Below are 56,075 nucleotides of genomic sequence, written 5' to 3'. Positions count from 1 at the left end.
ATAGGTGCTAATTCCATAATGTCACACCCGATTACTTCGTAGGACTCGAAGATGCGGCGCAAAAATCCGGTGAGGGAATACCAATTTAACCCGCCCGGTTCGGGTGTTCCCACCCCTGGAATTAAAGTCGGATCGATGCCGTCTAAGTCGATCGTCAAAAATACCCGCTTGGTTGTAATGCTGGCAATTGCCCGATCTGCCCAATCCGGTTGAGTAGCGATTTCCCTAGCTCGAATCACGTTTAGCTGTTTTGCTTTAATCAAGTCTGCTTCTTCTTTGCAAATGGCGCGAATCCCGATTTGCAGTGTCGGTAAGCCCATATCGACAATACGTCGCATCACGCAGGCGTGGTTGTGAATCGAGCCTTCGTACTCGTGCCGCAAGTCGCCGTGGGCGTCGATTTGCACGACTGTGAAAGGTTCATCCGGGTATGCTTGGCGATAACCTTCGACAACGCCTGCAGTGATGCTGTGTTCGCCTCCGAGGGAGATGACAAATTTATTTTCGGTAACTAGCTGGTGCACTGCGGCTTGGGTGACTCGCAGCATTTCTGAGGATGAAACCGGTTGGCGGTTGCGGGTATCGGCGATCGGCTCTTGTGTATAAATTCCGACATCGTAGCAAACTTCGGAATCCAATTCTTCGTCGTAGCACTCGAGTTGATGAGAAGCTTCTAGAAGTTTCGCCGGCCCGTTTTCGCACCCCCGGCGGTAAGTGGTTGTAGCTTCGTAGGGAATTGGTAAGATAACTACTTTGGCGGTGTCGTAGTCGGGTACAATTTCCGACCCCAGAAACGGTACGACAGCAGTGGAAATGATCGTTGGCATAAGGGAAATTTCAATAAGGCAAAGAAGTCAGCATCTTTAATCGTGACATACTATCGGCTCTAACTGCAAAGTCAGAAGGAAGAAGGAAGAAGGAAGAAGGAAGAGGGAAGAGGGGAGAGGGAAGGAAGGCTGAGGATTTATGCAGTGGGGGCCATCTCCCCGTGGTTGCCTCGAATTGCGATACGGTTTGTAGTAATGACTTGAGTCCTTTGCAGCCTTGCATTCATCTAAAATCTAAAATCTAAAATCTAAAATCGTATGACATCTTCTACTCCCACTTCGTCAACAGTTGCTGCACCTCAAACTTGGCTGTGGAAAGGCTTTCCCATTTGCTACCAGGCTGCCGGTTCCCAGGGGCCTGCGGTGGTGTTTGTCCACGGTTTTGGTGCGTCTTGGGGCCACTGGCGCAAGAATTTGCCGGCGCTGGCTGCTGATTGTCGCTGTTATGCGATCGACCTCATCGGTTTTGGCGGTTCTGCTAAACCAGCGCCCAAACTTGAGATTGACTATACTTTTGAAACTTGGGGACAGCTAATTGCTGATTTTTGTCGGGAAGTTGCGGGCGGGCCGGCTTTTTTGGTGGGAAATTCGATCGGCTGTGTGGCAATTATGCAAGCCGCTGTGGATTTTCCCGATATTGCTTCTGGCGTAATTTTACTTAATTGTTCCCTGCGGTTGCTGCACGATCGCAAACGCGCCGAATTGCCTTGGTATCGCAGTTTTGGAGCGCCAATTGCACAAAAAATTTTAAATGTCAAGTGGATAAGTCAACTATTTTTTAAACAATTAGCAACGCCAAAAACAGTAAAAAAAGTGCTTTTGCAAGCATATCGCCGTCCTGAAGCTGTCAGCGACGAACTGGTAAATATGCTGCTGGAACCTGCCAAAGACAGCGGCGCAGTGGAAGTATTTGTAGCATTTATCAGTTATTCTCAAGGCCCGCTACCGGAGGATTTGTTGCCGCGTTTGAGCTGTCCGGCTTTGATTTTGTGGGGGACAGATGACCCTTGGGAGCCGATCGCATTGGGGCGAGAATTGGCAAAGTTTCCGGCTGTTGAAAAGTTTATTCCTTTGGAGGGAGTGGGCCATTGTCCCCAGGATGAAGCGCCGGAATTGGTCAATCCTATTTTACTGGATTGGATTAAAGAGCGATCGGCATTTGCAGAAAATTAATTGATTTTATTGGTTATTTGTAAAAAAACATAATACCAGAACCCCGACCAATTCTGCGAAGTCGGGGTTCTAAAAGTCGATATTTTACACGAATATGAAACTATCAGGGGTAAACGGGCCTTGAATTACAGCAATTTGGTCTGACGTACCAGCCAAATTGATGGAGTTACCAACAATATTGTAGTCAGAGAGACTCCCACGTAACTGAATGCGATCGATTCCTTGTTGAAAATCTTGAATCGATGCAAATCCTGCTAGATCCTGCAATACTTGGTCAAACAGCATTCACACTCAGCTTACCTGTGGGCGATCGCGATTAACCTTATAGCAGTGAAGCAGGACGAGTTCTGTTGGCTAAGACTTTGGCTAATTCTAACTTTAAAGTTAACGGTGCGACTGGGGAAGTTAAGTTTTTGCTCAGTGGCGATCGCCACAGCAATGTAATTCTTTTGCAAGTGGTACCAGACACTCAATCCGATACAGGTTAAGATTTTATGCCAGCCTTATCAAGTCCGGTTAAATAGATATAGTTACCCAAGCAATCTTTGATGTTGAACCAAAAATCATATATTAGAGTAGTAAAAATGTTTTATCTAACTGCGATCGCCTCATGTCCCTAAAGGCTCATACCAATTTCCTCGCAGCCTTCGAGCCCAATCAAGTCTACGAATCGCTCACAGAGGGTGGCATAACCAGTGATGTTTTTAAGGCGGGTGACTTAGTTTTACCTTCAGGGCGTATTATTGCTTGCGACCCCGGTTGGCTGTGGTGCAAAGACGTTGACCCGTTTACCAGAACCGTTCCACCAGGGCGCTATCCTGTGTTGCTAAGTGTGGTTGACAGTGGGCGCACTGCCTGTGCGATGGTTAAGTTTTGCTCTGAATCCCCTGTCCGTTGGGAGATGGCTCTGCGTCCAGGTGAGGATTTAACCGAGTTAAGACGGAATCAGTTTTTTGGCTATGGTGTTGATGCGGGAATGGGGTGTTTTGTCGATGCTAAGGTAGTTGAGCGGCGTTCTGATGAAGAATTGCAGGGTCTAGTCGATCGTGCCATTGAACAAAGCTGGCAATTGCATAACTGGCTAGCAGCTCAGGATCTGGTAACTCAATTGACCTACCCATCTCAGCAAATTGTGGATCGGAGTGGCTTCAATCTCACCCTAGACCCCGATAATCTGCCCACTTTCAATCTTACCCTAGACCCTGATACTGGGGGCAATGCGCTCGCCTTTGAAAGTGGAGACGGGGATGGTAGCTATGCCAGTTATTGGGGGTTCACAGCCGATGATGAACTGGCTTGTTTGGTCACTGATTTCCGGGTACTGCTTGAGTACATCACGCAAAATATCGAGATTGAAGAAGTTACAAGGTTCCTAGAAAAATCCATAGAGCATCCTGACTTGGAGCAGCTTGAGATGGCTATAAGACTCAGCGTTCATCGCCCAAGTTGGGTTCAGCTTAGTGAGGATTCCCTCAACGATCAACCCAGCAACCCAGATTGCATCGTGGTTTTGGAAGGACAGGGGCGCCAGCCCTGGAGCGTCGATTTAGAGCCGGGCGGTCGATATTCCGGCTGTCGTATCATGTCTTCAGAATGGATAGAAGAGGATAGGTGGTACAGAGAATATTGGTTCAATGAGCCGTTGCAAGCCAATGCAGTATTGAAGATGACAGTTAATTCTGAGGTTTATCCACTTCAACCTGTGACAACAAATGCGTGATTGTCCCCGGAATCAATGACTTCCCCAATTTCTCCCGATCGCCGTTTTTTAAAATATCGAATTGCCCTGCTCATCAGTATAATCGTGATTATCCCTTTAGGTTACGTAGTGAGATTTTCTCGCGGCCCTGCACCGGAATGGTTCAACGACTTTTTTGGGAGCATAGCCTATGAGGTATTTTGGATTTTGCTGGTAGTTCTGATCTTGCCGCGATTTTCGCAAATTAGGGCGGCTGTAGCTGTGTGTCTAGCTACCTGCGGAGTAGAGTTTCTCCAACTGTGGACACCTCCGTTTTTACAAGCAATGCGAGCTACTTTACCCGGAAGGCTGATTTTGGGAAATCACTTTACTTGGTCAGATTTTATCTCTTATTTTGTGGGGAGTTTTTTAGGTTGGTTGTGGGTGCGATGGCTTCATTTCACTTGCTTCCGCTTGTAAGTTGTACTGCATTTAAATTGTATATTTCCCTGACCCGAGCCAAAATCGTCACATCCTCTCCCCATCGGACTCTATCCCCATCTCTCGAACGCCATAGACAATCTTGATGCACAAAAGCGTAATGATATGGTTGCGATTATTTTCACTCAATTCTAAGCGATCTGGTTAACTTAGAATTGAGAGTTTTTAGGAGTTGAAGTGGGAGCTATATTTCCGCGATCTCGCCATAGCAACAACGGAATGCTTAACGTTCCTAAAATCATCACAGTTCCAGTCAATATCCAAACTAGCACACGATTTGGGCGATAATCACCTCGCTCAATTTGCCAGAATACTCGATTATAACGCCATGCTGCTAAGGCAATCACCGCAATCCCCAAAACGACCAGACTCAGCCCTAAAGTTTCGGAGTTGAAGAAGGGAGGGGAGGAAACTTCTTGCTGAGTCACTGTAGCTTGAAATTGGCGGAGAAATAAACTGAACCGACTGATCGCAAACCCAAAACCAATTAAAGCGAGTGAAGTTCGTAGCCATGCAAGAAACGTGCGTTCATTTGCCTGATGTTCCCGCTGTCGGTCTATTTTAGCACCCTTGTTCATCAACGCTACCTTTATAAAATATCTTAAGCTTTCCCTCGTTGATTATTGTTTCAGTTGAGATTGCGGAGGGAAGTATCGCTATTGCGATCGTGATTCATCATCACCAAAAAATATAGTATCAGTAAATCGACAAAAAAGCGATCGCCTCCATCTCTACCAACAGAAAATAAGAGGACACAGCATTGCTGTGTCCCTACAAATACCCCAGTTATAATCCAGTTTAAAAAGACTTAGCCGCACCGCCGGACTGATCCTTTTTCTCCAACCAATCCTGACCCAATCTGATTGTCACATCCGACTGCAAAGAACCGGTACTCTCAACCAACACATCTCCAAAACCCAAAAACTGGCGAATTGCTTGAGCACCTTTAATATCGCCCTGTTGAGCTACTAGAGTAGTTACCTCCAGCGGTTCGGGCCAAGCTTTATAAACCTGAACATTCCGATAACCGGCTTGAGTCAAATTATTGACAAAAGCTTCAACAGCCGATGGATCTCCGGTAGCATCTTGAATCGCCACCTTCAGAAAAGTCGAATCAGCATTCTCAATTTGCCAAGTATTTTGGCCGAAGTCAAAATGTTCTGCCACCAGAGTTTCGATGCCATATTGGTCTGGCAACCAAAAACTTGACTTGTAGTCCTTAGAATCGCTAAATTTACCGGGAACCATCAACATCTGCACGCCCGCGCGATCGGTTTGAGTAGCAAAACCAGCCAAAGCCACCAATTCTTCTATACTCAAATTCGTGTCAAGGTGAGATTGAATCACCGACAAAATCTTCGGTAGTCGAGACAGCAAACCTACATTAACTTCCTGTTCCACAAAAGCCCGCATCAACAATTGTTGGCGCTGCACCCGCCCGATATCGCCCAAATCGTCGTGCCGGTAAAGCAAATATTGCACGATTTGTTCGCCGTTTAGTTTCTGCTTGCCCGCCTTTAAATCTATATATAAATGCTGGCTTTCATCGGTATACTTCATGTCTTTAGGGACATTAATAGTAATGCCACCAAGGGCATCTACCAAACTCTTTATGCCATGAATATTAACTGTGACATAGCGGTCAATTCCCACACCGCCCAGGAGTCCGCTGACTGACTTCGCTGACGAAGCCGGGCCACCGTAGTAATTAGCTTCGTTGATTTTCACCTCGCCCCTGCCTTCAACATAGGTGCGGGTGTCTCGCGGAATGGAAAGCACGCTTAACTTTTTATTTTGAGGGTCAAACCTAACCAACAGCATGGTATCGGTTAAGCCCTTAAATGAGTTTTCCCAAACCTCGTATCCGACTTGTTTGTTGGCACTTCCTTCGATGTCAGAGGTCAGAACTTTAAGTCCTAAAACTAAAATATTAACTGGGCGAGTCAGCTCGGGCATCTTCATGCTGAGCTTTGCCATGTCGCCTTGAGAAAACACCGCCGCTTCTTCAGGGCTCAACTTTTGTTGCTGAAGCGGCGTTGTAGAAAGGGAGACGGCTAGCAATGCTCCGGCTGTGGCTGAGAGCATGGCTACTCCAGCCAAACCAAAACCAAAACCCAGCCAGCGGCCTCGATGGGGCTGGGGAGATTTTTTGGTTGCAGGTTGAGCAGTTGATTGTTGGATAGGGTCTTGATTAGGAATTTTTTGAGCTGGCACTGGCTTCCTCACACACAACAAAAATAAAAAAGATAATGGCAATATGTAGTATCAAGCTGAAGACGCAATCAATCAATAGGGTAGGAGCTTAAAATAACCCTAAATTATGATAAATGTTTGCCTACTACTTGCTCGGCTACGCGACTAATTCCGGGCAACCATAGCGGTTGACGCTTCCAGAGGCGAATCATCAGTCCCAGAGCAACGATGAAATAGCTGGTTGTTAGCAGGCTACTCATTAATAACATGGGAAGTGTCGGAGATTCCGCAGAAATCGCTCCAGCTTCTAAAAGAATATGTCCTAAGAGCCAACTAAAAGCAAGGGCAATTGCCAAGCGGCTGACGGCTTTGCGTTCGGGACTACCCTGACGGCGGTAAAGAGTCCACAGGGCGGGGAAAAAGCCGATGACTGGGATCATTAATACAAACAGACTGGCACGATCGAGTTCAGGATTTTCTAAGGGATCTGTATTTTTCATAATTCGCTACTCAAAATTTGCAGAAGGTCGCATTTTGCACAAAAGTTATTTGTTAGAGGGAAAATTAATATCCTAAACCAAAATTCGGAGAGCTGGGGTGGTGCGATCGCCAAACTTGTCTGTCAGAGGCAAAATTTTTCTGCCCTCCCAATCTCGCGACCGATCGTTGGCAACTTTTCGACCCGGAGACCCGTATTTTGATAAACTGGATACAGCACAGCAGTCAGGAGAACAGACTTAGCCATGACCCAATCCCAAAAACCCATCGTTATTGCTCCATCCATATTATCAGCCGATTTTAGCCGTCTTGGAGAAGAGATTCAGGCTGTCGATCGAGCTGGGGCTGACTGGATTCACGTAGATGTGATGGACGGTCGCTTTGTTCCTAATATTACTATCGGGCCGCTGATTGTTGAGGCAATTCGCCCTGTTACTACCAAGGTGATCGATGTCCACTTGATGATTGTGGAGCCCGAGAAGTACGTCGAGGACTTCGCTAAGGCTGGTGCTGACATTATTTCGGTTCACGCGGAACACAATGCTTCGCCTCACTTGCACCGCACCCTCGGCCAAATTCGGGAATTGGGCAAAATGGCTGGTGTGGTTCTGAATCCTTCGACGCCGCTGGAGTTGATCGAGTACGTGCTGGAACTTTGCGATTTGGTGCTGATTATGAGCGTCAATCCGGGCTTTGGCGGTCAAAGTTTTATCCCGGCTGTTTTGCCGAAAATTCGCCAGTTGCGTAAAATGTGCGACGACAAGGGCCTCGATCCTTGGATTGAGGTAGATGGCGGTTTGAAGGGGAACAATACTTGGCAGGTTCTGGAAGCAGGCGCAAATGCGATCGTCGCTGGTTCTGCTGTGTTTAAGGCGAATGATTACGCAGCCGCGATCGAGGGTATCCGCCACAGCAAGCGTCCGACTCCTGAGTTGGCTGCGGTTTAATCAAAGATTTTTCGAGTTTTTCTGGTTTTTCTCGTTCCCAGCCTGCTTTGGCTGGGAACGATTTTTTAGACTCAGTTTCCAAGAGTCATGAATTTCTTATTTCGAGACAGATGCGAGAATGCTTTCCATCTCAGAAAGCTCGATCGCGCCGGAGAAAGTTTGGCCGTTCATAATAAAAAACGGAGTCCCTTCAATGCCGAGTTGTTGAGCGAGTTGCACGTCTTTCCCAATGGCGGCTTCGGCAGCGGGGCTATTGCGATCGGTGTTGAATTTATCTAATTTTAGATTGAGCTTTTGGGCGATCGATCCGTACAATGGTTCGCCTAACTCTTTCTGCCCTTCAAACAAAGCGCTGTAATATTCCCAGAATTTGCCCTGCTGTTGGGCCGCCCAAGCTGCTTTAGCTGCTGGCAGCGCTTGAGGGTGAATTGAAGTCAAGGGAAAATGCTTGTAAGCTAAAGTAACTTTGTCCTGGTGTTTTGCCATAAACTCCTTGACAGTATCGTGAGCGCGCGCGCAAAACGGACATTGAAAGTCAGAGAATTCTAAAAGTACAATTTGCTGGGAAGCTGAGCCGGTGCTTGGAGAATCCCCGATCGCAGATTTTGGATTAGTTTTCATCTCCTGCAAAAATGACTGCTGCGCTGCTTTAAGAGACTGCTGCTGCTGTTGCTGGTACGCTTGTACCGACTCTATAATTGCTTGCGGGTTTTCGCGGATAATCTGCAATACTTGCTCTTTCAACTTGGGATCGGCTGAATTGCCAGCCGCTGACTGCGCGGGGGAACAACCGATAAATACCAGGCAACTTGCCAGGAGTACAGCCAAGCAGAAAGCTTGCTGGCTGCGGAGTTTTCGCCAAATAGTGGATACGTTCATCTTTTTTTCTGATTCACGGCAACACTTAATCCTACATTTAATTTTGCGGAGTGTCAGGTATACCGCAGTTTACTGTTGTGCAGCTATTTTTAGCTTTGAGCAATAATTAATAATTCGTAATCGGTAATTGGCAAGGTTTTTTACTTACCCGAACAGCTACGACCCCAATAATTAAGATTTAAACAATCGGGATTTAGTATTATAATATTATGTTACGTTGAACGACCGCCATCAAAGATGCTGGTAGTGAGGACTAAAGTTTGAGTGAGTTTTATGATGACTAAAATCCTCCCTAAAAACGCGATCGCAGTTATTTTACTACAAGACTAAATATAAAAGATAAAAGGGCGATCGCCAGAGCGATCGTCCTTTCATATACTGCACGTATTATCAGCTTTTAAACGGGTCTGAATCCGAGACTATTTGCGGTTGTTGAGCCATTTAGCAGCAACTATTCCCAAAATACCCGCAACAACTGGATTGCCCAAAAACTTCATCAAACTCGGCTGTTCTGCCAGCACTTCTTGGAAAATATCCGGGTGAGTGTGATAGGTAAACGAAGCCAGCTTGGTAACATCGTCAGCATTCATGCGGCTGGCGTGGTGGGTAGAAAGTCCTAGCTGCTTTTCCAATGTGCGATCGTCCAATCCTCTCTTCCCCAAATGCTTGAAGAATTCCCGCGCCACCTCGTCGCGTTCGTTGGGCTTAATTTGGGCGATCGCCTTTTGCAATTCCGGTTCCAACTGAGCCGGCGGGAGGGAGTCGTGATTCAGAGAACGCCCGAATAATTGTTTGCGCTGAGCGGGCGAAGTTCTCTGAGCAAAATCGTCAAAGTTTTCGTAATCTTCACCAGTTGTCTCCGGCATCATTTCTCGATCGCCCTGGGCTAAATCGTTCATGATTTGACGCTTGTAATTATCGCTGCTACTCATGGTAACTTTTTTCCAATCTACACAACATTTCAGTCTTAAATTGAGATTGTTTCGCCTTCAAAAAACTGCGGAAAATATTAAACCGCCACGCGGCTATCATTTAAGCTTGCTAACCAGGTCAAGACTTGTATTCAATCTGATTTGATTGCTGATCGTACTTAGCAGTCAAAATCAACTTTTTGTCAGGAGCGTAAACCAAAACACTTACATCCTGATTTGGGAAATTGCGGTGAAAACCTTGTGCTAACGATTTCGCCAAATCTTTCACTTCAGTGGGGCGAACTTGCGGGGTAATTACAACTCCCAACTTGTTATTGTCGCGCACGTAAGCATCCTGAACCAGGCCCTGAGCCGTCAATGTTACCCATTTACCAAAATCTTGACCGGCGGCGGTATTGCCACGTTCTAGCTGCGCGTAATAACCCTGACTGCCACCACTTGCTACAGGTACATCAGTCGGTTTTTGGGTTGAAACGCTGGGCGCGCAGGCAGTCGTAACAGCCAGCATTAAAACCAAGAGTAAGCCCGCAATTATTTTGCGACTCTGCTGCAATAAACTCACCTTTTTTCCTCCGTTCAGAAAACATTTGGCATACTTGAAAGGGTCAGGTTGCTCGACCCTCTCAATTAGTATTAGGCTTAGTCTAGTTTCTTTTTGAGCTCATCTTTTACATCTTCGATCGCATGACCAGCTTCAGCTTTTGCCTGCTTGGCTTTGCCTTCTGCTTTATCCTTCGGGTCACCAGTAACATTGCCCAAGGCTTCTTGAGCAGCGCCTGCGATGTTGTTGCCAGTTGCCTTTGCTCTATCTTCAGTGCTCATGGGTTTCTCCCTATGTGTATCTAATCAGACATTTTTTACTTACTAAACTCATCATAGGTAACTAGGAGCTGCGTTGCACTCTACCTCTAGGAAGAAACAATGAAGAGGGAACATGAAAGATGGAAAAATTATTTTTCACTTTTAGACGCACTGCCACTTTCATACTTAACCTTACCGGCTTTTTTTTACCGTTTCTGCTGGCTGCAATCAAGTATTTTGTAAAAAACGGTAGTGGTGCAAGAGTTAGGATTTTGGCTTCCTCAATCCCTACACAGATAGGGTTAGATTGAGTTTCCTCATTACTTATGCAGGACTACCTAAAAAACTGCTGGAGGGTCGCCTGTGCGTCCAAGACTATTTTTTTTAACCCAAAAGAATTTATAATTTTTAAATTATATTTAATTCTGCCTTAAAAAGGCGGGTGTGGGCAAGACCGCATCTTACCCACACCAGAAAAAAAACCTATTAGTTTTAATCTACCTTGTGATGACATTCTTCATCTATTCTGTGCTGAAGTTCTTCTTTCAACTGTTCGACAGCGCGCATAGTTTGAGCATCTTCTTGTTTTTGCTGACCGAGGGCTTTTTCTGTTGCCTCCCCGAGCAATACTTCCCTGGATTTGGGTAGCGTGACTTGATTTTCGCTGCCAGGGTGGGTCGCGTTTTCTTGACTATTCATTAGTTTTTCCCTTATTGTTTGCAAAATTTATTTTTAACAAGGGTACTTAGAAGTTAACCTTATATTGATCATAAGGGAAATCACGAAGACTTCCCTCTGTCTGAAGGGAGATAGGGGCTGGTGAAGAGTTTTGAGTTTTGAGTTTTATAGTTAAGATAAATTACGGAAACTTCCATTAGCCCCAAAGGAAATAGGGGAAGGGGAATGGTGCGTGAGATTGCTTGGTGAGTCGCAAGGCACGGGCAGTGAATGAGTTGGGGAAATGGGAGGAGGGGATAATTTTTCTGCGGCGCGATCGCCATAAGTACCTTTTGTGGTTTGTTTGATGAGGCTGTTTCGAGATCCGTAAAAGATGAAGAGAGAAATAGGCGACAGATTTAGTGCAGACTTAAGTCAGATGTAGAGCAGTTTGACCGTTAAAATCAACACGGTGCCGCAATTGGCAAGTTGTGTGACGCTCGGGTTAAATAATCTGCTAAACAAGACTTAGCCTCAAGGCTAACTTCCTGCCGGAGCCAACTAAAATTTCTGTTATTAGTAAAAAGTATCTAAAACCCTATGGGAGCAAGGAGCAGTAACCCCCTCGAAGCAGCCGGCCCGACTCGTAAGCCGATCAAAATAGGCGTGTTGCATTCGCTGACGGGCACGATGTCCATCAGCGAAATTTCTGTTAAAGATGCGACGCTGTTGGCTGTTGAGGAAATTAATGCGGCGGGAGGGGTGCTCGGACGCCCCTTGGAAGCGGTTATAGAAGATGGAGCCAGCGATTTGCAGACTTTTGCTCAAAAAGCTAAGCAATTGCTCTTAGAAGCGCAGGTGGCGGCGGTATTTGGCTGTTGGACTTCGGCGAGCCGCAAAGCTGTACTGCCTGCTTTCGAGCAGGGCCAAGGGTTGCTGTTCTATCCGGTGCAGTATGAAGGGCTAGAACAGTGTCCGAATATTTTCTACACTGGTGCTGCCCCGAACCAACAGATTGTGCCTGGGGTGAATTACTTGCTGGCACAGGGGAAGCGGAAAATTTTCCTGTTGGGTTCGGACTATCTCTTTCCCCGGACGGCAAATCGGATTGTGAAAGCTCAACTGGCGGCACAGGGGGGAGAGTTGGCGGGGGAAGTGTATCTGCCGCTGGGATCGACAGAAGTGGGCGAGGCGATCGCACATATCTTAGCAGTGAAACCGGATGCTATTCTCAACACTCTCAACGGGGACAGCAATGTGGCTTTTTTCCTTCATCTGCGGGAAGCTGGCATAAAACCCGAGGATTTGCCCGTGCTGTCGGTCAGCGTAGCAGAAGAAGAAGTGCGGGCGATCGGGCCGTCCAATATTGCTGGACATTTGGTGGTTTGGAACTATTTTCAAACGGTGGATACACCGGAAAATCGTAAATTTGTCAAGGCTTATAAAGCCCGATACGGGGAAAATCGAGTCACCGATGACCCGATCGAAGCGGCTTATTTGGGCGTTTACCTGTGGAAGCAAGCAGTAGAAAAAGCTGGTTCGACAGATGCGGTTAAAGTTAGGGCGGCTGCTAAAAATATTGAGTTTGCAGCGCCCTCGGGCAAGGTAAAAATAGATGGCCAAACTCAGCATATCTGGAAAACAGTGAGGATTGGCAAGGTGAGGGCAGACGGTCAAATTGAGGAGATTTGGAATTCCGGCGCACCGGTGCAGCCAGATCCTTTTCTCAGGGGCTATCCTTGGGCGGCGGCACTTGCTACGAGGGGGATTTCTCTGGGAACTCGGGCGTCTTTGAGCGGGCTGTTTGTCATCTTGGTACTGATAACTTGGATGGCGGTGGGAGTCGGGTGGATGGGTTCTGTGGATATGAAGAACTATTTGCTGGCAATAGAGGCTGCCTCAGATCCGGCGGCGGGGGTTTCTGAGGCAGCAAAGGCGGTGCTGGTGCAGCAAACTCTCTTTGTGGCGAGTCGAACTCAGCACTGGCTGATGGGGGCTTTGGTTTTGAGTTTGATCGCGGGGACAGTGGGTTTTGTGTCGGTGTCGGCAATTATTCGGAATCTCGGCTTGCTGCGGGAAACTGCCGAACAGATGGCGAGCGGTGATTTGACGGCTCGCTCGCCTGTTGTTTCTAATGACGCGATCGGGGTGCTATCTTCTACTCTCAATACCATGGCTCAGCAAATTAACAGTTTACTCAACGGTTTGGAAGTGCGGCAGCGACAGCTAGAGGAACGATCGGAGGAATTGGAAGTTGCTAAGAATGCTGCCGAAGCTGCCAACCGGGCGAAAAGCACTTTTTTGGCAAATATGACTCACGAGTTGCGGACGCCCTTGAATGCGATTATTGGGTACAGCGAGCTGCTGCAAGAAGAGGCTCTGGAACTCGGCGAAGAAGAGTTTGTGATGGATTTGGCAAGCATTAATATGGCAGGCAAGCAGTTGCTCAACATTATTAGTGACATCCTGGATATTTCTAAAATTGAAGCAGGAAAGATGACTCTTTTCTTGGAGACTTTTGATGTGTTGAATTTGCTGGAGCAGGTTGTCACTACTGTTCAACCCCAGCTAGCGAAAAATGGCAATACTTTGATTGTCAATTGCGAGCGCAATATTGGCACGATATACTCCGATTTGTCAAAGCTGCGGCAAGCGCTGTTGAATTTGGTGACCAATGCTACTAAGTTTACCGATCGAGGCAAAATTACGATTAATGTTTGGAAAGAAGAAGGGGAGGTTTTGCCGATCGGCAATTCCGAAGAAGTCTCGGCAGATCCTTCTCGGTGTCCACAGCCTTCGATCGTCTTTCAAGTAACCGATACTGGCATCGGCATGACTGAGGATCAGGTGTCGAGGCTGTTCGGAGCTTTCGCTCAAGCGGACAATTCTACTACCCGCAAATACGGCGGCACCGGTTTGGGGCTGACAATTAGCCGGAAATTTTGCCAGATGATGGGCGGAGACATTACCGTTGAGAGCGAATTTAATTGCGGTTCTAGTTTTACGATCCGGTTGCCGATTGCGGTTACAAGCCCGAAAGAACCGCAGGACGATCGAGAAATCCCAGAAATTGAGGCCGAGCCTTCCCAGGATTTAGACACGAGTGCAGAAACGACTGAAGCGAAGCAAAAAGCAATGCGATCACAACCGCTGGATCTGCCGGATGCTGCTACTGTGCTGGTGATTGACGACGATCCGGACGCGCGGGATTTGATGACTCGCTGCTTGTCGAAACAGGGATTTCGGGTGCGATCGTCGGCTAGCGGTCAAGGGGGGCTTCTGTTGGCTAAGGAGTTGCTGCCGGACGCGATTATTCTGGACGTAATGATGCCAAGTATGGACGGCTGGGCGGTGCTGTCGGCGTTGAAAGCCGATCGAGATTTGGTTGATATTCCAGTGATTATGATAACTTTTTTGGACGACCAAAATCAGGGTTGGGAATTGGGAGTGGCGGAGTATGTGAGGAAGCCTGTGGATTACAAGCGCTTTGCTGCTTTATTGAGTAAATATCAGGGTATCGAGAAGTAGTTAGTTGACTGTTGGTACTGGTTATTAGTTATTAGTTATTAGTTATTGGTAGCAGATGACCACTAACAACTAACAACTAACAACTGACTAATTAATCTAAAAAGCCCATTAATGTCGAGCTATCGTCAATTTCGTTTGAGGCAATTGGTCGATTTCCTCCCATTGTGGAGTAAACTTCATCAATGTGCAGAGTGCTCATGCCAATAGGGCGGGCACCGGACATACTGAACATTTCGCTGACTTGCATGGCGCTAGAGCCGATCGGGCGATTGCCGAGAGTAGCAACCACTTCAAAGTCGCTGGATTCGACCGGGCGATTGCCTACAGTGCCGTAGGTTTCGCTTAGGTGCAGGGTGCTAGTGCCGATCGGGCGGTTCCCCGAAATCGAGACGGTCTCGCTGATTGTAAAATCGTCTGGGCCGACGGGGCGGTTGTCATGCAGGAGTTGCGGGCGATAAAGTTGAATTCCTGTTGCTTTGGCATCCGTGGGTTCTGTCGGTTGGCTTTTGGAACCTGCTTTGCCACGGCGGGCGAGTGCTTTGCCTTTGCCTGTACCTGTGCTCCTCGTATCCATAATTCTTTTCCTCGCTTATTGCTGTTGATTGCTGGGTTCGGACAACTGCTTTTGTGAGCTTTCTGCTTTCTATTTGGGCCGATGATTAAAATAATATTACAAAGTCTAACTATTTTCTTAGAGAAATTGCAGAATCTCTGCATTTTTGTTAAGATTTATGGGTAATAGCTACATTTTCCTATGGTAACTGCGGCAGCATCTTTTCAATTGCAAGCGCCCTTCCAGCCCACAGGCGACCAACCGCTAGCGATCAAGCAACTTGTCAAAGGCATCGAAGCGGGCGATCGATTTCAAACCTTACTCGGTGCCACAGGTACGGGCAAAACCTTCTCCATTGCCTCGGTGATTGAAAAAGTCGGCAGACCCACCTTAGTCCTAGCACACAACAAAACCCTGGCAGCTCAACTCTGCAACGAACTGCGAAATTTTTTCCCGAACAATGCAGTCGAATACTTTGTCAGTTATTACGACTACTACCAACCTGAAGCATACATCGCTGTCACCGATACTTTCATTGAGAAAACGGCAGCAATTAACGACGAGATCGATATGTTGCGGCACTCAGCCACGCGATCGCTCTTTGAACGTCGCGACGTGATTGTAGTTGCTTCAATTAGCTGCATCTACGGTTTGGGAATGCCCGCAGAATACCTGAAAGCGGCTATTCCTTTGCGAGTAGGAATGGAAGTCAACCAGCGGCAAGTTTTGCGAGATTTAGTTAACGTCCAATACAGCCGCAACGATATAGATTTAGGCAGAGGCAAATTTCGCGTCAAAGGCGATGTTTTGGAAATTGGCCCCGCTTACGAAGATAGAATTATTCGCGTTGAATTCTTCGGGGATGAAATCGATGCCATTCGCTACGTTGACCCCGTAACAGGTAAAATCCTGCAAAGTTCAACGGCTTTAAATATCTATCCAGCGCGTCACTTTGTCACGGCAGAAGATAAATTAGAGGCAGCTTGCCAAGGGATAGAACTCGAATTAGAAGACCGACTGGTAGAATTTGAAAAACAGGGTAAACTATTAGAAGCTCAGCGGTTGGAACAGCGCACTCGCTACGATTTGGAAATGCTGCGCGAGGTAGGTTACTGCAACGGAGTCGAAAATTATTCGCGGCATTTAGCAGGGAGAAATGCGGGGGAACCGCCAGAATGTTTGATTGATTATTTCCCGAAAGATTGGATGTTGGTGATAGATGAATCTCACGTGACAGTGCCGCAAATTCGGGGAATGTATAACGGCGACCAAGCGCGAAAAAAAGTATTGATCGAACACGGTTTTCGCTTGCCCAGCGCGGCAGATAACCGCCCTTTAAAAGCAGAGGAATTCTGGGCAAAAGAAAATCAGTGCATCTTTGTTTCTGCTACGCCTGGGGATTGGGAAATGGAAATATCCGAAGGCAGAGTTGCAGAGCAAGTAATTCGCCCTACCGGAGTAATAGATCCGACAATTTTCGTGCGTCCGACGGAAGGACAAATTGATGATTTGTTGGGGGAAATTAAGGAGAGAGTAAGTCGGGACGAGCGAGTTTTGGTGACGACTTTAACGAAGCGGATGGCAGAAGATTTAACCGAATATTTGCAGGAAAGGGCTATTAAAGTCCGGTATTTGCACTCGGAAATTCAGTCGATTCAACGCATCGAAATTATCCAAGATTTGCAGGATGGTAAGTTTGATGTATTGATTGGTGTTAACTTGCTGCGGGAAGGTTTGGATTTGCCGGAAGTTTCGCTGGTGGTAATTTTGGATGCGGATAAAGAGGGGTTTTTGCGCTCGGGACGTTCGTTGATTCAAACGATTGGAAGGGCGGCGCGGCACGTTCAGGGACAGGCTATTCTGTACGCGGATAATTTGACGGATAGTATGGTTAAGGCGATCGACGAAACGGATCGACGCCGGGGGATTCAGCTAGCGTACAATAAGATGCACGGGATTACGCCGCAGCCGATCGCCAAAAAGCGATCGAGTAATGCGATTTTGGCATTTTTGGATGTGTCGCGCAAGCTGAATTCTCAGCAGTTGGAGGAGGTTTACGAACAGGTAAACGAGTTATCTTTGGATGAGATTCCTCAGTTAATCGGGCGGTTGGAAGCGCAGATGAAGGCGGCGGCTAAGAAGTTGGAGTTTGAGGAGGCGGGTAAATTGCGCGATCGGATTAAGCATTTGCGGGATAAGCTATTGGGACACTAAGGAAGAGTGGGAGGATATGATGTTCGATCGCATTACCTTCGATCCAAAAATTATGGGAGGAAGAGCTTGCATTCGAGGAATGCGAATTACTGTTTCTTTGGTAGTGAGTTTAGTAGCAAATGGGATGAGTGTAGAGGAAATTTTGGCAGCTTATCCTTATTTGGAAGCTGAGGATATTAAAGCTAGTCTCCAGTATGCGGCATTTTTGACGAACGAGCAAATTCGTCCCTTTACTGGGAGTCCAGCATGAAATTCTTGGCAGACATGGGTGTGTCTCCTGTAACGGTGCTTGCACTGCGCCAGCAGGGATATAATGCTGTACACTTAAATGAGCAAGGATTGGAGCGTTTGCCCGATTCTGAGATCCTGGAAAAAGCACGCCAAGAGCAACGAATTGTTTTAACTTTTGACCTGGATTTTGGCGAGCTTTTGGCTATCAGTTCTGAATCCCTTCCAAGTGTGATTATTTTTAGACTGCAAACCACTATTCCAGTGTTTGTTAGTGCTAGATTGCTTGCAGTTTTGTCAGAGTGCGGTGAAGATTTGGAAACAGGTGCGATTGTGACAGTGGAAGATAATCGTTATCGAGTACGACGACTTCCTATTTAGGATAGGAAAGTGCGATCGCATTAAGCATTTGCGGGATAAGCTATTGGGACATTAAGCTTGTTGTCAGGGAATTGAGGGGGATTTTTAACCGCAGATGCACGCAGATAAACGCTGATGGAGGAATAATTTAAAAGCTGAACATTAGCTTGAGTCCATCTGCGATCGGCTGATACTCTTCTGCGGTTAAACTGCCAAGATAGCGCAATACTCGCCGGATATCTACAGCGCGTACTTGATCCAGCAATACTATCGAGTCGGCCGTTAGATTTCCTACTCCTGCCTGAAGACTTGGGTATAAAATTGGATTTTGTGCAGTCCAATCTCCTGATTGTCTGGTAATCGGCACAACAATCACAAGCTCAAAACGTATCATACCTGTGTTGCTTGGCCTCCCCACTACTACAGCAGGGCGTATTCCTTGCTGTTCGTGCAGTGCAGGCGTTTGAGGAGGGAAATCAACCAGTAAAATATCGCGAATGGTGAATCTATTAGCCACGCTTATTGCTATACCCTTTCGTCTTCAAGAATAACAGCACCTACTCCCGGTATATAGCGCACGGGTTGACCAAGTTTCATCGGGTCTACATCTCCCCAATCATAGGGAGGAATTTCATTATCGACGAGGTAAAGTTGACGCCAAGGCGATTTTGCCAATGCTTCCTCGGAAATGTCAGGAAAAAATATTAGCACTTCTGCGATGCCAACTGGAAAACCATTGAGTTTGCTCAAGCCATCTATAATGGCGGCTAGGACGGATAAGTCTAGATGGTTGAGGTTTTCTGCTTTTTCGATCAGTTGGTATACGGTTTCAGGATTGAGTGTTTCGCCCACAGCTTCGACCAAGTTTTCGGGGGTGAAACCTCGACGTTTCAAGTATTCGGCTAGTTGTAAGCGAATTGTACTCATGGGTTTAATTGAGAAATATTTTAGGGTGAAGTGCGATCGCCCTTTACCATTGTCGTATTTTTTGGATGGGAAGGGCGATCGTACTTTTTACCAGCTTCCTAGTTCTTCGGATGAATATTCGCGTTCCAAGGAGTCCGCTTTTGATAAACCATTGTTATCCCAGGAATCTGACTCGTATTCCCATCCACGGTTTTTATCTTTCCGATCCTCATCCTCAGAGTGTAAGCGTTCTAAGGTAGTCACTCTGTCTTTGAGTTTTTGCATACCGCGCTGAATGTCCGAGAGTATAAGCTCTTGACTGTTTGGGTGCGACCCATAAACCATACGGGCTATCTCCAAACCATGAGGATGAGCGAGCAGCTTTTCGAGTAGCGTTCGCGCGTGATTTTGTGGTATCATTGTTTTGCATAAATTAAATAACATCCAGAATCCTGAGAACAGGTTAATGCAGTTCAATACTACCGTTCTCGAATTCATGGTTGGAATAGAGCGTCCTTAACACCTCCAAGTAGTAGGGACGTTCTTTATTTATTATTAGCACATTAGCTGGCTAGTAGTCAACAAAATTTTGATGATAAATAATCAGTTTTTTTTGTTTATCCTGTGTTACCAGTACAGCAAAACGGGGTAGAGAAAAACGAAACAGGATAGGAAATGAGATAGTAATTGAATGTGAGGTATTAATTAACTTAATTAAGAATTGAAACCGCAAAGCGGGTATTTAGCGTTAAATCCTGCATAGCCATAATGAACCTAAATTCCCATTAGGGATTGAAACAGCTTTATTCTCTGTCAAAAGCGCACCGAGTTGCGTTTTTGAGTGGCAATTAACCTAAATCTCTATTAGGGATTGAAACCGATACATTTCGCAAGATGTGGGACGGAACTTTTAAAAATGCAGTTAACCTAAATATTTATTAGGGATTGAAACTTGTCCGTCATTATATTAAAAAAGTTGCTCGCCCAAACCACCATCCAAACCAACTACTTACTCAATACCACAGCATCCGTACTGCTAGCAAAAGCCGGACTAATAAACTCATCCTTCTCCTCGGCTGTGATGAAACCCTTATCTACAGCTAGCTGCATCACTTCCTGAAGAAAACCTCTGAACACATCTAATACTTGAGTGCGATCGCATTCAAAAACCTTTTCCCAACCAGAAGTTGCAAACTTCCTCAACTAAAACTTACGCAGGGGAACTCAGAAACCGGGTTTTTTGCGATAAAACTTCGTTACAGCCCGCAGATTCACTAAAAAACCCGGTTTCTTGGGCGGAGTGCGTAAGTTCTGTTTATGTAATTTTCGCATATTAAAGTGAGAAGTTGGGTTTCGTTACCTCAACCCAACCTACTAATAAACTTACGGTGTGGGATTAGGATACTTAGCGTGCACCGCATTGATTTCCGCTATGATATCCTTATCCAAATTCACCTCCAAACTACCGATATTTTCCTCCAACTGTTCGAGACTGGTTGCACCGATAATAGTGCTAGTTACAAACCAGCGCGATCGCACATACGCCAAAGCCATCTGCGCCGGACTTATCCCATGTTTACCCGCAATCTCAACATACGCTTTCACCGCATCGTTCAGATTAGTTTTATCGTAACGCTGACCAAATCCCGCGAATAAAGCCAACCTAGAATTTTCGGGAATTCCCTTTAAGTATTTACCCGTTAACAGACCAAATCCCAAAGGACTGTAAGCCATCAATCCCACATTCTTAAAACGGCAAGTTTCTGCTAAATTTAGGTGAAATGTGCGATTGCTCAAACTGAAAGCATTCTGAATCGAAACAACTTTCGGCAAACCGTGTTTTTCCGCCAACGTGCAAAACTCGCAAACTCCCCAAGGCGTCTCGTTACTCAAACCCAAATAGCGGATTTTTCCGGCTTTAATTAAATCAGCAAATACCTCTAACTGTTCCAAAATCGGTACAGTTTCGTGCTCTTGGGCGATGTCGTAATCCGGCGCGCCAAATAAGGGCACGTAGCGATCGGGCCAGTGGATCTGATAGAGGTCAATGTAGTCAGTTTGCAAGCGCTTCAGGCTGTCGTTCAGGGCTTTTTCGACATTTGGGCGATCGATCTGATTTTTTCCTTCCCGAATCCACTTTAATCGAGTGCTTCTGCCCGCCACTTTAGTCGCTATAATGACTTTATCCCGCTGCTGTTTCGCCAACCATTCGCCGATATATTCCTCTGTTTTTCCCTGAGTTTCCGCCTTTCCAGGGACGGGATACATTTCTGCCGTATCGATAAAGTTGACACCTCTATCCATCGCAAAATCGAGCTGTTGGGCCGCTTCCTCAACGGTGTTCTGCTGGCCGTAAGTCATCGTACCCAAACAGATTTCAGATACTGATAAGTCGCTGTCGCCGAGTTTTTTGTATTCCATGATTGCGATTGCTGCAAAATTCTCTGCTTCTATATTACAGAAAAACTTTCCTTTAGTTGAACGCTCAAAAAAAAGTACGTGAAGCGCAGCTATTCCGTAAAAAATCTCCCTTTCCCCTCTTTTACTCTGCGTCCTCTGCGGTTAAAAAAAAAATCAAATGCTATCCGCACTAAAATGTTAATATAAAGAATTATGCCTCGATAGTTTATGAGTAACCGCCCGCCAAAAGTTCCGTTTGTAAACTTTTCATTGCAACACCAACCAATTCAATCGCAAATAGCAGAAGCTCTTAGAAAAATCATCCAGGAAGGAGACTTTATTTTAGGCCAAGCACTCGCAGAATTTGAAACAGCATTTGCAGCAGCTTCAGGAGTAAAATACGGCGTAGGAGTGGCTTGTGGAACAGATGCGATCGCTCTGGGACTGCAAGCTTGCGGCATTAATCCTGGCGACGAAATTATCATACCCGCTAACACTTTTATCGCCACCGCGATCGCCGTCCTCCAAGCCAAAGCTATACCTATTCTTGTAGATTGCGACCCGGAAACCGCCCTGATTGACCTCACAGCAGCCGAAACAGCAGTTACCTCGAAAACTAAAGCAATTATCCCCGTACACCTTTACGGTCAAATGGTGTCGCCCCGGCAGCTTTTAGATTTTGCGAATCGCCACGATTTAATCATATTTGAAGATGCCGCCCAAGCGCACTTAGCCGAAAGAGAAGGATACCGCGCGGGTTCCATTGGTAAAGCAGCAGCATTCAGCTTTTATCCCAGCAAAAACCTCGGTTCTTTTGGCGACGGCGGGATGTTAATTACTAACGATGCACAACTCGCAGAAAAAATGCGAACTCTCCGCAATTACGGAGCACCTAGCAAATATTTGCACACAGAAATTGGCACCAACAGCCGCCTCGACAATTTGCAAGCCGCCGTGCTCAATGTTAAATTGCCTTACTTAGAAAAATGGAATCGCGATCGCACCGACGCCGCCCAACACTACAATACTCTACTAGCACCATTGAAACACAAAGGCATTGTACCGATCGCCAACCACAGCAGCAGCGGTCACATTTATCACCTCTATGTGATCAAAATTACTGAGGAAAGCTCGATCGACCGCAACACCCTTCAGGAAAAACTCGCCCAAGACGGGATTCAAACAGGCATACACTATCCCCTACCTTGCCACCTGCAACCCGCCTACCAAAACTTAGGCAATCGGGGCGACTTCCCCCGCGCAGAAACCCTGTGCCAACAAATTTTATCATTGCCAATGTATCCCGGATTGAGCAATACTCAGATCGAGCAAGTTGTTCGGGCGATCGTACTATCATTGAATTGCTAATTGTTCATAAAATTTATGCGGCAGGTGTTTCAAGCAGTAAGGTGCGGTTCTCAAAGCGTTTTGGTGGGGAATTAATAAATCTTTAACTCACAGTTTAAAACCCGAAAGCGTTGCGAATCCAGCGCGGCAATCTTAAAACTTCTCAAACCATGCACATCCAGCGCCGAATTCGCATTGTTTTCAAGCGATACCTCCTGGCGGAAGGTATCACGGTGCTCCTAGTGCTGCTGTACGCCCCCCTGCTATTACACTGGTACGACGGCTGGTTTAACAAAAGCATCAGCCTCGAACACGAATATTTCAGCCACGGACTAATTGGTTTGCCTTACGCAGCTTATACTGCTTGGATGAACCGAAAGTGCTGGCGCAGCTTGCCCAACTCACCGCATCCTGTGGGAGGCTTTTTGCTGGTACTAGCCACGCTTTTTTATCTGAGTCGCTTGAGCGATTTAGTAAATTTATCCCTGCCCGTAATGCTGGCCAGCATTTGCTTATCTTTAAAAGGAATTCCCGGCTTGAAATTGCAGGCGATGCCGCTTTTATTCGTATTTTTGGCCTCGCCAAACCACATTCCTTACCTCATTGAACCCTACGCCTTGCCGTTGCAGCAATTCATTGCTGAAACATCAGGATTGATATTAATTAAAGTTGGTCTCAACGTGAGAGTGGAAGAAATTTATCTGTACGTAAACGATCGCATTGTAGAAGTTGCTCCGCACTGTGCAGGCTTGAAAATGCTGTTTACCAGTCTTTACGTCAGCTTAATTCTGCTAGATTGGACGGGAGTTTGGAGTTCTCACAAAAGAAGCATTTTGTTTTTAGTTAGTACATCCATCATTAGCATCTCTTCCAACATTGTCCGCAACACTTTGCTCACTTACTTTCACGGAACCGAGAGAGAGGGGCTTTTTACTTGGTTGCACGCCGGATGGGGCGGAGACTTGTATTCCGCTTGTATACTAGGCTTATTGGTACTTCTCCTCAACGGGGTGGAAAAGTATTTCCCAAGCCAGTCTAGCAATTAATGAAACAGATGATTTCAGCACGGAAATTACTGCGGCGGTATCAATTATCTAAAATTATGATACTGGTGTTTTTGCTGATACTGGTTGGGGTAGTAGCAATTCCCGGCTACGCGACAGGAAGGTGGCCTTGGACAAACCCGCCAACCGTTGCAAACCTCAAGCAATTGAAAAGTTTGCGCCAAAACGGGATGACACTTCCCGGGTGGCAGGTGATGCGGGTCCAGAATAACGTCCAAATTGGCGGTCACAGATGGTTAGCTGAAGAAATTAAAAATGATCGAACAGTTGCCATTTTATTGCTGTTGCCTCAAAATGGCCCCAAAAACCAGCCCCAGGTAGAATGGTTAGATATCGATGGATTTCACCGGTGGCAAACAGATTCTCATCGCACTTTGAGGTTTACAGTTAAATTAGCGCCCATACCCGACAAGCCGCCCTCTACCGTCGAGGCCCGGTTTTTCCGAAGCTGGAATCCCCAACAAACTTTTGCTGTCATGCAGTGGTACGCTTGGCCTAACGGTGGTTCTCCAGCAACCAGCCGTTGGTTTTGGGAAGACAGCATTGCTAGACTGTCGAACCGCCGCGCCTCTTGGGTTGCTGTCAGTATCATCCTTCCCATTCAACCGCAGGGCGACATTAAGATAGCTCAACCCTTGCTGGAATCTCTTGCCGAAAGTGTCCAGGCTAAATTAATTACAGAAACTTTTCGCTTTGAGTAAGCAGGTAGGTGCAAATAAATAGGCCTAGATCGTGGGGAGGTTTTGCCAAAATCAACTGCTTCCTAGTAAATATCCGGATTCAACTCGCCCCTAAAATATCTTATTGTTTTTTCTCGTCGCTATATTTAGATGAAACTTACAAGTCAGGCTATTATTCACAATATTACTTTTTAAAATCCTCTCAAAATGCGGGAAAAATCTACAATTAAAAATCGCCTCGCTTTTTCCTTTGCCGGCCTGTATTCAACTGCTTGGACTCTATCTTTTGCTGCTGTATTCTGGGGTTTTAATAGCAAAAATTTTTCGGAAACGGCTTTAGCTCAATCTGTTGTTCCAAGAGACGAGCGACTCGTGGCGCCACCGCTATTGCGTGTACCGCCACCGCCGCCTGCCAATTTCAACCGGGATATTAACCCAGCTTTTCGGAATCGGCCCTACCGTCTGGGCCCGGGAGACCAAATTTCTGTTCAAGTTCAGCGCTTCCCAGAGCTAGGTTTTACTGGTCCAATCAGCCCTGAAGGGGTAATTGTACTGCCGCTAATCGGAACAGTAAATGTGCGCGGTCTTACCGTCGAAGAATCACAGCAGCGCCTCCGGGAGCGCTTTGGCCAATTTATCAAAAATCCTCAAGTCTCGGCTGCTTTGCTGGTTCAGCGCCCGGTAGTGGTGACGGTGACGGGGGAAGTGGCCAGACCGGGTTTTTATCCGCTGCAAACCCCCCAGCTTCCTGCGGCTCTGGCGGCTGCTGCTGGGACTAATCCTACGGCGGAACTGCGGGCGGTGCGGGTGCGGCGGACTCTGCCGGGAGGTGCTGTCGCGGAGCAAGTTGTTGATATTTTGACACCGTTGCAAACTGGTATTGCTCCGCCCGATTTGCGTTTGGAAGATGGAGATGCGATCGTCGTACCGTATAAACAGGTTACGCCCGATCGCAAATCCGATCAAGATTTAGCATCCAGGTACAGCCTCGCTGCTGCTGCTGTCCCCGTCCAAATCACTGTCACCGGAGAAGTCAGCAAACCGGGTTTTTACACGCTTCCGGCGGGTTCTGGTCGAATTTCGGCTGCTTTGGTGATTGCGGGGGGAGTGACGGGAAAAGCCGATTTGCGGGAGGTGCGAGTGCGGCGGACGCTGATGGACGGCTCCTCGGTGGAGGAACCAATCGACCTCTACACTCCCCTAGCAAACGCTAACGATTTGTTCGATTTTCCTTTGGTCTCGGGAGATGTGATTGTCATCCCGGAATTGGACGCTAGTACCAAAAACCTAAACTACGACAAAGCTCTGGTGGCGCGGTCTACCCTGATTAAGCCCCGGATCTACGTTCGAGTTTTGAGTTACGCTAGTGGTGGTTTGACCTCGTTCTACGTAGAAAATGGCAGCAGGTTTTTGGATGCTCTCAACAACTTGCCTGTTAATCTTGCTGACTTGCGGAAAATAGCCCTGATTCGGTTCGACGAAAAGCAAGGTAGAGCAATCAACCGTTCGATAGATGCTAAAGCTGCTTTGGAGGGCAATGTTTCTCAGAACCCGATGCTCGAAGATAATGATGTGATTGTGATTGGTAGGAATTTGGTAGAGCGCATTGGTTATGTAATCAATACTTTTACTCGACCATTCCGGGATACTTTGGGATTTATTCTGTTCTTTGAACAGTTGAGAAATGGGGTAACAGATCTATTCGGCCCGTCACGAAATGATAGGTAGTCATACCATTTTCAAATTTCAATTTTCGCTTTTCGATGGGGAATGACTTATGCGATATGCGTTTAAAATTTACCTACAGTTGCAGCTTTTTGGGAAATGGGTATCATTTGTCAGCAATCATTAGTTATCGTTAAGAATTAGCAATCTAAAATCTAAAATCTAAAATCTAAAATCGTCATGACTTTATCCGTTGTCAAACGCTATTTAATTGCTTTCGACCAATACAAGTGGGTGGGACTGGCTACTCTCGCGGTGACTGTGGGGGTGTCGGGAGTAGTGGCCCTGCAGCCAAAGGCGGCGCCAGTTTACGTTGCTACAGGTACACTGGCCTACCGCAGACCGAGCGTGATTTTTTCATCGACTACTACTAAAATTCAACAGGAAGGACAAGAAATAACTAAAGATATGCTGCTGGATACAACGGTGGTTGAAGCAGCCGCAAAACAACTCATCAAACCCGCAAAAAAATTAAGCCCAAAAGAAGAGCAAAAAGAAGTACAAGCTTTGGCTAAAAAGCTGGTAAAAAATGTGCAAGTAAAGATGCCCACTAAGAATAATGACCCCAGCGCTTTGATTCAAGTATTGTACAAAAATGCCGATCGCCAAAAAGCAGAAAAGGTAGTAGAGAGGCTGATGCTCGAAATGGTGGCTCGCAGCGAAACTCTTAATACTTCTAGACTGCGTGAGACGATCGCCCAAATTAACAAGCGTTTGCCGAAAGTAACTCAGGAACTCAGAGAGACGGAAGCAAAACTTGAAGCCTACGCAAAACGAGAAGGAACTTCAATTTTAGCAGCTCAGAGCGGTGCTTTGCCGCAAGCGATTACCACCATCCAACAGCAGCAGCGGCAACTCCGCGTGCAGTTGGGAGGAATTGAAGCTCAAATTAACAGTTTGCAGGCTCGCTTGGGATTGAATGTGGAGCAAGCTTACGTCGCTCAAGCACTCTCTGCCGATCCAATTATTGCCCAACTGCGAGTGCAATTGTTTTCGATCGAATCTCAGCTCAAAATTCTCCGCAGCGACTTGCAGGAGGAACACCCGAAAATTGTAGAATTGCTTAAACAAAAACTTGCTTTTGAGCAGCAGTTGCAGCAGCGGCAATCTGAGGTACTCGGCGGTAACGGGGTGGCGGCTCCGCTCAGAAGTGCCGATCGAATTCGGGTAGACTCTTCTTTAGATCCGGCCAGACAGCAGTTAGCTCAAACTTTGATTGCTTTGCAAACGCAGCACGATACGGTGCAACAGCAACTTCAAGGAATCGAGAAAACTGAAAAAGAATTGCGTCGGGAACACGCGACAATCCCCAACAAGCAGTTAGAACAAGCGCGGTTGGCCCAACAGGTGGCGTTCAAACAAGCTCTCTACGACAAGATGCAGTCGGCTTTGGTAGATGCTGAGGCGGCGGTAGCTGAGACAACGGGGAGTTTGACAATCGCCCAATTTCCGAAAACTGATGACGTTGAGTCAAACAAGAGAGGTTTGCCCGTGATGCTGGCGGTGGGCGGATTTGTGGGATTGCTGCTGGGCGGGGGGTTGATATTTTTGTTGGGGATGCTCAACGGCAAGTTTTACAGTTGGGAAGAAGTGCGGGCGGCTTTGGTGGAAAAAGAGGTGCCGATACTGGCAGTTTTGCCTGAAGTGACGGTGTTTGATTCCTACGGCGATGAAATGCCTCTGGCCCTGGAGGCAAATTCTCCCTATTTGGAATTTTACGAGCGGTTGCGTACTAATTTGCGCCGGATCGGGAACAAACCGGTAAAGGTGGTGTTGCTGACTTCGGCGGCGCCTTTGGAGGGGAAAAGTTTTAGTGCTTACAATTTGGCAATTGCATCGGCTCGATCGGGTAAACGGACTTTGCTAATTGAAGCAGATTTGCGATCGCCTTCTAACGTTGAATCTTTGAAAATTGCTGCCGATCCTTTGGCGACGGTGGAACCTTTGCACTATTACGGCAATATTAGCGAGTGCGTCCTTTTGGTTCCCGAGGTAGAGAATCTATACGTTGTGCCGAGTCCCGGCTTTTTGCGGCAAGCCTCGGCCGTACTAGAATCGAGCGAAATGCGGAGATTGTTTGAGGATGTTCGCAACCGCTTTGATTTTGTGGTTGTGGATTCTCCGGCTTTGAGCGAGTGCAACGACGCGCTGACGCTGGAACCGTACACGGACGGTATGATTTTGGTGGCGCGGCCTGGTTACACTTTGTCTAGTATGTTGTCTGAGGCTGCCGATCAGTTGCTGGAATCTGAGGAGGACGAGTCGAATAAATCCGGGCCGCGGCTGTTGGGAGCGATTATTAACGGTGCTGATATTCCGGTCAAGTTCCGCAATGATCTTGATGAATTGGAGTTGCCTTTGAGTGCGATCGGCGATCGGGCGATTGAAGTGCGAGCGAGGCAATTACCGCAGCCGTCAAAGCCTAAAAATAAGGCTATTAATAGTAAATTGAGATAATTTATTTGGCTTGATTCTTGTAAAGCCATCCTCAATGAAATATGAATATATTGTAGGCGGCGACATAAGCACCTTAAGCTTAAAGCACCGTTAACAGCCAGTCGATTTTAGATTTTAGATTTTAGATTTTAGATTTAAAAATTGACTCCACAGATGAATCTGGGAGCTGGAACTTCGGTCTAAAATTTTTCGCTTGTCAACAGTCAACAGTCAACAGTCAACAGTCAACAGTCCTTAGTTGAAAATGTGTCATCGCACTATTGATTGGATTCCGGGCGTTTCTGGTGTTTGCTCTGGATAAACTGTTCCAAATCGGCGATCGCATCTTCAAAATCCGACAAATTAATTTTCGCAGGTCTAGTCTTCTTCGGCAAACTCGAAGACTGACTCGCAGACTTAGCCGGAGGCGGTGGAGATTTAGGTTGTGCCGCTTGAGTGCTGTTCGATTCTATAGAATCGAACAATTCATCCAGGGACTCAAAAAAGGATTGAGCCGAGGCCCGGCGTAAATCTTTCTGGTCGTCATCTGTCATAAGCCACTCCATAGACTCTAAAAGTTGCCAATAAACTCTGCCCGCCCCCGGCGCGTGCAGACATGAAAACCCGACTAAAACAAGCAAGCGCACACAATTTAACCGGACGGTGGAATGCCTGTTGCTGAACTTGCTGCCCCATATAAAACCTGCAGCGACCATTGTCAGCCTTCAAACTTATATTTAACTCTACAGCCGCCTACTGAGTGATTTGAGACTTGGTGCAGACCCAGCTCAAAATCATTGACCCTGAAAAAATCTCAGTTACGGCTCTTTCGTTGTCTAATTAACCCTAGTCTAGTCGAGAATAAGGAGACAGGACTTATGCAACTATTACCGCTGTTCAAAGGTTGCGATGGCAACGCGCCACCTCGAAAGGACGGAGAGACGGTGTTTTTTGCTTGAGTCCTAAGATTTCAAAGGCATTAGGAGATTTTAAGGTGACTCAGGGATTTGATTACGATTTAGCAATTATCGGCGCTGGCGTGGGCGGACACGGCGCGGCCATACACGCGGTTAGCTGCGGGCTGAAAGTGGCAATTATCGAAGCAGGGGACATGGGGGGGACTTGCGTCAACCGCGGCTGCATTCCCTCGAAGGCGCTATTGGCGGCTTCGGGACGAGTGCGAGAGTTGCGGAATGCCCACCACCTGAAGACTTTGGGAATTCAGTTGGGGAATGTGGATTTCGATCGCGGGGCGATCGCCAATCACGCTAACACTATTGTTAGCAAACTTCGCGGCGACTTGACCAACAGCCTCAAACGTTTGAATGTCGATACTATCCAAGGTTGGGGCAAAATTGCCAGTGCTCAAAAAATTACCGTCGAAACCGATAAAGGCGAGAAAACTATTACCGCCAAGGATATTATTCTCGCTCCCGGTTCGGTTCCCTTCGTCCCCCCCGGGATAGAAATTGACGGCAAAACTGTATTTACCAGCGACGATGCTGTCAGGTTGGAATCGCTACCGAAATGGATTGCAATTATTGGTAGCGGTTATATCGGTTTGGAGTTTTCCGATATTTACACCGCACTGGGCTGTGAAATCACGATGATTGAAGCTCTAGATCAATTGATGCCGACTTTTGACCCGGATATTGCTAAGTTAGCAGAACGGGTGTTAATTGCACCCCGCGATATTGAAACAAAAGTGGGTGTTTTGGCTAAGAAGATTACTCCGGGTTCGCCGGTGATTATTGAATTAGCTGATTTCAAGACTAAGGAAATTGTCGAAGTTTTGGAAGTTGATGCTTGTTTGGTAGCAACTGGGCGAGTTCCTGTCAGTAAGAATTTGGGGTTAGAAACTGTTGGCGTGGAAACCATGCGCGGTTATATCCCCGTTAACGATAAGATGCAGGTTTTGGCAGCGGGAGAACCGGTGCAAAATTTGTGGGCGATCGGCGATGTTAATGGCAAGATGATGTTAGCGCATTCTGCGTCTGCTCAGGGAATTGCTGCAGTGGAAAATATTTGCGGCCGTCCCCGCGAAGTTGACTATTTGAGTATCCCGGCGGCGGCGTTTACTCACCCGGAAATTAGCTATGTGGGGATGACGGAACCTGCGGCGAAAGAGTTAGGAAAAACAGAAGGGTTTGAGGTAGCTTCTGTCAAGACTTATTTTAAGGGAAATTCTAAGGCTATTGCTGAAGGGGAAACCGACGGTACGGCTAAGGTGATTTACCGGAAAGATACTGGAGAGTTGTTGGGAGTTCACATTTTCGGTTTGCACGCTTCGGATTTGATTCAGGAAGCGGCAAATGCGATCGCCCAGCGCGATTCTGTGAACAATTTAGCATTCCGAGTGCACACGCACCCAACGCTTTCGGAAGTGTTGGATGAGGCGTTTAAACGGGCGGCTGGAGCGGGTAGTCATTAATTTGTAGGGGCTGTTTTCTTGTTTTATATCCCCGGCTTCTTGAAGAAGTCGGGGATTTCGGTATTCTGTTTTAGGGCGGTGGTAGAGTGGCGATCGCATTTTGGGCTAATTCGAGAAATTGCTCGCCGCAGTTAATTTGCTCTGCAGCTTGCTCGATAGTGACAGTATCAAGTCCCCCGTAATCCCCACTATTTCGCAAGTCTTGAGCATCGATTAAAAATCGGTGAAACTCAGCAGGAACTCTTCCTGTACGGGCAAATTCTCGGCCGAAAGCTCCAATTACTGCGGCATGACTGGAAAATGACATTCCTTCGCCATCTAAAAATGCCTCAGCAATGTAAAACATGGCATAATAAGCGCGAGATGCTGCATAGTCTGGGAAACCATTATTTAGTAATAGATTTGCCGCCGATAGGCTTTGACGAGCTTTCAGGAGTAAGTCTAATTGTTCGGGTTTCATAAAGCTATTCCCTCTTTGCGAATGTTCCGCAATAAAGGCCCGTTATAGTGGGTAAATCGCTGTTCGTCCATAAACAGGCAGCTAATCACTTCGTCATTTTGGAGCGACAAATCGGCTCGAATGTGGCTGGTTCTTTTAATTTCTTCGCCTAGGTTTACTTGCCCTTTGAGGACGACTAAAATATCAATGTCAGAGTCTGGGCGTGCATCGCCTCGCGCTTGGGAACCGTAGAGCACCATTTGGGTGAGGCGATCGCCGTAGAGTTGCTCGAAGTGCGATCGTAATTGCATCAGTATGTTCTTAACTTTATCGTTAATGGTCATATTTGTTGTAAATGATTGGAGGGCGATCGGGATTCTTTCGTTATACCAAATAGCCCACTCCGATTTTCTCCTACTCACGATAGCTTGTCTTATCAATGGTTGTCAAAGCGGTAAAAATTCCTTATGGTGTTGGAGAAAAAGAATTCGTGATACTCAAAAAAAGAGCGATCGCACCTCAATAATAGAAGGGCGATCGCTCTTTCAGCAGCTAAGTCAATTCTCAGAAATACCAGAGCAACATAGCCTGTGTCTAGCATTTTCAGGTCAGGGATTTAAAAGACTATTGGAGTTGAGCTGCTTCAACTATAGCCTTGACCATATTAATAGCTTCCTTGATAGGTATTTGACCACTTTCGACAGCCCTCATTAAATCCTGAGCCTCTTTAGGGCTAATTAAATTAAGCCTAACTGGTTCTTTCAAGGAAACAATAAATTTTGTCTTGTCACTCTCTCCAAGCTTAGATGCCCTTTCTTTTGTTTCAACCTCTCTTACCTGTTCTTTTAGCTGTTGAAGCATTTCTGCTTTTTTGCCTTCGTTGAAAGTGCCATCAAAAAATATCCTCTTTGCTCCAACGAGAGCTGCTGCACCTAATGCTGCACCGCCAACAACCAATCCTACTGGGGGTGCAACCGCTATTAGCCCAAACAATATGGATGTACCGCCGAAAGCCGCAACAGCAGCACCAGCAGCACCAGCACCTACCACACCAATCCCAATATCAGCTAAAATTCCTAGCTTATCATGAGGATTTTTTTCCAGTTGCTCGATCGCTTTAAGGATTTGCTCCTTAGTTAGGGTTTTATTTCCTGACATATTAAGCCTCCTGATTGTTTCAAATTTTCTTATTTAAGCAGTGATAACGTTGCGAAAAACTGCATTGAAAACATCAATCAGTAGCTGAAAAAACAATTGGGCGATTTGAATAAAGTCTTGTGTTACTCCAACTATGCCATCTACTTGACGGTAGCCTTGATCTAGTCTATGTCCAGCGATCGCACCAACAGTTATACCTAGCACTGCTGCCAATGGCGCTAACAGGGGGCCTATAATTGGTACTGAACTTGCCAATAGCCCCACAGCAGCTCCTAGAGCAATGCCTGTAGCTAAATTAGGATGTGCCTTGACAAACTCGATAATTTTGATCAGAACAATTTTCCCTACAGCCAAAACTTTGTTACCAGCTTTTTTCGTGTAGCTAGCCAACTCGTGCAATCTGATGGTGACTTCGTGGGGCAAGCCACTATCATTTAACCAGACATACAACTCGCTACTACTCATTGAATCGGCATCTACTTGCCAGAGAGCCATTTTTAAGTTTGCTTGGGGGAGGGATAATGCTTGTGCAGTCATTTTTTTCCTATGGGAAAGCTATAAGAGTGTCTCTTAAATATGATTGTGACTATAAAATCTCAGTGTTGTCCAGTCGGAAAAAGTAGGATCAAGTAGGCACTTTTATATTATTTGCCATTTACCCACGCCAGAAAAAGCTAGACAAACTCGATCGGGTCGGAAAAAGTCGGATCGAGTAGGATATAATAGGCAAAACCCCAGCATTAACCCGACCTATGGACGTTCAAGAAGTCTTAAAACTTGCCGACGACCTAGTTTTTATCAATACGGGAAAACACTTAGACAATCTGCAAGAGAGGATACTGCAGGGAACTTTACAAGGTCAGAAATACTCAAAAATAGCAGATGAATCTCACTGTAGTGAAGGTCACATTAAAGATATTGCCTCTGCATTATGGAAGCTACTATCAGAAGTATTAGGCGAAGAAGTCAATAAAGGAAATTTTAGAGTCAGATTGGAGCAAGTAAAATTCTCAAATCTCTGGAACTTCAATAAAGATATTGTACAAATTGGTGAAGTCAACTTCTGTGAAAATAATTCACAGTCCCCAAAAGTCCCCAATTCACCAACCGATGAAGAATTTCTAAACAAAGGCAACGCCAAACCCAAAGTGCGCGAATATTTAGGTGAAATGCCTAAATCTGGAGTTTTATTCGATCGCACATCCGAACTCGCCACCCTCAAACAGTGGATTCTCCACGAAAACACCCGCCTACTCGCCATACTAGGCATAGTCGGCATTGGCAAAACCGCACTCGCCGCACAACTTGTCCAACAAATCAAAGATAAATTTGATTTCATCATTTGGCGAAGTCTCGCCACATCTCCACATCTGCCAATACTTCAAACAAATATAATTCAATTCTTCTGTAGGGGCGGTGCCCCCGTGCCCGCCCCAAATACCGATGGCGTGGTTGTCCCAGAGAATGGGACAACAACAGGGGGATTGCCCCTACTGGACTACTTGCAAAAATACCGCTGTCTGCTGATACTCGATGACGTACAAATGATAAACAGCAGCGGACAACTCGCTGGTAATTACAAATCTGGATATGAAGATTACGGCACACTATTCAGACAAGTAGGAGAATTATCTCACAATAGTTGTTTAGTGTTGCTCAGTTCGGAAAAGCCTAGAGAAATCGCCGCATTAGAAGGTAGCAACCAGCCAGTTCGCTCATTACAACTGAATGGTTTAGGTGCGGGCGCGGGGGAAATCCTGAGAGAAAAAGGTTTAGCTGAACATGAAAAATGGTCAGAACTAATTGAACAATACAGAGGCAATCCCTTGTGGTTAAAAATAGTTGCTACAATGATTCAAGATTTATTTGACGGCAGCCTATCGGAATTTTTGTCTGACGCTCCACTATTTTTAGGTGATTTAGAATCTTTACTGCATCAGCCATTTAATCGCTTAGCCGAGTCAGAAAAACAGGTAATGTCATGGCTAGCGAGTGAAACCGCGCCAGTTTCCCTCTCAAAAGTGCCAAATAATCTGCAATTATCTCGATCGCAATTTTTGAAAGTTATGCAATCCTTGGGACGGCGTTCATTAATTGAAAAAATCCCGGAGGGCGATCGCACTTTTTTTACCCTTGCACCGGTACTAAAAGAGTATGTCAAAACTAACTATTCCCGCCCAAACATAGAAAAAGAAGGCCGATCGCCCTTATAATATCCTTAGTATTGGTAAGCCTAAAACCATCTCACTCACACAAACCCAAGTCACCTATACTGAAGCTCAAGCCAATCTTGATGAACTGTGCGAACAAGTCATCAGCGATCGCGATACCATCATCATCACCCGCAAAGACGGCGAAAATGTAGCATTAATTGCCGCTGACGAGTTGGCAAGCTTATTGGAGACATTACACCTGCTGCGATCGCCCAAAAACGCCGATCGCTTGTTAAGTGCCCTGAAACAGGCAAAAGCCAGAACTGTCAAACCTCTTCCGTACTCTACTTAGGCCGATCGCACAGCAGCAGATTCAGCAACATTTCCTTCATCTTTGCCACTCAAACCAGTTCCAAATTCAGTATATTGCCGCACATGAGGATGGCGAAAACCGAGTACAATATCTTCTTTAGGAATACCTGCTGCCAGTAAATCACTCGCCACTCCTTCTTCGGTATCATCATATTGAATCCAAATTTTATCGCCGATTAAATTGATGTGGATTGGTGTGGCGTGAAGGTATTTGTCCTCATTCCAACCAATATCCAAGACTAAGTAGCTTCCTCGTTCATCATCAAAGAGAACTTGGGAATTATATCCGTCAGGTATGGCAGCGCGGTAGTTGGCGTGTTCTTGCAGTATGGTTTTGATAATTTCTTGGTATCTTAATCGGGTATCCATTGAACTATCGCCTCACTTTTATCATCAAAAACAATCAGTTTTATAATCTGATTTTTCAATAACACTTGTCCTAATTCTATGGTAAATACGCTATTAAAAATTGGTTGAGTAATTGCCAAATAGAGACTTCTATCGATCCGCATTTCATTAAGCACTTGGCGGTAAAGAATGTACTGTCCCAAAGCCTGCTCCAAATCTTTTACATCCGATCGTCCCACAAAACTCTTGACCTCAACAACAATTTTTTGGGTTCCTTTTTCGGCATTAATTAGACGCTCTGCACCCAAGTCGGCAGATAAACGCTTGCGACCAATTTGCAGGGGAAATGGATCGTGAGTAATTATCCAACCATCCTTTTGTAAGGCACGCTTAACTGTATCGTGATAAATATCTTTAGCTGGCACGCATTAGCTCTCAGGCTAGGAGGATTTACTGTAACCATTATATAATACGTTGAAACTTGTTACGATCGCCCTTTATCCCCCTATCATGCTTCAAATCCGTCGCCGTCCCCCCAGCACATCCGTCTCCGTCCTCTACCTCAGCTACCAAATCGCCGTACCCGACGCCGAACCCCAGCACATCCTCGAAGAAATCGTCTGGCAAAAAGAAGCTGAAGTGGCCCAAAAGCGCGATCGTACCCCGTTAGCCGATCTTCACAAAAAACTCCCCTTTGCACCGCCAACCCGCGACTTTCTTGCGGCCCTTAAAAACGGTAAAACCACACCCGCTATCATCGCCGAAGTTAAAAAAGCTTCTCCCAGCAAAGGCGTAATTCGCGAAGATTTCGACCCAGTGGCGATCGCCCTAGCTTACCAACAAAACGGCGCTAGCTGCATCTCCGTACTCACCGATGAAAAGTTCTTTCAAGGCAGCTTCGACAACCTCGCTAAAATCCGTGCCGCCGTCGATTTACCCTTACTTTGCAAAGAGTTTATTATCTATCCCTACCAAATCTATCTCGCCCGGATTCACGGCGCCGATGCTGTATTGTTAATAGCAGCTATTCTATCTGACAAAGACTTACAATACTTTGTAAAAATTGTCAAGACATTGGGCATGACAGCTTTAATAGAAGTTCACACTCTCGAAGAACTTGATCGAGTATTAACCCTACAAGGCGTCAACCTAATCGGCATCAACAACCGCAACCTAGAAGACTTTTCCGTCAGCCTAGAAACTACGGGTCAACTATTAGCCGATCGACAAACCGAAATCCAAGCAAAAGGCATCCTCATCGTCAGCGAGTCAGGAATCCACACTCCCGACGACTTAACTCAAGTTGCCAATGCCGGCGCCCAAGCCGTCCTCATCGGTGAATCTTTAGTCAAACAGCCCGATCCGGGTGCTGCTTTAGCCTCCCTTGCCGATCGCCCTCCCAGCCTGTGAAAGGCGAGACCGCTTGACAAACCACCCTTAATTCTGATAAAAAATGATTAAGTAGGTAAATAATGAGAATTTCTAGCCTGCATCGACTCAAGCGCTTGACTGTAAAAAATAGCACTCAAAGCTATATTGCATAGAAATATTTTGCCAGAAAGCAATTAAATCTATTCTGTAAGCCTGTCGATCGCAAAATTTAGCGTGTCCAACGCACCCAGCCCCGAATATTCGATCGGCAAAGCAGGGGTTGCTGTACGGTTAGAAAACAAATAAAAAATCGGGCATCTAATGTTCACCTGTGATGCCTCATGCAATTGCCATGGGGTGTCGGTTCGCTGAGGTATATTAGCTTTCATGGAGCCAATTCCCCTTCCTTCGTACATTCATTATGAATTGCTACTTCAATTGTTAGAACGCAAAACGATGTTTGCTGTCAGTCCCCAATCGCCGCAGCAGCAACAAGTTCACCAACTTATTATTACACTGCGTAAAGCCCTGGCCATTCAAAAGCAATTAGAACAAAGCTGCGAGCGATCGAACTTAGCGGTAGAACATCGCTGGTCTCTCAATGAAATTAACCAGCAGAAGGGAGTTAAAAGTTAAAAAAGTTAGAGTAGCGACCTGACGTATCGTATTTGATTTATTCTATATAACTCCCACAGAAAAACTTAGGACAATATCATGGACAACAAATTAATGCTGATGATTCCCGGCCCGACGCCGGTACCTGAAGCGGCCTTGTTAGCGATGGCAAAACACCCCATGGGCCACCGCAGCAAGGAATTTGACGGGATTTTTGCAGAATGTACCGAAAATTTGAAATGGCTGCACCAAACTAAAAGTGACGTGCTGAGTTTAACCGTTTCCGGTACCGGCGCGATGGAAGCTGGGATAATTAATTTCCTGAGTGCGGGCGATCGAGTTTTAGTCGGCACTAACGGCAAATTTGGCGAACGTTGGGCCGAAGTCGCCGAAGCTTACGGTTTAAACGCCGAAATTATTAAAGCCGAGTGGGGCCAACCTTTAGACCCCGAAAACTTCCGCGAAAAACTCGAAGCAGATACAGAGAAGCAAATCAAAGCTGTCATCATCACCCACTCGGAAACCTCTACCGGCGTCCTCAACGACCTCGAAACCATCAACCGCCACGTTAAAGCCCACGGTGAAGCTTTAATTATGGTCGATGCTGTCACTAGCTTAGGCGCTGTCAATATTCCGATGGACGCTTGGGGAATCGATGTCATTGCTTCGGGTTCTCAGAAAGCTTACATGATTCCTCCCGGTTTAGGTTTTGTGGCCGTAAGTCCCAAAGCTTGGGAAGCTTACAAAACTGCGAAACTGCCCCGCTATTATTTGGATTTGGGTAAATATAGCAAAGACGCTGCCAAAAATACCACTCCTTTTACTCCACCGGTCAATATGTTTTTTGCCCTGCAAGCATCGCTGCAGATGATGAAAACAGAAGGGTTGGAAAATGTTTTCGCAAGGCACAAACGCTTAATGACAACTACTCGCGGTGCAGTAAAAGCTTTAGGTTTGCCGTTGTTTGCCGCTGACGAAGCCGCGAGTCCTGCGATTACTTCGGTTATGCCACCAGAATCCGTAGATGCTCAAAAAGTGCGGACTTTGATGCGAAAGAGATTTGACATTGCTCTCGCCGACGGACAAGACCATTTGAAAGGTAAAATCTTCCGAATCGGTCATTTGGGCTTTGTGTCCGATCGCGATATTCTAGCAGCAATTTCCTCTTTAGAAGTGGTGTTGCGAGAATTGGGTCATGAAGGCTACACTCCTGGTGCCGGCGTTGCCGCTGCTGCGAAGCTTTTGGCTGAATCTTAATCCCAGTTATGAAAGGATTTTGGATTTTTGATTATTTATATCTAAAATCTAAAATCCTTTTAATATGCTTGGGATAACCAATCAAAGATTTTATCCAACTGGTCGAGAGTGACTAAACCGTATTGCCACAGAACCATCGGCAAGGAATTCGGGTCTTTATCAGGCTGCCGCTGTTTGTCACCGCCGACACGTTCGGCGACAGCAATTGACGCGGGAGAAATTGCCAAATCTTCTTGTAAAAATCGAATTAATCGAGTGTATGTAGCGGGTGCCATGTGATTTCACCTCTAAGTATAGGACACCATTTTCTGATGTGAACCTGATGTTTTTGATGAGTAATAAGCCAGTTTTAAATTTGTCTTATAACCGTCGATAGCTGTTAAAACAGTATTAGCGGTTGAACTGCCAAACGTAATGCTGAGTGCGACTGTAAAGCTAACCTTTCCCAAAAAGTGAAAGGTTTTGCAATTTTACTGATGTCGGCCCGATCGACTTGCGATCGCGATCGAACTTAAACTGAATACCTCGGCATCTTTGCAGCGCGAATCAGAATTTATTCTGCTACCTAAAACTACTAAACCAGGTTCAGAGTTTAACTTCATCTGCCGAAATGCAGAATCCGCAAATCTACTTCGGCAAAATTAGTTAGATATTTCGATCAAACCCGAAACTGCTACCAGAAGTTAAGTTTGCCAATTACCGCCAATTAACTTGGCTCGTAGCATATTACTTTAGATAGGTTTAGTAGATTTACCTCGCTCGCCAGAACTTCCAGAGAATTTCTTTTCGTGTTGCTATACCTTGAGGCTGAGTATCGTCTCTCAGGATTGGTAACGAGTCGCTGACTCGTCTCATACCTGCGACCAACAATCTACAGCTTCCGGAAACAAGCTCAAGTCCTGACTGGCTGAGATCGACATCGTAGCAAATCTTTCGGTGTTTGTACTGAATGTTACATTAATATTCTAATAGATTTTATCAATTTTTGTAAAGTTTCTAAATTTTATCGGGTATTCCGAAGGCAGGGGGCTCTCTGGGCGAGGGAAACCGGGGGATTATGTCTGTCTGCAGATTTTACTGAAACAGTCCGAAGTTTTACTGGAAAAACTCGATTTCAATACGATCGCCCACTTTGACACCGAGTTCAGCAGCCCGCCCGCCCCGGAGTTCAATCACTCGATCGACAACAGTATCGGGCCCGTAGGTAGGACAAGGCTCGGCAGTACAAGGAGGTGCAGAAACTTCGATCGCCTCAACCACCCCATCCCGGACAAAAATCATATCCAAAGAAATCTTGCAATTTTTCATCCAAAAATTGACCTGCCGCGCCGCTTTAAACTCAAACAGCATTCCTCTGTCATCCGGCAAAGAAGTTCTGTACATTAAACCCATAGCCTGCTGTTCCACTGTTTTCGCCACTTCGAGTTCGATTGGGCGATCGCCTATCCGAGCTCTAGCAGAAACAGGCAGCACCTGACCCGATGTTTTCGCCGTCGGAGACCGATCCGCCACAATACCAGTAGCACCAGCATTCGCGACAGGTAAAGTCGGCGAACATCCCAGCAAAAATATACTTACTCCAATACCGAGCAAATTAGTTAAATAACTCATAATGATTTTAGATTTTAGAGTTTAGATTTTAGATTGGTAATTGACAATTGGACATTGGAACTAGCCAACAGTCAACAGTCAACAGTCAACAGTCAACAGTCAACTGACTGCTTCAAGCTTCCCGCATCACATAGCCAACACCGCGCACCGTCTGAATCAAACGCTTTTCGCCCTCATCTTCAATCTTGAGGCGCAGATAGCGGATGTACACCTCAATCACATTCGACTCGCCCAAAAAGTCGTAACCCCAAACATTTTCCAGAATTTGTTCCCGAGTCAAAACCTCGCGGGGATGTTCCATCAAATACTTTAGCAGCTCAAATTCCTTCATCGTCAGGTCGATCGCCCGTCCATTGCGTAGAGCCCGCCTAGAGGCCAAATCCAAAACTAAATCGCCAAACCTCAATTGTTCGTTGCTGCTGTTATCCGGCTGCAAATACAAGCGCACCAACTGCAAAAACTCCTCAGTGCGGTAAGGTTTGAGAAAATAATCATCCGCGCCAGCTTCCAGACAAGCTACGCGATCGTCAACTGTATCGCGACCGACCAATAACAGCACCGGCACCCGATTTCCAATACTTCTGAGGTGAGAACACAGTGACAGCCCCGACTCAGGCCCAAGTATCCGGTCAATTACAATCAAAGCTGGCTGCAATTCATGGGCTAAATGTTGGCCGGTGGCGGTATTAGAAGCCACTACCGGTTCGTAACCGGAGGATTTTAAGTCGAGACTCAAGTGTCCGGCGAGAACTTCGTCGGTTTCAACTAGCAGGACACAGGGATTGCGATCGAGAGTAATTGCAGCCATTGAATTGACCGGTGAAGACCATAACTGTTCTAGCACGTTTGAGGGTTGTTGGCGGTTGGCGGTTGACAGTTGACGGTTGACTGTTAGCTGTTAGCTGTTGTTTGTTGGCTGTTGACTGTTGGCTGTTAGCTGTTGTTTGTTATTAGACTTCTCCTAAAAAGTAGATTTTGAACAGGCAGGATGCCTGTTCCACGATAATTATGGAAGATGTCTATTTGTTATGGGTTATTTGCGAGTTGCTACCCATTACCAATTCCCAATTCTATAATGCCCCATGCCCCATGCCCCATGCCCCATTCCCCATTCCCCATGCCCAATTCCCAATTTAAATTATGACCATCATCGTATTCGGCAGTATCAACATCGACCTAGCAGCAAAAACTCCCCGGTTGCCGCAGCCAGGGGAAACTATCATCGGTAGCAATTTTTTCACAGCAGGCGGCGGCAAAGGAGCAAATCAAGCCGTCGCCGCCGCCCGTCTCGGCACTTCCACCCACATGATCGGTCGCGTCGGCAACGATAAATTTGCTGAAGAATTATTGACCAATTTACAATCTTATGGTGTAAATACAGACAATGTATTAATAGACCAAAACACTCATTCAGGTGTGGCAATTATCGCCGTAGACGAGACAGGTCAAAATAATATTATTGTGATTCCGGGCGCGAACAATAATGTCGGTGAAGCAGATATAGAACGTCTCCAAAAACTCTTAACAGCAGCTACATCTTTGCTGTTACAGTTAGAAATTCCCCTGGAAATTGTCCAAAAAGCTGCGAAAGCTGCTCGTCAAGCGGGGGTGCGAGTTATTCTCGATCCAGCGCCGGCTAGGGCGGATTTGCCGATCGAACTTTATCCGCTAATTGACATTATCACGCCGAATGAAGTGGAAGCGGGCCAGTTAGTCGGTTTTCGGGTGAATGACACCGAAACAGCGATTGTAGCTGCCAAACACTTGCAGGAGCGTGGCGTCAAGAATGTTATTGTCAAATTGGGCGATCGCGGGGCTGTTGCTGTTACTGCGGATGAAACCTTTTTTGTACCGGCTTTTGCTGTGGAGGCGATCGACACTGTGGCTGCTGGCGATGCTTTTAACGGCGGGTTGGCCTCTGCATTAGATGCCGGTCTGTCCTTGTCAGAGGGGGTGCGGTGGGGCGCAGCAGCGGGCGCTCTGTGCACAACTAAAGTGGGTGCTCAAGGTGCTATGCCCGATCGGGCAACTTTTGATAATTTTTTGCAGGATTTAATTTGAATTTGTAAGGTGCGCCGCAGAGCACCCTACTTTCACTATTTGTATTTAATCGTCGTCTTTGAATTCTTTGGCTAAGCGATCGAGTCTGTCGTTCGTTTCTTTGGTAAACTTGAGTAACTGAACGCTGACCATCTCTGATGCTAACCCGCCAGCCGTGGTAACTGTTCCTTCTGGGATTTTTCCCGAAAACAACATTCCAATACCTAAAATACTCATAGAAGCACTTAACATTGTTAACCCAAGAGTCGCATTAAAACTAGATTTAGCTTGACGTAAACGTTCTCGAAAGACATCACGCTCGATATTGTCGGAATTATCAGAGGGCGATGGTTGGTTGTTTTTTAATTTCTTGTTAGGCATTGGTTTTATTTGAACTCTATAATCCTATTGAAATGCAAGGAAAGTTGAGTTCAAGGTTAAGATCAGTTGAGAAAGAAGGTTGAGAGAGTTGACTTTTGGTTGACTTGTAGTTGAGATTGGATTTATAATCACATTAATTTTCTCTAGAGGCATCATGGGGCGATCGCTCAAAGTTTCTCCAGGGTGTATCGAACAAGTCAAATCGGCATTAGGACGCAACGGCTTTCCGAGTCAGAAGGCTTTGGCTGAAGAATTAGAAATTTCCCTATCCACCGTCAAGAGCTTTCTGGCGGGTAAACCTGTTGATTATATAAATTTTGAGGAAATTAGCGGGAGATTGGGGTATGAGTGGAGAGCGATCGCGCATCAAGACGAAACTATCCCTAAGCCTATCTTCGAGGAAACCTCAGCTTTCATCATTGGTACTCCCATCGCCCATCCGCGCTACTTTTTCGGGCGACAGAAGGAACTAAAACGCCTATTCGACTTACTGAAACGCCGTCCCCTGCAAAATGCTGCGATTATCGGCAAGCGACGAAGTGGCAAGACTTCTTTGCTGCAATACTTGAAAAATATTACCACCACCCCAACAGAACAGTTGCGTCCCGGTCAAAAATCTGACTGGTTGCCCTCTCCAGAAAAATATCGTTGGATTTTCGTAGATTTTCAAGATTCGCGACTGCAAAATCGGGAAGGGCTGCTGCGCTACATTTTAGAATTCCTAAAAATGTCAGTTCCCAGCCCTTGCGATTTAGATAGATTTATGGATGCGGTTAGCAGTAATTTAGATCGGCCGACAGTCATCTTATTTGATGAAATTGGTGTAGGTTTACAGCGCTGTCCCGAATTAGATGATGGGTTTTGGGAGAGTTTGCGATCTTTGGCAACAAACCAAACCAATGGGAATTTAGGGTTTGTCTTGGCAACTCCAGAATCGCCCATCAAATTAGCGCACAGTACGGGACATAGTTCACCTTTTTTCAATATCTTTGGATATACCACAACTCTGGGTGCTTTGACTGAAGCTGAAGCACGGGAGTTGATAGCCAGTTCGCCCATGCCTTTTCCGGCTGAGGATGTCGAGTGGATTTTGAATCAAAGTAAATGCTGGCCTCTGCTGCTGCAAATTCTTTGTCGAGAACGATTATTTAGTCTGGAAGAGGGGGAAACTGAGGATGATTGGCGTGAAGTTGGGTTAGAGCAACTAAAACCATTTGCTGATTTACAATCTATATAAAATGAAACTAACATTTTTAGAGCGAGACTATGACAACTAATTTACCGATAAAGTTGGAGCGTTTACCCAAAACTTTGCCAAGAGAAGGAGCTGTTAGGGTGGAGTTAGCACAAGGAGTGCTGGTATTTCGCGCTTCTAGGTTTTTCCTGGAGCGAATTGGAGTATTAACGGCTAAAAGAAATGTAGCTGAACTCACTTCTGAAGAATTACAAGAATTGCAGGATTATGAAGAATTAAATAATTATCTTAGTTGGGTCAATCAGACAATTATCCATAGTTTGCATTATCCCTTGCAAGGGACGGTTGATCGCTACGATGACCCCTTTGAACCTGCTTTACCTCTGGAAGAATGGGAAGCGCTGCAATGATAATACTGGATACCCATGCTGAGAAAACTGACAAAATAGGACTTACGCATGGATAGTCAGAAACCGGGTTTTTTTACGAAAATTGTTCGTCGCAGCCCGGAGATTAGGTAAAAAACCCGGTTTCTTTGGTCTTGATATGTAAGCCCTGAAAAATTCCCAACCAAAATGACCTCGCAAAATGTGCCACGCAACCCCTACACCAATGCACCAGAACAGCATCCCAACCTGATTCTGGGTAGCCTGCAACTGCTGTTCTGGCTTTTCTTTCGTCCCTCGGCTTGGCAAAATCATCTCAAGCGTATTGACCCTGCTTTAGACACCCAATCTAACAGCAAAAGAGGTTTAAGATGGCAAAACCCAGCTTTGTGGAAGCTACTAATACAAGCATTCCTGGTTTTGCCTGTCGTAGCTAATTCAATTGTTGTTGCCTTAGTGCTTTGGCTACTAGGTGCGCCAGTAGAAAAGATTGCGTCAGTCGTGGCGTCGGGCCTGGCGTGGGGCGTGACGTTCGGCGTGGCGTCGGGCGTGAGGTTGGGCATGAGGTTCGGCGTGGCGTTGGGCGTGGCGTTGGGCGTGGCGTTGGGCGTGGCGCGGGGCGTGGCGTCGGGCGTGGCGTGGGGCGTGGCGTCGGGCGTGGCGTCGGGCCTGGCGTCGGGCGTGGGGGTGAGCCTGGCGGGCGCGGGGTTGGGCGAGGCGTCGGGCGTGGCGTCGGGCCTGGCGTCGTTGGGCCTAGCGTTGGGCGTGGCGTCGTTGGGCGTGGCGTCGTTGGGCGTGGCGTCGGGCGTGGCGTCGCTCGTGGCGTGGGGCGTGGCGTCGGGCGTGGGAGTAACTATCAACTTATGGCTGCCAGCGGTACTTTATCCTTTCCTCACGGGATGGAATATTCTGCTTTACCAACTAGACAAAGGACGCACAGCTACTAAACTTAGTTTCTTACCTTGGCATTCCGCTTTTTGGGATGAGTGGCAGCGCCTTCCCCTACAAGGCTTAGACAAGCACGTTCTCTTAGTAATAGAGCGTAATCCAGAAGAGGGCAAAGCTGCACTCAACTATTTAAGTACAAGTCGCCAGCGTTGGGCAGCACAAGCGGTACAAATTGAACTAGATGCAAGGGAGTTAGAAAACTGTACAGATGTAAGTGCCATCAGTAACGCTCACCGCAGTATACCAATTAGCGAATTAAACAGTCCAGTCAGCGCCTTACTCAGTAGCTTCAGTTATATCAGCCAAGACGTAGATGCAGCCCTCAACCAGAAAAGTCCTTACAACCAGCGTTTAGTCCTCTGTGCGGTAGCAGAAAAATTAAACAGTTTAATACGAGAATTAACCCGCAGCAGCGATAAATATTCTGTTCGTTTTCTCCCTATTGCTATCCATTGGTCTGAAATTGTCACCAACTATGTGCAAAAACAGGCGAAAGCAGTCGAACTTCGCCAAGAAATTGACAACCCTTATATCATCGGCGTACCCCTGACAGAACAGCAGGAAATCTTCACCGGGCGTACTGACATCGGCACGCGCATCGAGCAATTACTCCTAGACCGCCGTCGCCCTCCTTTGTTACTCTACGGTCAGCGGCGCATGGGCAAAACATCCCTCCTCAACAACCTGGGACGCTTGCTACCGAGCACTATCATTCCCATGTTTGTAGACTTGCAAGGCCCAGTTAGATCAACGACTGATTATGCTGGTTTTCTCTACAATATCGCCCGGAGTATGGCAAATTCAGCCCAGCGCCAAAGTGCGTTCACTCTCCCATCTCTTGACCGCGAAACACTGCAATATGACCCTTTCACCCGCTTTGATGAATGGCTGGACGAAGTAGAAGAAACGCTACAACAAAATATTGCCCTGCTTGCCTTGGATGAATTCGAGGCGCTAGATAATGCCATCACAAAAGGACGCTTTGATGAGGAGGATGTTCTGGGAATGTTGCGTCACCTGATTCAACATCGTCCCCGCTTCAAAGTGCTGCTAGCTGGTTCCCATACAATAGAAGAATTTCAGCGTTGGGCTAGCTATTTAATCAATGTCCAAGTCGTTCATATCAGCTACCTGAAACAACCCGAAGCGCGTCAACTAATTGAGCAACCCGTCCAGGATTTTCCCCTGCGTTACGAACTCAAGGCGGTTGAGCGAGTCTTGCAACTCACCCGCTGTCACCCTTTCCTAATACAACTCCTCTGCGCTGAAATTATCGCACTAAAAAACGAGCAAGATCCATCTATCCGCCGACTGGCAACTTTAGCCGATGTGGAAGCAGCAATACCAGACGCTTTAAGTGTTGGCAGTTTCTTTTTTGCCGATATTCAAAGCAATCAAGCCGATGCAGCCGGATTAGCTATTTTGCAGTTTTTGGCAGCACAAGGAGAAGGGGCAATAGTCAGCCGAGCAACTATTTTGCAACACTTTCCCGATAAATCCGATGCTCTCAATTTACTTCTGCAACGCGAATTGATTGAGGAAGTTAGTGAGGGCTACCGTTTCCAAGTTGAATTAATTCGCCGCTGGTTTGCATCATCTCTGTCTCTCCAGTAGTCTACGGCGAGAGTAAGAAGATATTGCCTGTAGGGACACAACAGTGTTCATTGGTGTTAACTTAACGTTAAACCGATAGTCCGACAGGGGTTGAAACCCCTGCCTCAAAGCTAAAGTCCTCTCAAGAGGACTGAGAAGAAAAATTTTTAAACTCATTAGTCCTCATAGCGAGGACGTTAGCTATTAGACAGGGAATTCATTCCCTGGCGGACTACCGGGTGCGCCGGCTGACAGCTTAAGTTGACACCTATGAACACTGTTGTGTCCTTCATAACTTTAACTACTTTAGCTTTAACCCTGCGGCCGCTGAATAATTGTTTCAACTACCCTGCGCTTGACTTTTGGATCGATACCAATCAGCCGCACGTATTGGCCGCCGTGTTCGGCCAAACAAGTTTCTAAAGATGCAACCACATCTTTTTCCTGTGCACTGTTAATCGTCGCACAACTTTGCCAAGAACCAGTTTTAAATCGGCGATTATCTGCATATTCCATGCCAATTTTGCAGCCTCTTGCTAATAACTGCTTTACTTGTTCCAATACCTCGGAACTCAGCCGCGCCGCATGACCGTTACCACCTTCAGAAGTTGGCTCAACGTAAGCCTTATAATATTTGGATGACGGGTCGTTTAATTGACTTTGCGTTGGCCCAGCCGCCGCAGCATTGGGGGTTCCTTGAACGTTAAACAGGCGCGATTGGTTGTATTCATCTACTAAGCGCATTTCCTGAATCCGCTTTTGTTGACCTACCATCAAACTGCCCATTTCTAATAAATGAGCGAGGCTGAAATTCGGGTTATGGAAATCTGGCGCTGCTTCCAAAGTGTTTACCAAACGCTTGGAAACTCGCTCTATTCCTACTTTGTGAATGAATTCGCGGATTTGTTCGTCATAAATGCGCGATCGCAAAGCACTAAAAAAGTCGATCGCCTGATCGGGAAAATTATCCACTAACGCGACAATATCGGTTTTTGACAATTTGTCCGACTCAAAAATTCCGCCAACAATCCCAATTTTATCATCCCGGCTGGGCTCCCAATAAAACTTTTCCATCCGCCCGTCGCGAATCAGCGGCGCGTACAGCGTAGAAAAATCATTTCCGGTGACAATAATCGGCACTCGGTGCAGCGGCGTACTGTCGTAACTTCCCGGTAACTGCACGTTAGTTGGATTATCAGCAATATTCATCAGAGTGGCATTGACCATCTGAGTATTGACAGTATATTGAGTAGTAGTATCGAACCTGCCAGCACCCGCATCCAAATCGTTAATAAAGATGGCGCACATCTCGCCGCGCACGCGAATTTGCTCCGCCGCTTCCCGGTAGCGCAAGCGAATTAAACGCGCCGGATCTCCGGCATCCGGGCTTTCTAATTCCCCACCAGATATCATCACCGGTTCAAAGCCCATCCGCCGAAAAACCAGTTCGGTTTGAAAAGTTTTGCCTTCTCCTTTGCGGCCGTGAATTCCCAAAATTAGGGGAACTCTTACTCCGGGTAAATTTAAAAAGTTTTTAGTGACGTGCACCGCAACTTTATCGAGAAAGTTAGGAGAAATGTAATAACTCATCAGTAGATTTGTGAGGATTAATTGAAGTTACTGTTATGATTTTATGACAAAACTAACAGCCTGCACCGCTAACCTGGATTTTTACCGTACAATCGAGGTCTGCATATTATGTGTTAAGGAGCGATTCGTGAGTCCAGAAACCTTACTAAAAGAACCAAACGTGCAAGCCGAAGCCAGTCCCTTCAGTTCTGAGAGCTTCGACAGCTATGTAATGACAACTTACGGGCGTTTTGCGATCGCCCTAGAACGGGGCCTGGGCTGCCGCGTGTGGGATACCGAGGGCCGCGAATATCTCGATTTTGTGGCCGGTATTGCTACCTGCACTCTGGGACACGCCCACCCGGCAATGATTGCAGCGGTAACTCAGCAAATTCAGACCCTGCACCACGTTTCTAATCTTTATTACATCCCCGTACAGGGCGAGCTGGCAAAGTGGCTTGTAGACCATTCTTGCGCGGACAGAGCCTTCTTTTGCAACTCCGGCGCGGAAGCTAATGAAGCGGCAATTAAACTCGCCCGCAAGTACGCCCACGAAAAATTAAATATCTCGAATCCGACAATCATTACCGCTGTTGCTAGTTTCCACGGACGGACTTTGGCGACAATTACGGCGACGGGACAGCCTAAATATCAGAAGGGTTTTAGCCCTTTGGTTCCGGGATTTCACTATGTGCCCTACAACGATATTAGTGCGATCGAAAGTGCGATCGAGCAACTCGACAAAGACGAACGCCAAGTAGCAGCAATTATGCTGGAAGCGCTGCAAGGCGAAGGCGGAGTTCGCCCCGGAGAGCTCGCCTACTTCCAGCGCATTCGGGAAATTTGCGACGAAAAAGGTATTTTGCTAATTCTCGACGAAGTGCAAGTCGGGATGGGACGCAGCGGCAAATACTGGGGCTACGAAAACCTCGGCATTGAACCGGATATCTTTACGTCTGCCAAAGGATTGGGCGGCGGTATCCCGATCGGCGCTATGCTGTGCAAATCTTTCTGCGATGTATTTGAACCGGGAAGTCACGCCAGCACTTTCGGCGGCAATCCTTTTGCTTGCGCTGTAGCTTTGTGCGTTTGCCAAACTTTGGAACGGGAAAACCTTCTAGAAAACGTGCAGCAGCGCGGGGAACAGTTGAAAGCAGGCCTCAACAAGTTGGCGGCGGCATATCCGCATTTAATTGCTGAGGTGCGCGGCTGGGGTTTGATTGTCGGGATGGAATTGCAAGCTGACATCGAACTGACATCGGGCGATATCGTCAAATCTGCGATCGCCGCAGGAGTGCTGTTGGTTCCCGCAGGGCCGAAAGTGCTGAGGTTTGTCCCGCCGCTGATTGTCACTGCCGCTGAAGTCGATCGAGCTCTGCTGGCAGTGGAGTCAGCGTTGGGATCTCAAGCGGTACAGTAAAATCTACTGAAAAATCTACTGAGTTGATTTTTGTTAGCTGTAGCGCTGAAGTTCGCCCAATATCCTAAACTCACTTAGTCCAGGACACACTGTTCCTCAGAAACCGGGTTTCTTTCGAGATTTCTCGTTACTAAACCCCATAGTTTCCCAGAAACCGGGTTTCTTAGCCTAAGTCCGACCGGGGTAAAAGTAAACCCGTCCCGCTGCAAATCTGTCGGGGCGGGTTTGTCAAGTTTAGAACTGTCTGTGAAACCCGCTCCGACAGACACACGGCGCCTTTAAGCGATTGTAGGTGCTACTTTCGCTATCTGCGTGTCTGTTGGGACTTGTGAATCCTGGTTTAACTATTTCGCGCCCTTCCCACTAAACGAAGTACCGCTATAGTGGGAAGGGCGGGTGACGACGATCGCATCTTTGAGCAGTTTTTTGGACAGCTTTCAAGACATACAAGATGCAATCGTCATCACCAAATTTTTCCCTAATGCTGTGCTCGTCAACTGTATATTGTGAGAGAATAGAAGAACCAAGGAGGTGATGTTGAGTGTTACACAGGGCTATCCAAGTTCGTTTGTATCCTACCCAAAAGCAACAAATACAATTAGCTCCCGCTTTGGGTTGTGCGCCTTGGTGCTCGAATTATGGTCTAAATAAATCAATTGAATTTTATAAAAAAACTGGTAAAAAACTTGGCTGCTCCGAACTCAACATACTTTTATCCGATATCAAAAACTCATATAGAAGTGCATGGCTAGGTGAGTGTTACAGCCAAGTTTTGCAAGCTACTACGCTCAATTTAACCACTGCCTACAAAATTATTTTTCATAAACTTGTTGGGTTTCCTAAGTTCAAAATGCCGCATAAAAAACAGTCTCTTCAGTATCTTCAAAACGTCAAGATGGTTGAGGATAGTGTCAAAGTTAGTCGCAATAGTGGAATAGCTCACCCCAAAATACCTAGATTAATTATTGAGGGCAAAAATAAGAGTGTAATTATTAGGAGGAAAAATTATTCAGGAAAATCTCTGGTATCTATTAGAGTGAATGAAATTGAGTGTGAGAACCCGACAACAAAAGAAGGTAGGATTTATCGCCTTGATGTAGAAGTGAAACACTTTGCTATTGTCAACGAGGGCGAAAAAAAATATAAAGATGGCAAGGCTAAGCATTTTGCCCAGCACGAGAAGAACTTGAAGCGCCAGCAGCAAAAGTTAAGGTGCCAGCAGACAGGAAATAATTCTCGGTACAAATATAGAAAAGTTGTTGCCAAGCTATACGAACAGTTTAGAAATTCGCGGCAATATTTTCTACATAAACTTAGTTATAAGTTGGGCAGCGATCGCCTCGCTGTCATAGTAGAAAACTTTCATTTGTGGAACAGGATTCGCAATCAAAATGTGGCGAAAGCAAGATCGGATGAGGTTTGGGAAAGTTTGACCAACTTCTTAGCCTACAAGTTGGAACGCAAAGGCGGGAACTTAGTCGAGATTGATAGAGGGGTTTCCACTTCCAAAGTTTGTTCTAATTGTTTCCATCAAATGGCCGAGATGCCATTAAATATGAGGGAAGGGACTTGTCCTCACTGTGCTACCGATCGCGATCGGGAGCGCGACAAGAAAGCAGCGATAAATATGAAAGCAGAAGGTATCAAAATACTAAAGGCGGAAGGTTCAGTTGTTTCTGCTTTAGGATGCGAGGTAATACCCAAGCTGGGACGAAAGTCTAAGCTAAGGTACTCGCCTATTAGTACAGAAGCCCCTACTATATTCGGTACTGCGATTTAGCGGTGGGTAGTTCACTTGGTTGCACGGAAGCAGCGCTCCTATGGTTAATAGTTTGGCGGAATGCACGATGGACGAACAGCGTCGCAAAACTGATGTTAATATGCTCCAAGCGCTGCTGGAAAATCCTGGCGACTCAGGAATAGATTTGATTTTGAGGACGAACCCAAAGTCGATCGACTTTGGGTTCGTGCAAACGCTTTATGTGGAAGAAGTGGCACTGACGCGAGAAAGCTTGCTGAAAGCTGCAAAATTTTTCCAAAAGGCGATCGCACCCTTAGAATCTGCAAAAGGGAATTATAAATTGCCCGCAACCGGGGCAGCATATCTGGCTTTTTTAGCAGAAGTATTGCAGGCAGTCGCGCGCGGCGCTGATTCGCAGCACCTGTACTCGCTGCTGAGAAACAATTTAGACAAACTCGACCAGAATTTCGCACAACTGCTGCGCCACTGGGCCACTTTGGTGCTCCCTGCTGCCAAAGAATCGGAGACTAGGCGCATTGCAGCCCTGATCGGCAATCTGAGCAACAAAATTGGGCGGTTTCCCCTCGGCAGCAAAGCTCACAACTTGGAAATTGAAATTGCCGGTTACGAAACAGTTGCCAAGGTGTTTACCCGCAAAGACTTTCCCCAAGAATGGGCGGTGATGCAAAACAATCTGGGCAACGCTTATAGCGATCGTCCCAAAGGTGATAAGGCTCAAAATATCGAACAGGCGATCGCTTGCTTTGAAAATGCCCTACAAGTACGCACGCCCGAACAGTACCCGGAACAGTGGGCGACGCTGCAAAACAATCTGGGCAACGCTTACAGCGAGCGTCTCAGGGGAGATCCGGCAGACAATTTAGAACAGGCGATAGCCTGCTATCAAAACGCGCTGCGAGTTCGCACCCGCGAAACTTTCGGGGAAGAGTGGGCGAGCACTCAAAACAATCTCGGCCGTGCTTACAGCCGGCGGCTGCGGGGCAACCGAGCTGAAAATCTGGAACAGGCAGTCGCTTGCTACCAGAATGCTTTGCAAGTCTACAACCGCAAGGTGTTTCCCCGGCGTTGGGCGACAACTCAAAATAATTTGGCAAATGCTTACTGCGAGTTGCTGCGGGGCAACCGAGCTGAAAATCTCGAATACGCGGTTACGTGCTATCAGAGAGCTTTGCAGGTGCGGACTCGGGAAGCTTTTCCGCAGCAGTGGGCGACTACTCAAAGGAATTTGGGCCGGGTGTTTGTCGATCGCATCAAAGGCGATCCGGTGGAAAATTTGGAAATGGCGATCGCCTGCTATCAAAATGCTTTACAAGTCTACACCCGCATCAAATTTCCCGAAGCCTGGGCTTCGATCCAAACTTACCTCGGTAGGATCTACAGTCGGCGGGTGAAAGGGGAAAAAGCCGAAAATATGGAAATGGCGATCGTCTGCTATCAAAATGCTTTGCTGTTTTGCAACCGCCAAAAAACTCCCGAACGCTGGGCGATGCTGTGTGCTTACCTCGGCCGCGCTTTCTGCGAACACGTGAAAGGGGAAAAAAACCGCAACCTCAAAAGCGCGATCGCCTGCTATCAAAATGCGGGCGAAGTCTACACCAGGCAGGCCTATCCCAACCGCTGGGCAATGCTGCAAATTTATCTCGGCAGGGCTTATTCGCAACTGACGGAGGCGGAAAACTTGTCCCACATGGAAAGTGCGATCGGCTGCTATCACAGCGCCTGTCAAGTCTACACTCGCGAAAGCTATCCCCACCGCTGGGCTGAAATTTTATTTTATTTGGGTCAAGCTTACCGAGTTCGAGGCGACTTGCTTCGCGCCTACGGGGTTTTTACTGCTGCAGTCGATACTGTTGAATTCTTGCGTTGCGAAGTTGGGGTTGATACAGTCGATTTTGGCGATCGGACGAGTACCGAAAAAGTCAAATTAACCCGCACTTGGGCTGGACTCTATAAATGCCTGGTGCAAGTTTGCTTGGAACTCGGCGCCAGCCAACCTGAATATTACGCTAAGGCTCTGGAATACGCCGAACGCCACAAAAATCGGAATTTGGTAGAACTGCTGGTTAAATGCCACTTGACTCCGAAAGCCGAAATTCCTGCAGCGGTGCGAAGCGAGTTGGAGTCGCTGCGACTGGAAATAGCGGGGGAACAGCGGCACCAAGAACAGGGAGAACCTGAGCCGAACACGACCTTGATTTCTGAGGGCGATAGCCAAGGTTGGAACAGCGGTTCTCTGCTGCCGAACTCGGACTTCATGCACTTAAATCGATTGTGGAAGCAGTTTGATAGGTTGATTGCGCGGGAGGTGCAGGCAAACGATCCTTTCTTCAGCCTAGCTCACAAAGTTGAACCGATCGCTTTCGAGCAAATTCGCCAATTGTTGCCTGATGACAATTGCGCTGCTGTGGTGTGGGCGAGTTTGGGGGAGTTGCTGGTTGCTTTTGTGGTGGTAAAGAGTGCACAATATCCCGCCGTTCACCTGTGTTCCCCGCAAAATGCTTTGGCTGCCGAAACTTGGGCCCAGGAGTACCTCAGCGCTTATTCTGAACAAAAAGGTCGCTGGATCAATCATCTCCCGGCTCGCCTCAAACGCTTGGCTGCGATACTGGAAATCGATCGAGTGGTGGCGCTGATTCCGGAGAATTGCGATCGGCTGATTTTTGTGCCGCACCGATTTTTGCACGCTTTGCCACTCCACGCTTTGCCTGTGGCGGGGAGAGACGGGTTTGAGGACGGTGGGGGAATTTTTAGGTCTGGGTGGAGCGATCGCAGCGGTTTTGATGTGGAAACCTACAGCCTTTCGGATTTTTCTCAAAGTTCGTCTTTTGGCGACGTTGCAGCGCCTGCTGCTTATTTGATCGATCGATTTGCCGGAGGAATTCGCTATGCTCCTAGCTGTCAGCTATTGCTGTTGAGACAAAGTGCACGCGGAGCAGCTATTGGTCGGTACAGACCCGGTTTGCAGCACCTTTTGGCAATTCCAACTTTCACCAGAGATTCGTTCTACAGCAACATTGAAATCGGCAATATTTCCCAGTATTTTGCCAGTGCAGAAGTGGTGCGCCATAAGCCGGCAATTAAAGAGGCTTTTTCCCAAGAAATCTCTGCTAATAATGGGAATTTGTCCCAGCAAATAGGGCAGTTGCAGCAGAAAAAATGCGCTCATTTTGCTTGTTTGAGTTTGCTTAATTTGGCTTGGCCGCTGAAATCGGCAGTGTTTTTGAGGAATGATTCTCTGAGTTTGGAGGAAATTTTTAATCTAGATTTTCGGCAATATTTTTTAGTTACTTTATCTGGTTGCGAAATTGCGGCCGGCGGAGTTAGCGGTGCTGGAGGAGATTTTGTGGGTTTGTCGGCGGGTTTGTTGTATGCGGGCACCTCTAGTGTGGTTAGCAGTCTTTGGAAGGTGAACGATGTTTCTACGCTGCTGCTGACGAGCAAGTTTTATGAAAATCTGGGACGGTTTTCTCGGTTGCAGGTGGGAGATGTGGCGATCGCGCTGGGGGACGCTCAAAGGTGGCTGCGGGATTTGACTGGCGAGGAATTGGAGGTGTTGCTGGCGGATTTTCAACCTCAAATTTCGCAAATGTTCGATCGGCTTTCTCAAAGTTCTCGCCTGATTGCTGAGGCATCTTTGCAGCAAATTCGCAACCGCAAACCCTATCCTTTTGCCAATCCTTATTATTGGGCGGCTTTTACGGCTGCTGGGGTTTAGTCAATTGTTATTTGGTCAGGTTAGTAAGGTGATAGATAGAAAAGGGCGATCGGCAATATAATATCTACAACTAAAATCGATTCAGACCTTTTCAATGGAAGCTAGGAGGTATTATGGTACAACTCAAAGACTCCGGTTTTTATTTGCCCTACAACCCAAAACTTGTTCCCATCGCTAAACAACTGCGGCTAAACCAGACAGTCACAGAGAAAAAGATGTGGCAAGGTTTTTTGCGAAAATTGCCCCTTCGCATTTTGCGACAACGGCCCATTGATAATTTTATTGTTGATTTTTACTGTTCGGGATTAAGACTGGTCATCGAAATTGATGGAGAGAGTCATTTTACTGAAGAGGGGAAAATTTATGATGAGGAGAGGACGAATATTCTAGAGGGCTATGGACTTCAGGTGGTCAGGTTTACTAATGTTGAATTTTTGCAGAATTTTGAGGGGGTTTGCTATCAGTTGGAAGGTCTGCTCCTCCCTAGCCCCCTTACTAAGGGGGGGACAAGAGAGGGCGAAGTTTTTCGTTCATAACGGGGTTCTGATACCCCCTAGCCCCCCTTAATAAGGGGGGGACAAGAGAGGGCGAAATCTTGTAGTGAAACGCCTGAATCCCACTTAAAAAGATTGTGGACTCACAAACAATATTCAACCTAACTCTTGTCCCCCCCTTACGAAGGCAGGGCGGTTTCATTCTCGGGTGATCTCGCATAAAGTAAAAGCGATCGCAGGGATGATAAAATCTCAAGCAACCGCGCTCATAACAAATATATATGCTAACT

Annotated in this window: 59 protein-coding genes (1 of these 59 running past the window's edge); 28 read left to right on the top strand and 31 right to left on the bottom strand. The window is 46.6% G+C overall.

All coding sequences use genetic code 11. The features are described 5' to 3' along the window. Positions 1–827, bottom strand: the 5' portion of a protein-coding gene (gene speB, locus QUA47_RS13160) for an agmatinase (protein ID WP_333289277.1). It extends 103 nt beyond the left edge of the window; 827 of the gene's 930 nt are visible here — the first part of the coding sequence; its start codon is at positions 825–827; its stop codon lies beyond the left edge, outside the window. Between the two features lie 258 nt (positions 828–1,085). On the opposite strand from speB, the gene QUA47_RS13155 reads away from it, so the two are divergent. After that, on the top strand, positions 1,086–2,000 hold the full coding sequence (locus QUA47_RS13155; protein ID WP_333431065.1) for an alpha/beta fold hydrolase: 915 nt from the start codon (positions 1,086–1,088) through the stop codon (positions 1,998–2,000). An 84-nt stretch (positions 2,001–2,084) separates the two neighbouring features. Here the strand turns inward: QUA47_RS13155 and QUA47_RS13150 are convergent, their stop codons facing one another. Further along, positions 2,085–2,285: a hypothetical protein gene (locus tag QUA47_RS13150; RefSeq protein WP_333431064.1), complete on the bottom strand. Its 201-nt coding sequence runs from the start codon at positions 2,283–2,285 to the stop codon at positions 2,085–2,087. A 65-nt stretch (positions 2,286–2,350) separates the two neighbouring features. Here QUA47_RS13150 and QUA47_RS13145 point away from each other — a divergent pair, with 65 nt between their 5' ends. From QUA47_RS13145 to QUA47_RS13135, 3 genes are all read left to right on the top strand, one after another. Then, a complete protein-coding gene (locus tag QUA47_RS13145) occupies positions 2,351–2,488 on the top strand; it encodes a hypothetical protein (protein WP_158307953.1) in 138 nt (45 codons plus the stop codon). 122 nt (positions 2,489–2,610) lie between these two features. Beyond that, positions 2,611–3,720: a DUF4241 domain-containing protein gene (locus QUA47_RS13140; protein ID WP_333431063.1), complete on the top strand. Its 1,110-nt coding sequence runs from the start codon at positions 2,611–2,613 to the stop codon at positions 3,718–3,720. A gap of 15 nt (positions 3,721–3,735) precedes the next feature. Further along, complete coding sequence (locus tag QUA47_RS13135) at positions 3,736–4,158, top strand: DUF2809 domain-containing protein (RefSeq protein ID WP_333289264.1); 423 nt, start codon at positions 3,736–3,738, stop codon at positions 4,156–4,158. 170 nt (positions 4,159–4,328) lie between these two features. Here the strand turns inward: QUA47_RS13135 and QUA47_RS13130 are convergent, their stop codons facing one another. From QUA47_RS13130 to QUA47_RS13120, 3 genes are all read right to left on the bottom strand, one after another. Beyond that, positions 4,329–4,757 (bottom strand): DUF202 domain-containing protein, encoded by a 429-nt coding sequence (locus QUA47_RS13130; RefSeq protein WP_190662718.1) that lies wholly within the window; start codon positions 4,755–4,757, stop codon positions 4,329–4,331. 220 nt (positions 4,758–4,977) lie between these two features. Next, positions 4,978–6,393 (bottom strand): LCP family protein, encoded by a 1,416-nt coding sequence (locus QUA47_RS13125; RefSeq protein ID WP_333406649.1) that lies wholly within the window; start codon positions 6,391–6,393, stop codon positions 4,978–4,980. A gap of 104 nt (positions 6,394–6,497) precedes the next feature. Beyond that, positions 6,498–6,872: a hypothetical protein gene (locus QUA47_RS13120; protein ID WP_333431062.1), complete on the bottom strand. Its 375-nt coding sequence runs from the start codon at positions 6,870–6,872 to the stop codon at positions 6,498–6,500. Positions 6,873–7,115: 243 nt separating this feature from the next. On the opposite strand from QUA47_RS13120, the gene rpe reads away from it, so the two are divergent. Next, complete coding sequence (gene rpe / locus QUA47_RS13115; protein ID WP_006632078.1) at positions 7,116–7,817, top strand: ribulose-phosphate 3-epimerase; 702 nt, start codon at positions 7,116–7,118, stop codon at positions 7,815–7,817. 96 nt (positions 7,818–7,913) lie between these two features. Here rpe and QUA47_RS13110 read toward each other — a convergent pair whose 3' ends face one another. The 5 genes from QUA47_RS13110 to QUA47_RS13090 form a co-directional block, all read right to left on the bottom strand. Further along, on the bottom strand, positions 7,914–8,696 hold the full coding sequence (locus tag QUA47_RS13110) for a DsbA family protein (RefSeq protein WP_333431061.1): 783 nt from the start codon (positions 8,694–8,696) through the stop codon (positions 7,914–7,916). Positions 8,697–9,115: 419 nt separating this feature from the next. Next, on the bottom strand, positions 9,116–9,628 hold the full coding sequence (locus QUA47_RS13105; RefSeq protein ID WP_333431060.1) for a hypothetical protein: 513 nt from the start codon (positions 9,626–9,628) through the stop codon (positions 9,116–9,118). 118 nt (positions 9,629–9,746) lie between these two features. Further along, the gene (locus QUA47_RS13100) at positions 9,747–10,190 is read right to left on the bottom strand and encodes a hypothetical protein (RefSeq protein ID WP_333431059.1); all 444 of its coding nucleotides are present in this window, start codon (positions 10,188–10,190) and stop codon (positions 9,747–9,749) included. A 77-nt stretch (positions 10,191–10,267) separates the two neighbouring features. Beyond that, positions 10,268–10,450 (bottom strand): CsbD family protein, encoded by a 183-nt coding sequence (locus QUA47_RS13095; RefSeq protein ID WP_006632074.1) that lies wholly within the window; start codon positions 10,448–10,450, stop codon positions 10,268–10,270. 471 nt (positions 10,451–10,921) lie between these two features. Further along, positions 10,922–11,128, bottom strand: coding sequence for a hypothetical protein (locus QUA47_RS13090; protein ID WP_006632073.1), 207 nt, complete (start codon positions 11,126–11,128; stop codon positions 10,922–10,924). A gap of 558 nt (positions 11,129–11,686) precedes the next feature. Here QUA47_RS13090 and urtA point away from each other — a divergent pair. Continuing rightward, complete coding sequence (gene urtA / locus QUA47_RS13085; protein WP_333431058.1) at positions 11,687–14,614, top strand: urea ABC transporter substrate-binding protein; 2,928 nt, start codon at positions 11,687–11,689, stop codon at positions 14,612–14,614. A 91-nt stretch (positions 14,615–14,705) separates the two neighbouring features. Here urtA and QUA47_RS13080 read toward each other — a convergent pair whose 3' ends face one another. Continuing rightward, positions 14,706–15,188 (bottom strand): hypothetical protein, encoded by a 483-nt coding sequence (locus QUA47_RS13080; RefSeq protein ID WP_006632071.1) that lies wholly within the window; start codon positions 15,186–15,188, stop codon positions 14,706–14,708. A 180-nt stretch (positions 15,189–15,368) separates the two neighbouring features. Here QUA47_RS13080 and uvrB point away from each other — a divergent pair, with 180 nt between their 5' ends. Genes uvrB through QUA47_RS13065 form a run of 3 tightly spaced genes read left to right on the top strand, consistent with a single transcriptional unit; the run spans position 15,369 to position 17,990 of the window. Continuing rightward, positions 15,369–17,381, top strand: a complete 2,013-nt coding sequence (uvrB, locus tag QUA47_RS13075) for an excinuclease ABC subunit UvrB (protein WP_333431057.1) — start codon at positions 15,369–15,371, stop codon at positions 17,379–17,381. 16 nt (positions 17,382–17,397) lie between these two features. Continuing rightward, entirely contained in the window at positions 17,398–17,631 is a 234-nt protein-coding gene (locus QUA47_RS13070; protein ID WP_445300911.1) for a DUF433 domain-containing protein, read from the top strand. Then, the gene (locus tag QUA47_RS13065; protein WP_333431056.1) at positions 17,628–17,990 is read left to right on the top strand and encodes a DUF5615 family PIN-like protein; all 363 of its coding nucleotides are present in this window, start codon (positions 17,628–17,630) and stop codon (positions 17,988–17,990) included. Before QUA47_RS13070 ends, QUA47_RS13065 begins: the two co-directional genes overlap by 4 nt. Before the next feature lie 127 nt (positions 17,991–18,117). Here QUA47_RS13065 and QUA47_RS13060 read toward each other — a convergent pair whose 3' ends face one another. From QUA47_RS13060 to QUA47_RS13040, 5 genes are all read right to left on the bottom strand, one after another. Continuing rightward, positions 18,118–18,486, bottom strand: coding sequence for a type II toxin-antitoxin system PemK/MazF family toxin (locus QUA47_RS13060; protein ID WP_333431055.1), 369 nt, complete (start codon positions 18,484–18,486; stop codon positions 18,118–18,120). Positions 18,487–18,494: 8 nt separating this feature from the next. Then, positions 18,495–18,896, bottom strand: coding sequence for a hypothetical protein (locus tag QUA47_RS13055; RefSeq protein WP_333431054.1), 402 nt, complete (start codon positions 18,894–18,896; stop codon positions 18,495–18,497). 87 nt (positions 18,897–18,983) lie between these two features. Then, on the bottom strand, positions 18,984–19,295 hold the full coding sequence (locus tag QUA47_RS13050; RefSeq protein ID WP_333431053.1) for a hypothetical protein: 312 nt from the start codon (positions 19,293–19,295) through the stop codon (positions 18,984–18,986). Positions 19,296–19,880: 585 nt separating this feature from the next. Beyond that, positions 19,881–20,078: a hypothetical protein gene (locus QUA47_RS13045; RefSeq protein WP_333431052.1), complete on the bottom strand. Its 198-nt coding sequence runs from the start codon at positions 20,076–20,078 to the stop codon at positions 19,881–19,883. A 180-nt stretch (positions 20,079–20,258) separates the two neighbouring features. Then, complete coding sequence (locus QUA47_RS13040; RefSeq protein ID WP_333431051.1) at positions 20,259–21,296, bottom strand: NADP(H)-dependent aldo-keto reductase; 1,038 nt, start codon at positions 21,294–21,296, stop codon at positions 20,259–20,261. A 207-nt stretch (positions 21,297–21,503) separates the two neighbouring features. Between QUA47_RS13040 and QUA47_RS13035 the strand changes: the two genes are divergently transcribed. The 5 genes from QUA47_RS13035 to QUA47_RS13015 all read left to right on the top strand — a co-directional run bounded on the left by QUA47_RS13035 (position 21,504) and on the right by QUA47_RS13015 (position 28,548). Then, entirely contained in the window at positions 21,504–22,643 is a 1,140-nt protein-coding gene (locus QUA47_RS13035; RefSeq protein WP_333431050.1) for a DegT/DnrJ/EryC1/StrS family aminotransferase, read from the top strand. A gap of 149 nt (positions 22,644–22,792) precedes the next feature. Beyond that, the gene (crtB, locus tag QUA47_RS13030) at positions 22,793–23,668 is read left to right on the top strand and encodes a cyanoexosortase B (RefSeq protein ID WP_333431081.1); all 876 of its coding nucleotides are present in this window, start codon (positions 22,793–22,795) and stop codon (positions 23,666–23,668) included. 8 nt (positions 23,669–23,676) lie between these two features. Continuing rightward, positions 23,677–24,387, top strand: a complete 711-nt coding sequence (locus tag QUA47_RS13025; RefSeq protein ID WP_333431049.1) for a cyanoexosortase B system-associated protein — start codon at positions 23,677–23,679, stop codon at positions 24,385–24,387. A gap of 186 nt (positions 24,388–24,573) precedes the next feature. Continuing rightward, positions 24,574–26,094, top strand: a complete 1,521-nt coding sequence (locus tag QUA47_RS13020; protein WP_333431048.1) for a polysaccharide biosynthesis/export family protein — start codon at positions 24,574–24,576, stop codon at positions 26,092–26,094. Positions 26,095–26,271: 177 nt separating this feature from the next. Next, positions 26,272–28,548: a lipopolysaccharide biosynthesis gene (locus QUA47_RS13015; protein WP_333431047.1), complete on the top strand. Its 2,277-nt coding sequence runs from the start codon at positions 26,272–26,274 to the stop codon at positions 28,546–28,548. 257 nt (positions 28,549–28,805) lie between these two features. Here QUA47_RS13015 and QUA47_RS13010 read toward each other — a convergent pair whose 3' ends face one another. Further along, positions 28,806–29,081 (bottom strand): hypothetical protein, encoded by a 276-nt coding sequence (locus QUA47_RS13010; protein WP_333149812.1) that lies wholly within the window; start codon positions 29,079–29,081, stop codon positions 28,806–28,808. A gap of 440 nt (positions 29,082–29,521) precedes the next feature. On the opposite strand from QUA47_RS13010, the gene lpdA reads away from it, so the two are divergent. Next, positions 29,522–30,958 carry a dihydrolipoyl dehydrogenase gene (gene lpdA, locus QUA47_RS13005; protein WP_333431046.1) on the top strand — a complete coding sequence of 479 codons (1,437 nt, stop codon included), beginning with the start codon at positions 29,522–29,524 and terminating at the stop codon, positions 30,956–30,958. 70 nt (positions 30,959–31,028) lie between these two features. Here the strand turns inward: lpdA and QUA47_RS13000 are convergent, their stop codons facing one another. The 5 genes from QUA47_RS13000 to QUA47_RS12980 all read right to left on the bottom strand — a co-directional run bounded on the left by QUA47_RS13000 (position 31,029) and on the right by QUA47_RS12980 (position 33,092). Continuing rightward, complete coding sequence (locus QUA47_RS13000; protein WP_333431045.1) at positions 31,029–31,418, bottom strand: HEPN domain-containing protein; 390 nt, start codon at positions 31,416–31,418, stop codon at positions 31,029–31,031. Further along, complete coding sequence (locus QUA47_RS12995) at positions 31,415–31,741, bottom strand: nucleotidyltransferase domain-containing protein (RefSeq protein ID WP_333431044.1); 327 nt, start codon at positions 31,739–31,741, stop codon at positions 31,415–31,417. The genes QUA47_RS13000 and QUA47_RS12995 overlap by 4 nt, the downstream gene beginning before the upstream one ends. Positions 31,742–31,833: 92 nt before the next feature. Further along, positions 31,834–31,998, bottom strand: a complete 165-nt coding sequence (locus QUA47_RS12990) for a hypothetical protein (RefSeq protein ID WP_333431043.1) — start codon at positions 31,996–31,998, stop codon at positions 31,834–31,836. 23 nt (positions 31,999–32,021) lie between these two features. Then, positions 32,022–32,555 carry a hypothetical protein gene (locus QUA47_RS12985; RefSeq protein WP_333431042.1) on the bottom strand — a complete coding sequence of 178 codons (534 nt, stop codon included), beginning with the start codon at positions 32,553–32,555 and terminating at the stop codon, positions 32,022–32,024. A 33-nt stretch (positions 32,556–32,588) separates the two neighbouring features. Beyond that, entirely contained in the window at positions 32,589–33,092 is a 504-nt protein-coding gene (locus tag QUA47_RS12980) for a hypothetical protein (RefSeq protein ID WP_333431041.1), read from the bottom strand. Positions 33,093–33,307: 215 nt separating this feature from the next. Here QUA47_RS12980 and QUA47_RS12975 point away from each other — a divergent pair, with 215 nt between their 5' ends. Both QUA47_RS12975 and QUA47_RS12970 read left to right on the top strand, forming a co-directional pair. Then, positions 33,308–34,768, top strand: a complete 1,461-nt coding sequence (locus tag QUA47_RS12975; RefSeq protein ID WP_333431040.1) for an NB-ARC domain-containing protein — start codon at positions 33,308–33,310, stop codon at positions 34,766–34,768. Between the two features lies 1 nt (position 34,769). After that, positions 34,770–35,060, top strand: coding sequence for a type II toxin-antitoxin system prevent-host-death family antitoxin (locus tag QUA47_RS12970; RefSeq protein ID WP_333431080.1), 291 nt, complete (start codon positions 34,770–34,772; stop codon positions 35,058–35,060). Here the strand turns inward: QUA47_RS12970 and QUA47_RS12965 are convergent. After that, positions 35,057–35,449, bottom strand: a complete 393-nt coding sequence (locus QUA47_RS12965) for a XisI protein (protein ID WP_333431039.1) — start codon at positions 35,447–35,449, stop codon at positions 35,057–35,059. The two genes, QUA47_RS12970 and QUA47_RS12965, sit on opposite strands and share 4 nt — an antisense overlap. Beyond that, on the bottom strand, positions 35,434–35,853 hold the full coding sequence (locus tag QUA47_RS12960; protein WP_333431038.1) for an element excision factor XisH family protein: 420 nt from the start codon (positions 35,851–35,853) through the stop codon (positions 35,434–35,436). The genes QUA47_RS12965 and QUA47_RS12960 overlap by 16 nt, the downstream gene beginning before the upstream one ends. Before the next feature lie 85 nt (positions 35,854–35,938). Between QUA47_RS12960 and trpC the strand changes: the two genes are divergently transcribed. Next, positions 35,939–36,838 carry an indole-3-glycerol phosphate synthase TrpC gene (gene trpC, locus QUA47_RS12955; protein WP_333431037.1) on the top strand — a complete coding sequence of 300 codons (900 nt, stop codon included), beginning with the start codon at positions 35,939–35,941 and terminating at the stop codon, positions 36,836–36,838. Between the two features lie 161 nt (positions 36,839–36,999). Here the strand turns inward: trpC and QUA47_RS12950 are convergent, their stop codons facing one another. Next, on the bottom strand, positions 37,000–37,188 hold the full coding sequence (locus QUA47_RS12950) for a hypothetical protein (protein ID WP_333431036.1): 189 nt from the start codon (positions 37,186–37,188) through the stop codon (positions 37,000–37,002). Here QUA47_RS12950 and QUA47_RS12945 point away from each other — a divergent pair. Next, positions 37,187–37,435: a DUF5340 domain-containing protein gene (locus QUA47_RS12945; protein WP_333431035.1), complete on the top strand. Its 249-nt coding sequence runs from the start codon at positions 37,187–37,189 to the stop codon at positions 37,433–37,435. The two genes, QUA47_RS12950 and QUA47_RS12945, sit on opposite strands and share 2 nt — an antisense overlap. 78 nt (positions 37,436–37,513) lie before the next feature. Beyond that, on the top strand, positions 37,514–38,671 hold the full coding sequence (locus QUA47_RS12940) for an alanine--glyoxylate aminotransferase family protein (protein ID WP_333218297.1): 1,158 nt from the start codon (positions 37,514–37,516) through the stop codon (positions 38,669–38,671). A 59-nt stretch (positions 38,672–38,730) separates the two neighbouring features. Here the strand turns inward: QUA47_RS12940 and QUA47_RS12935 are convergent, their stop codons facing one another. The 4 genes from QUA47_RS12935 to nblR all read right to left on the bottom strand — a co-directional run bounded on the left by QUA47_RS12935 (position 38,731) and on the right by nblR (position 41,090). Beyond that, positions 38,731–38,946 (bottom strand): DUF2949 domain-containing protein, encoded by a 216-nt coding sequence (locus QUA47_RS12935; protein WP_190737853.1) that lies wholly within the window; start codon positions 38,944–38,946, stop codon positions 38,731–38,733. Between the two features lie 195 nt (positions 38,947–39,141). After that, on the bottom strand, positions 39,142–39,273 hold the full coding sequence (locus QUA47_RS12930; protein ID WP_333060593.1) for a hypothetical protein: 132 nt from the start codon (positions 39,271–39,273) through the stop codon (positions 39,142–39,144). Positions 39,274–39,766: 493 nt separating this feature from the next. Beyond that, the gene (locus QUA47_RS12925) at positions 39,767–40,282 is read right to left on the bottom strand and encodes a DUF192 domain-containing protein (RefSeq protein WP_333431034.1); all 516 of its coding nucleotides are present in this window, start codon (positions 40,280–40,282) and stop codon (positions 39,767–39,769) included. Between the two features lie 112 nt (positions 40,283–40,394). Next, a complete protein-coding gene (gene nblR / locus QUA47_RS12920; RefSeq protein WP_333431033.1) occupies positions 40,395–41,090 on the bottom strand; it encodes a response regulator transcription factor NblR in 696 nt (231 codons plus the stop codon). Between the two features lie 332 nt (positions 41,091–41,422). Between nblR and rbsK the strand changes: the two genes are divergently transcribed. Further along, positions 41,423–42,343, top strand: a complete 921-nt coding sequence (gene rbsK / locus QUA47_RS12915) for a ribokinase (RefSeq protein WP_333431032.1) — start codon at positions 41,423–41,425, stop codon at positions 42,341–42,343. 45 nt (positions 42,344–42,388) lie between these two features. Here rbsK and QUA47_RS12910 read toward each other — a convergent pair whose 3' ends face one another. Then, positions 42,389–42,703 (bottom strand): TRADD-N-associated membrane domain-containing protein, encoded by a 315-nt coding sequence (locus tag QUA47_RS12910; RefSeq protein WP_333431031.1) that lies wholly within the window; start codon positions 42,701–42,703, stop codon positions 42,389–42,391. 154 nt (positions 42,704–42,857) lie between these two features. On the opposite strand from QUA47_RS12910, the gene QUA47_RS12905 reads away from it, so the two are divergent. The 3 genes from QUA47_RS12905 to QUA47_RS12895 all read left to right on the top strand — a co-directional run bounded on the left by QUA47_RS12905 (position 42,858) and on the right by QUA47_RS12895 (position 46,846). Beyond that, entirely contained in the window at positions 42,858–43,940 is a 1,083-nt protein-coding gene (locus QUA47_RS12905; protein ID WP_333431030.1) for an ATP-binding protein, read from the top strand. A gap of 29 nt (positions 43,941–43,969) precedes the next feature. After that, the gene (locus tag QUA47_RS12900) at positions 43,970–44,308 is read left to right on the top strand and encodes a hypothetical protein (RefSeq protein ID WP_333431029.1); all 339 of its coding nucleotides are present in this window, start codon (positions 43,970–43,972) and stop codon (positions 44,306–44,308) included. 165 nt (positions 44,309–44,473) lie between these two features. Further along, complete coding sequence (locus QUA47_RS12895) at positions 44,474–46,846, top strand: AAA family ATPase (RefSeq protein WP_333431028.1); 2,373 nt, start codon at positions 44,474–44,476, stop codon at positions 46,844–46,846. A 291-nt stretch (positions 46,847–47,137) separates the two neighbouring features. Here QUA47_RS12895 and QUA47_RS12890 read toward each other — a convergent pair whose 3' ends face one another. Beyond that, the gene (locus QUA47_RS12890) at positions 47,138–48,415 is read right to left on the bottom strand and encodes a ribulose bisphosphate carboxylase small subunit (RefSeq protein ID WP_333431027.1); all 1,278 of its coding nucleotides are present in this window, start codon (positions 48,413–48,415) and stop codon (positions 47,138–47,140) included. A gap of 127 nt (positions 48,416–48,542) precedes the next feature. On the opposite strand from QUA47_RS12890, the gene QUA47_RS12885 reads away from it, so the two are divergent. The 4 genes from QUA47_RS12885 to QUA47_RS12870 all read left to right on the top strand — a co-directional run bounded on the left by QUA47_RS12885 (position 48,543) and on the right by QUA47_RS12870 (position 55,827). Continuing rightward, the gene (locus tag QUA47_RS12885) at positions 48,543–49,814 is read left to right on the top strand and encodes an aspartate aminotransferase family protein (RefSeq protein ID WP_006632038.1); all 1,272 of its coding nucleotides are present in this window, start codon (positions 48,543–48,545) and stop codon (positions 49,812–49,814) included. A 541-nt stretch (positions 49,815–50,355) separates the two neighbouring features. Then, positions 50,356–51,594, top strand: a complete 1,239-nt coding sequence (locus QUA47_RS12880; protein ID WP_333431026.1) for a transposase — start codon at positions 50,356–50,358, stop codon at positions 51,592–51,594. Between the two features lie 40 nt (positions 51,595–51,634). Continuing rightward, on the top strand, positions 51,635–55,291 hold the full coding sequence (locus QUA47_RS12875; protein WP_333431025.1) for a CHAT domain-containing tetratricopeptide repeat protein: 3,657 nt from the start codon (positions 51,635–51,637) through the stop codon (positions 55,289–55,291). A 113-nt stretch (positions 55,292–55,404) separates the two neighbouring features. After that, positions 55,405–55,827, top strand: a complete 423-nt coding sequence (locus QUA47_RS12870) for an endonuclease domain-containing protein (RefSeq protein ID WP_333431024.1) — start codon at positions 55,405–55,407, stop codon at positions 55,825–55,827. Positions 55,828–56,075 lie beyond the last annotated feature (248 nt).

The sequence above is a fragment of the Microcoleus sp. MON2_D5 genome, assembly GCF_036701905.1.
Lineage (GTDB): Bacteria > Cyanobacteriota > Cyanobacteriia > Cyanobacteriales > Microcoleaceae > Microcoleus.
The sequence above is the reverse complement of the archived record's forward strand: the minus strand, read 5'-3'. Positions and strand labels throughout refer to the sequence as shown.

Bases quoted from the DNA above. Each gene is read 5' to 3' on its own strand.
- QUA47_RS13155 (WP_333431065.1), top strand. From the start codon at position 1,086: ATGACATCTTCTACTCCCACTTCGTCAACAGTTGCTGCACCTCAAACT.
- QUA47_RS13150 (WP_333431064.1), bottom strand. From the start codon at position 2,285: ATGCTGTTTGACCAAGTATTGCAGGATCTAGCAGGATTTGCATCGATT.
- QUA47_RS13140 (WP_333431063.1), top strand. From the start codon at position 2,611: ATGTCCCTAAAGGCTCATACCAATTTCCTCGCAGCCTTCGAGCCCAAT.
- QUA47_RS13135 (WP_333289264.1), top strand. From the start codon at position 3,736: ATGACTTCCCCAATTTCTCCCGATCGCCGTTTTTTAAAATATCGAATT.
- QUA47_RS13130 (WP_190662718.1), bottom strand. From the start codon at position 4,757: ATGAACAAGGGTGCTAAAATAGACCGACAGCGGGAACATCAGGCAAAT.
- QUA47_RS13120 (WP_333431062.1), bottom strand. From the start codon at position 6,872: ATGAAAAATACAGATCCCTTAGAAAATCCTGAACTCGATCGTGCCAGT.
- rpe (WP_006632078.1), top strand. From the start codon at position 7,116: ATGACCCAATCCCAAAAACCCATCGTTATTGCTCCATCCATATTATCA.
- QUA47_RS13110 (WP_333431061.1), bottom strand. From the start codon at position 8,696: ATGAACGTATCCACTATTTGGCGAAAACTCCGCAGCCAGCAAGCTTTC.
- QUA47_RS13105 (WP_333431060.1), bottom strand. From the start codon at position 9,628: ATGAGTAGCAGCGATAATTACAAGCGTCAAATCATGAACGATTTAGCC.
- QUA47_RS13095 (WP_006632074.1), bottom strand. From the start codon at position 10,450: ATGAGCACTGAAGATAGAGCAAAGGCAACTGGCAACAACATCGCAGGC.
- QUA47_RS13090 (WP_006632073.1), bottom strand. From the start codon at position 11,128: ATGAATAGTCAAGAAAACGCGACCCACCCTGGCAGCGAAAATCAAGTC.
- urtA (WP_333431058.1), top strand. From the start codon at position 11,687: ATGGGAGCAAGGAGCAGTAACCCCCTCGAAGCAGCCGGCCCGACTCGT.
- QUA47_RS13080 (WP_006632071.1), bottom strand. From the start codon at position 15,188: ATGGATACGAGGAGCACAGGTACAGGCAAAGGCAAAGCACTCGCCCGC.
- uvrB (WP_333431057.1), top strand. From the start codon at position 15,369: ATGGTAACTGCGGCAGCATCTTTTCAATTGCAAGCGCCCTTCCAGCCC.
- QUA47_RS13070 (WP_445300911.1), top strand. From the start codon at position 17,398: ATGATGTTCGATCGCATTACCTTCGATCCAAAAATTATGGGAGGAAGA.
- QUA47_RS13065 (WP_333431056.1), top strand. From the start codon at position 17,628: ATGAAATTCTTGGCAGACATGGGTGTGTCTCCTGTAACGGTGCTTGCA.
- QUA47_RS13055 (WP_333431054.1), bottom strand. From the start codon at position 18,896: ATGAGTACAATTCGCTTACAACTAGCCGAATACTTGAAACGTCGAGGT.
- QUA47_RS13050 (WP_333431053.1), bottom strand. From the start codon at position 19,295: ATGATACCACAAAATCACGCGCGAACGCTACTCGAAAAGCTGCTCGCT.
- QUA47_RS13040 (WP_333431051.1), bottom strand. From the start codon at position 21,296: ATGGAATACAAAAAACTCGGCGACAGCGACTTATCAGTATCTGAAATC.
- QUA47_RS13035 (WP_333431050.1), top strand. From the start codon at position 21,504: ATGAGTAACCGCCCGCCAAAAGTTCCGTTTGTAAACTTTTCATTGCAA.
- crtB (WP_333431081.1), top strand. From the start codon at position 22,793: ATGCACATCCAGCGCCGAATTCGCATTGTTTTCAAGCGATACCTCCTG.
- QUA47_RS13025 (WP_333431049.1), top strand. From the start codon at position 23,677: ATGATTTCAGCACGGAAATTACTGCGGCGGTATCAATTATCTAAAATT.
- QUA47_RS13020 (WP_333431048.1), top strand. From the start codon at position 24,574: ATGCGGGAAAAATCTACAATTAAAAATCGCCTCGCTTTTTCCTTTGCC.
- QUA47_RS13015 (WP_333431047.1), top strand. From the start codon at position 26,272: ATGACTTTATCCGTTGTCAAACGCTATTTAATTGCTTTCGACCAATAC.
- QUA47_RS13010 (WP_333149812.1), bottom strand. From the start codon at position 29,081: ATGACAGATGACGACCAGAAAGATTTACGCCGGGCCTCGGCTCAATCC.
- QUA47_RS13000 (WP_333431045.1), bottom strand. From the start codon at position 31,418: ATGAAACCCGAACAATTAGACTTACTCCTGAAAGCTCGTCAAAGCCTA.
- QUA47_RS12995 (WP_333431044.1), bottom strand. From the start codon at position 31,741: ATGACCATTAACGATAAAGTTAAGAACATACTGATGCAATTACGATCG.
- QUA47_RS12990 (WP_333431043.1), bottom strand. From the start codon at position 31,998: ATGCTAGACACAGGCTATGTTGCTCTGGTATTTCTGAGAATTGACTTA.
- QUA47_RS12985 (WP_333431042.1), bottom strand. From the start codon at position 32,555: ATGTCAGGAAATAAAACCCTAACTAAGGAGCAAATCCTTAAAGCGATC.
- QUA47_RS12980 (WP_333431041.1), bottom strand. From the start codon at position 33,092: ATGACTGCACAAGCATTATCCCTCCCCCAAGCAAACTTAAAAATGGCT.
- QUA47_RS12975 (WP_333431040.1), top strand. From the start codon at position 33,308: ATGGACGTTCAAGAAGTCTTAAAACTTGCCGACGACCTAGTTTTTATC.
- QUA47_RS12965 (WP_333431039.1), bottom strand. From the start codon at position 35,449: ATGGATACCCGATTAAGATACCAAGAAATTATCAAAACCATACTGCAA.
- trpC (WP_333431037.1), top strand. From the start codon at position 35,939: ATGCTTCAAATCCGTCGCCGTCCCCCCAGCACATCCGTCTCCGTCCTC.
- QUA47_RS12945 (WP_333431035.1), top strand. From the start codon at position 37,187: ATGGAGCCAATTCCCCTTCCTTCGTACATTCATTATGAATTGCTACTT.
- QUA47_RS12950 (WP_333431036.1), bottom strand. From the start codon at position 37,188: ATGAAAGCTAATATACCTCAGCGAACCGACACCCCATGGCAATTGCAT.
- QUA47_RS12940 (WP_333218297.1), top strand. From the start codon at position 37,514: ATGGACAACAAATTAATGCTGATGATTCCCGGCCCGACGCCGGTACCT.
- QUA47_RS12935 (WP_190737853.1), bottom strand. From the start codon at position 38,946: ATGGCACCCGCTACATACACTCGATTAATTCGATTTTTACAAGAAGAT.
- QUA47_RS12930 (WP_333060593.1), bottom strand. From the start codon at position 39,273: ATGAAGTTAAACTCTGAACCTGGTTTAGTAGTTTTAGGTAGCAGAATA.
- QUA47_RS12925 (WP_333431034.1), bottom strand. From the start codon at position 40,282: ATGAGTTATTTAACTAATTTGCTCGGTATTGGAGTAAGTATATTTTTG.
- nblR (WP_333431033.1), bottom strand. From the start codon at position 41,090: ATGGCTGCAATTACTCTCGATCGCAATCCCTGTGTCCTGCTAGTTGAA.
- rbsK (WP_333431032.1), top strand. From the start codon at position 41,423: ATGACCATCATCGTATTCGGCAGTATCAACATCGACCTAGCAGCAAAA.
- QUA47_RS12910 (WP_333431031.1), bottom strand. From the start codon at position 42,703: ATGCCTAACAAGAAATTAAAAAACAACCAACCATCGCCCTCTGATAAT.
- QUA47_RS12905 (WP_333431030.1), top strand. From the start codon at position 42,858: ATGGGGCGATCGCTCAAAGTTTCTCCAGGGTGTATCGAACAAGTCAAA.
- QUA47_RS12900 (WP_333431029.1), top strand. From the start codon at position 43,970: ATGACAACTAATTTACCGATAAAGTTGGAGCGTTTACCCAAAACTTTG.
- QUA47_RS12895 (WP_333431028.1), top strand. From the start codon at position 44,474: ATGACCTCGCAAAATGTGCCACGCAACCCCTACACCAATGCACCAGAA.
- QUA47_RS12890 (WP_333431027.1), bottom strand. From the start codon at position 48,415: ATGAGTTATTACATTTCTCCTAACTTTCTCGATAAAGTTGCGGTGCAC.
- QUA47_RS12875 (WP_333431025.1), top strand. From the start codon at position 51,635: ATGGTTAATAGTTTGGCGGAATGCACGATGGACGAACAGCGTCGCAAA.
- QUA47_RS12870 (WP_333431024.1), top strand. From the start codon at position 55,405: ATGGTACAACTCAAAGACTCCGGTTTTTATTTGCCCTACAACCCAAAA.